Genomic DNA, 55,751 nt, shown 5'->3' on the forward strand with positions numbered 1-55,751 from the left:
GCCCTGAGGCACCTACTGGGTGCTGCGGTGAAAGAGGGCGATCTTGTCGCCGGTGTCGATCACCACGAGCCCGTGTCCGCGCAGGAGGTCCTGGACAATCTCGTCACCGGTGGCGAGAAGGTCCGCGAACGGCCGTCCCGTCTTCTGCTCGCGCTTGCGGATCCAGCGGGCGTCGCGGTGGACGAACTCGGTGATGTGCCGGGCGCAGCGGTCCCAGGTCGCGAAGGTGTCGATATACGCGTGGTCGAACTGCTCGATCAGTGACTTCTCCGCGAACGTGGCACCGTCGTGGAACAGGGCGAACGCGGCGACGGTCATCGCGTCGTGGATGTCCATCAGGACGGTCAGTTGCTTCAGCGAAGCGGGGTGCAGCGTCATCGAGATGATCGTGATCATGGCCTTCTCGGCGTGGTTCAACGGCTCATCGTCGTGGCGGCAGCCTGCGCAGTGTTGAGGGTTGGTGTTCATGGTTTCCTCCTTCCAGGGGGTGAGTTGATGTCCGGGGACTGACAGCGGGAGCGGTCAGCGGTGCCCGTCTATGAGGCGGTCGAGATCATTGACTGGGGGAGCGGCTCCGAGTGGTCCGGAGACTTGCTCGCCGTGATCCACGCCGCCCGGTGGCCAGCGAGTGCATCAGCGCGGCGGCGACGAACCCGGGTGGGCTATCCGACGCGATCCGGGTCACGGTGACGTTGGGAAGCTCCGTCAGCACCATGGGCGGGTCTGCGTTCAGTGCGACTGCATGCACGAGGCCGGGGAACGCGCGGATCTGGTCATAGGGCTGCATCGGCTGGGCGTCGGTGAGCTCGAAGTCCGAGAAGATCGTGCAGCGGACGACGCCGCCGTGCTCACGAGCCAGGCGGAGCGCTGCCCCCATCGCCGGAGCCAGGCAGCTCGACCCGTGCGCGGCGTGCGGCACCGCGAGCGAGGCCAACACCTGGTCGCGGTTCCTGGCGCGGTCGAGCCGGTACGGGCCGTCCATCTCGATCTGTGGGTAGTCGAAGTGAATGACGGCGACCTTCTGCCGGGAGGAGGTCGTCCAGTTCGACAGCACCTCGATGGCGTGCCGTGCTTCTGCGTACCGGTTCCCGACCGGGTCGTTGCCTCCGGGGGCGGAGAGGGATCCGGAGTCGTCCATGATGACGATGTCCAGGGTCGAGTTGAGGGGATCCAGACCGGGCCAGCCGAGCCGAACGTACCCAGGCCGGTTCGTCGGGCCGCTGAGCGTGCCACCGGCGGTGAGGCCCGGGGGCTGCAGGATGGTGTTCATCCGTTCACCGCCTCTCGGCGTGGCATCTGGCCACTGATCGCAGCCGGGCGTCCGGGAGCGGCTCCGTGACCGGCATGGGACGGATTCCGGCGCAGGATGCCCCACTTCAGCGCACTCACCCGGCGGGCCGCCGCGTCACCACGCTCGGCGTGCTCGGTGAGGATGCTGCCCTCAGCGGTCGTGGCGGCGGCATGGATCTGGATGGTGTCGTGCTGGCTGTACTGAGCGTGCTCGGCGACCGCACGGGCGTAGTCGGCTTCGGCGTGTTCGATGAGGTCGGCTACTTCGTCGGCCCCTGCGTAGGAGAGGAGGAAGGAACCGCCCGCGACAGCCAGGGCGATGCCACCGAACACGATCCCGACGAACGGGTCATCGACGGCGGAACGTAGTGCCGCGATCCCGATCCCGATCATCCCCGCCGTTCCTGCTGCAACGAGCAGCATGCGCTTCAACGCCCCACCGACCGGCTCCAGGAACAGGTGCGGGAAGTTCTTCTGCTCGTCCGACGGTTCCGGGACGGCCGCCTGACGCTGACGACGCTGTTCCCGATCCCGGACATCGACCCCCAGCAGGCCTGCGGCCACGGTGGCGACGGCGGCGCCGGCGGCGAGGGTGAGCGCGATAGCAGGGAGTTCGCCTAGCCAGATCGCTGCGGTGCCGAACCCGACGACATCGCTGCAGAGCAGCCCAGCCTTCCCCGCCTGATACCAGAGCTTGGAGGCCTTCGCGCGGCGACGAAACGGCGTCAGCACCTGGTTGGCGCACAGCCGTCGCTCCAACGCATCCGCCACGATCCGACGGTGCTCGGTCACAATGCTGTTGACCTCGTCCGCGGCGAGCTTGGTGCGCGCGGCCTGCACCGCGGTGTCACGGGAGGCGCTGGTGCCGGTTGCGTCCCAGAGGTGCTGCTGCTCGGTTTCGAGTTCGTCGTACTCGTCCTCGACCCACAGGTGGCCGATGGTGTTCGGGCGGACGAGCACACGGGCTTCTTCAGCGTGAGGAAGGACGACGTTCTCCGCGGCGGCTTCGGCTTCCCCGGCGATGACCAGCGGGTCCAGCGACGGCGGGCTCGGCGTGGTGGCCATGACGGTCACTTCCCTTCGGTGGAGATCTGGCAGGACGCGGCGTGCGTGTTCTCGCAGATCCGCTGCCAGAACACGGTCACGTTCTCGATCACGGCCGAGGGGATCTCCCCGGACGCTTCCCGGCCGATCCCGACGATGCTGACCTCAGCGCCGGTGAGGTCTGGGACGCGCTGGGCGTCGGCGAGAGCGGTCGCCGCCGCGGGCGTGGTGACGGTCGTCGGGTCCGCGCCGATGTTCGTGAGGCCGTCGGTAAGCAGCAGATCCACCGGGGTGTGGTCCGGGTGCTGGGTGTTCCCTTGCTGCAGCAGCGCCAGCATCCCGAGGATGTCGGAGCCGTTGCCTGCCAGGCCAGCGAGTGCCGGGTCGTACTGGTCGGTGATGGTCTGCAGGGTCTGGTCGGCGAGCTTGCCGGCCTTGCGGAGCTTCGCGTTGTCTGTCGGCGCGTCGGCGTGCAGGTCGCCCTCGAACAGCGGGACGGTGCCGCCGGTGGAGGACGCGAACCCGAACACGCGCAGGTGCCCACCGCAAATCGCGGTACGCCGGACGTAGCCGGAGATGATGCGCAGGTTCTCCGCCTTCGCCTTGGCGGACTGAAACGAGCCGGTGCCGTCGATCCCGATGGTCGTGGCGATCGACGAAGACGGGCACGCGGCCGCGATCTGCGCGTCGGACTGCCGGCTTCCCGCCCCGCTCGTGCCCGTGCAGGCGGTGAGCGTCGCGGTTGCGGTGAGGGTCAACGCCGCGACAGCGGTCGCGCGGCGTACGGTGAGAGACGTCATGAGACGGTCCTTCCTTGAACTGTGACTGGTGATGGGTGGGTGTTTGGTGACACGGGGCGGCTCAGTTGGCGCTGAGCCGCCCCGGCTTGGGAGAGCTACTGGTGGCGGTCCCAGGTCTCGGGGTGGGAGTTGACAGCCTCGAGATCCGGGACGAGCACCTCCAGTGCGTCGAGAAGCCCGTTCACCGCCGTGTCGACGGCCTGGCCGTGGCGGACGGAGAAGGCCAGGACGACGCGCTTGAGGCGCTGGATGTTCTCCAGCGTCGCGAGGGTCTGATCAAGGACACGGTCGACGACCTCGGCGGCGATTTCCGCGCGCTGCTGGCCGTCGAGTTCCTGGAGATTGATGGTGGTGACCATGGGCTCGTTCCTTTCGGTTGTGTGGTTGGGATGGTCAGGTCAGATGGCGGTGGTGTCGGTCACCGCTCCGGTTCCGCCGTGAGTTCGAGGTACTCGACGGACAGCAGCTCGACGACGCCGCGCAGATGCTCCAGCCGCATGACGACCCGAGGGTCGCGCGGTACCTGCGGCAGCTCGAGCTGCTGGCGTTCGTCGATCTGGCGGTGCACCCGGAACAGCGAGGCGTTCGCTTCGTCGAGTTCGGCGCGGAGACGGATGTTGTAGAGGTGGAGGTCGGGCTGCGGGTTGCGGTGCGACGTGGGCATGGCGGGTGGTCCTTTCAGGAGCCGATGGTGAGCGATGGAGCGGGCACGGGCAGTGCTTCGGGGCGGCCCGGGGAACTTGACCAGAACGGTTGAGACTCCGCCGCGCCGGTGGTCGTGGTGAACGGCTGCTGGCAGGCACCGCACCAGACCGTGCCCATCGCCCACTGCCCGACCGACATCCGCACCGTGCGGGCACGACCAGCGAGCAGGCACTGGCACGACGCGAAGACGTACTTCCCGTTCGCCGACGCCGGCATCGCCGAGGAGATCGAGCCCGAGCCGACGCTGTCCTCGACGTGCTGGGGCCGAGGCTGGCCGGCGTGAAGCCGCAGCGCCTCGTCCATTAGGGAGACCAGGTCGGCGTTGAGGATCCGAGCCTCGTCGGTGAGGGCGTCGGTGACGAAGCCGTGTGGGGCCGGGTTCGGACGGACGATGTGGCAGCCGAGCCCAGCGGCGATCTGGGCGAAGCGGCGCGAGTGGTAGCGGCCCCGGTTCGAGGTGTCGCGGATGCCGTTCTCGTGCGCGTAGAGGTGCGCGAGCTCGTGCGCCAGCGTCACGACCGCGTCCTCACCCGTCGACACCGTGGGGTGCCCGCAGCGGCGGTCCGCGTTCAGGTGGATCTCGTGCAGGTCGGTCCCGTCGAGCGTCCAGGAGCCAGCGGTGAACGTGCCGAGGCGGGTGCGAGCCTGGCGGCCCACGATGACGACCGCGCGGGAGAGGAACAGGTCCCCGATCCCGGGGAGCGCGCTCTCGGCGCGAACGGCGAGCTCGGCGGCCGTCCGGTAAGCGGCGTGCATGAGCTTCGCGTGGTGACGGACGGGAAGCTCCGGCGCCTGGAGAGAGAGCTCTGCGGTGGTCATGAGGACTATGGAACGCGTCCTCAAATCCTCAGCAACCCCGAATTTTCCTCACTGAGCTTGAGGATTTGAGGATCGGGAAAAATACCTGTCTAGATGGAATAACCGACCCGCAGAATTTGTCCGGACTTCTTCGTGCGCGGGTGGTTCTTGCGTGGCGCCTCGGGTCGCCAAAGGCTCGCCCAAATTGAAAGGCCCCCGGTCTCCGTCGCCACCGTGCGGTGGGAGGAGGCCGAGGGCCTTGGTGTCGATCGAGATCTTCGAACTGAGATGGGTCGGGTCAGGGACTCCGGATCGAGGCAGCTACTCCTCGTCCTCGTCCTTGCGCGTGAGCGGCTCGCCGTTTACAACGCGAGCCTTCTCTCCAATGAAACTGCCGGGCCCAAGGACGATACCTCCGGAAAGCACGGCACTCTCGCCGATCACCGAATCGCGCCCGATCTTGATCCCGGACTCGATCTCGACGAAGCGGCCAATTCGAGAGTTCTTGCCGATGATGACGTTCGCCCCAATCGTGGCAGCGTAGTCGATCCAGACGCTGTCGCCGATGACGCTACCGCGGATGACCACGCTGCGACTTTTGACTCTGACGTTCTTGCCGATGATGGCGTTGGGGCCAAGGATGGCCTCGTCGCCGATCACCGAGCCGCGGCCGATCTCTGTGCCGTAGCCGATCTCGACGCCCGCGCCGATCTCGACGTTTTCGCCGACCTCGACATTCTGGCCAATATTAGCGGTACGGCCGATCCGTACGTCGTGGCCGATGATGGTGTCTCCTTCGATCTTGACATTCTCACCGACCTCGACATGCTTGCCGATCGCAGCGCCACGGTCGATCCGTGACTTGTCGCCGATGATGGCAGCCGCCTCGATTCTGACGTCTTCGCCGATCGCAGCGTGATCGCCAATCCTGACGTTCTTGCCGATCATCGGGTAGTGACTTGCCGCGTTGCGGTTACCTATCTCGGCGGTGCTGCTGATGATCGCGGTGGGGTCGATATAGCTCATGAATGACTCCTTTGTTGTCGTGTTCCGCACGAAACGGGGTCATCCTGTGCTGGCGACCGATCAGCGAACAGCGGGGAGAATCACGCAATTCGATGGTCGGTCACCATCAGCAGTTGAGCGCGCTCATATTAACATAAATGATAATCATTGTCAATAAGTGGAGTTCGGGATGCCATAGCATGACCGCATGACGAAGGGGCCGTCGCCGAGCGAACTTTCCGCACTCGCAAAGGAGCTGGTTCAGCCGCTTGCCAAGCAGGCGCTGACGCAGCAAACGGCGATGTCGATATTCCGAATCGTTACCAAAGGCACGAAGAGCGCTGGGACCATGGTGGGCTTCGAGGGTTACGAAGCGGACATCGTCCTCGAGGAACTCAAGGCGTTGCTCGAGGAGTCGACGAGGGCAGAATCGAACAAGCCGGACGGCTACCTCCTCGCTGCGCGCTGGCTTCTTGCGATGGGGCGTGACAGGGACCCGAGCAAGTTCGACTTGACCGCGGCGCTGAGGGACACCGGCCTGCAGAAGTTGCCATTGAATATGGCAAGCAAGGTCAGCCTGGAAAAACAACTTGAAGACGGGAAGCGGGGTATTCACAGCCACGTCGCCTTCTTCTGTCTCAAGCGAACCGCCGCCTGGTCGCGGGAGAGTCCGAAATGGACGCACAATGGCTTCGACCAGGGCATGGAATCGCCGAGGGCGCGCGACGTCGCTCGGGTTATGGCGCTGGCAATTCGGGCACGGTATGTGCGGCTCAAGACGGACCCCGAGTTCTTTGCCAATCGAAAAGCAATCTGGACTCGCCTTCAGGAACCTCCGGTGCCAGCCCCGGCCGCTCGGCCTTTGCCACCGTTCTTCTACGAACTCGCAGACCGGATTGATCAACCGACAGAGGGGTACCCTGAGCGTTTGAAGCCCAGCTGGCTCGCGAAGTCGTTGACGCTGAGCCCGCTGGGCAAGCAGGACCCGAGCGAACGAGCTGAAGATCTGTACAGCAGCTATTCTTCGCGAGGCGGCAGGCCAGCGGATGAAGTCGTACGAGGGTGGCGGCTGGTTGTGCTTGGTAACCCGGGCGGCGGAAAGAGCACGGTTCTCGCGGCAACCGTTGCCGACCGGATTCGGAACCACCATGCCCCAGCGATCCTGGTACGCCTGTCGACACTGGCTGCCAGAGTAGACGATATTCAGACGTTCGAGTCACTCCTGACGCTCATCGTCAAGATCGTCAACGAAGAGCATGGCCTCTCGATTTCTGACAATGACCTACGCCATATCGTTCGTCCGCTTGCGACAGCACCGAACGCTTTGCTCGCACTCGACGGCTTGGATGAAGTAATGCCCGAGCATCGCCCGCGGGCTATCAGAATGATCACGACCCTCACGAGGCATCCGGGCCCAGTGATGATTTCCTCTCGTCTCACCGGCTATGCCAAGCCGGCCCATGACTGGAATGAGACCCATGTCGATGAGCTTTCACCGCAGAGTGCTCAAGGCTTCATCGAGGAGTGGTTCCGAGATGGCAATCTCGCGGGTCTGAAGCGTGCAAGCAATGCGCTTTCATCACCGAACCATGCGGGCCTTTCGACGGTTCCAGTGCTGGTGGGCATCGTCGCTTCCGTTGCGGAGGCGAACGAGGTGCCAGAGACCCGCGCGGAACTGTACAGGGCATATGTGGAGCAGTTCCTCCAACAAAAGTGGAAAGCTCCCGATCAACAACCTCAACTTCACGAGATCCCGCCAAGGTATGACATTGCCAAAGAGGTTGCCATGGCAATGGCAACCGGTGAGGGCGGGCAGCTTGACGGCGCCAACTGGACGGACACGATCGTCTACAGGCACCTCATCGATGCGACGACGACAAGCGATCCAGGGTTGGCGCGGCGGCTGGCGGAGAATCACGGACTTCTGACGGCTCAGTCTTCCCCGGGCACCGCTATGAGCCCGAAGTTCCCCACGATGGGCCAGAAATACCGCTGGCTCCACCGAACGGTGCACGAGCATCTCGTGGGAGCAGCGCTGGCCGACCGAGTTCGAGCATCGAGAGATGATCTTGGCGGACTGGATGCGATCCTGCTCGGACCGAAGCAATGGGATGCACCGCTCAGGCACCTCATTGGGCTTCTCAGCGAGGCGGACAGATCGCTGCTGTTCAAGCGTGTGGACAAGCTCGCCGTGATCGGCGACCCGGGTCGGGTCCTCGAGACTGTTCGGGACTCGCTGGCTGAGGCCCTTCCCGCTGGTGACGCGTACCGAAAGGAGCTCGCTCGAGCGCGTTTCGCCGAAGGCCAGCCCTACAGTGCGCTCCTCCTGGATGAAGGCTATCTCCGCTCGCAGCTTGCTGGAGCCCTCCGGCGCAAAGACAAGGCAGTACTTCGGTGGGGGATCGGATTGCTCCCGGATCGCCTCGACCTTTCCGAGAAGGAAGTCCGTGAGCTGATTGCCGCGCAGCCCGCGGGCGAAGGGCGCTCGGTAGCGCTCTACAGTGAGGCTTTGGCACGGCTCTCTGCCCACGATCCCGACGATGCACTGCGCCTGCTTGTCGAAGCCGCCAGAACGAACGACGTCGAACTGCCATGGGACCGATGGCGCATGCCACCATCCGCAGATGCCGTCCGGTCCGCGGCGGACCAGGTCGCCGGATGGGAAGCGTGGAAGCGCATACCCCTGCTGGCGTTCCTGAGCCACACGGGTGGTGACCTCTCCCCGAGTGAGCAACCCGATGGCCCGCTGCCCGCATCCGACGTCGGTGCGGCGCGCGAGTACCTGCTCCGCGTAAGGCCGCTGTTCGATGCCGAAGCTGCTCCCAGCCGGGCGCATCTCGAACCGCTTCGTGCTTTCTGGAGGGGTGACTACGGAGCGGAGTTGGCATATATTGCCGCCGGCCTGGTGGGTGATCTGCCTGAGGATGCCAGCGCCAGCGAAGGTGCTCAGCTCCAGCAGGCCGTTGCACGGCTTCGAGCTGCGCAACCTGAACGGGACTTTGGTGCGGATGAACCGACGCGGGCCATGCAATCCCTGAGACGGATGAGTTCGGAGACCATCCGGCACGTCGACACCCTCACGGAGTTTGTATCCGCGGCTACCCGGTGCGTTGAGAACGCCTCAGGTGTGCCGATCGAATGGGCTGTTTCGATGCAGGCGCGAGTCCAGCCGGATGCGACGCGGCGGGCACCCAGAGGACTTGGCCTGCACCAGTTGGGTGCGGTGGAGGCGATTTCCGACAGCCTCCTGAAGATCCTGCTTGCCCGCCCAGATGAGACCAAGCGGGTCGTCTTGGAGGATCATCCAAATGTATGGCCGGGCGAACGCGGCGTTGGGCATGACTTTGCGGTACTGGCAGCGCTGAACAACGCAGGCTTGCTGTCGCCAGGCGACACCGCCGCATTCATTGGTTGGGCGGCAAAGAAGGGGACAAGCGTGCTGTGGAGCGTGCCGCTGGGGGCGGATGCCGAGTCAGTCCTCCAAATCGTCGATGCGACCTGTTCTGACGCTTTTGCCGTTGATCGCTCACGATTCAGTGTCCAACTCGCCGAGCTTGGACTTCTACATCGCTGGCGGACGCGCATCCTCGAGGCAACAACCGACCTTGATCCTGGGTGGATCCGCAAGTGACAGACGGGCCGGCCAGGCGCACTCAGCCGGCATTACCGATTTGAGGATGTTGCCTATCGCCCGACCGCGATTCCTGGCGGCTTCGGGGGAAGGAGCTCCCGTACGTCGAGTTCGAGGATCTCCGCGAGCGCGACCAGCGTCCGCAGTCGCGGGTTCGCCGGCGTACCGGGGTTGGACTCGCCCTTCTCCAGCTTCCGGTAGGTGAAGCTGGAGATCCCGGCTGCGTGCGCGGCGCGCTCCTGGCTGATGCTCTTCGTAGCGCGGGCGCGCTGGAGGTTGATTCCAAGTTGGCGAGCGTAGTCGTCCCAGGTTTCCGATGCAGGAGGCATCACTCCAGCCTGAACATGCGGTCTTCCAATATGCGCATGTATACATGCGCATTTTCCGGTACTCTGGCGACGCCTGGATGACCGGACACTTGGGGGTCGGTCGCCACGACGGCGAAAGGACGGGCATGAAAAAGTCATTCGCGGCCGCAGTTCTACTGGCCGGTGTTGTTGCCTTGTCAGGTTGCAATGGCGGGGCCACCGAGCAACGCCCTGTTGCGAAGGCGGACGCCGCCACGTTGGAACCGACATCCGAACCCACGCCGACGCCCACCCCAACACCAGAGCTCTTCCCGGTGATCGGATCTTTCACGAGCGACGTGGCCAACGACACTGGGTACACGGCCAAGATCAGTGCGACCTGGAGTTCCTTGGTTCGGCTGTCAGCTGCGGACGCGAAGGCGAAGCTTCCGGAGTGCGCCAAGTGGATCGATTTGATCTACAAGGGCGGAGCCACCGACGGCATCGTCTACGTCGCACGCGTGACGGGCACTATCGAGTACCCGAGCGTCAACGGCTTCCAGTGGCCGGCGGGCGAGGATATCAACCTCGCCATGACGAAGATGGGCTCGGGGAACGCGCAGGCCACTTGCGAAGAGCCCTACATCGACAAGACCACCGGGACGATGCCTGCAGCGCCTGAAGGTGGCGCGTTCGTGCGCACGGCTATCTGGCCTGTCTCCAAGACGCCCAAGAACCCGGACGCTGAGCTTCGCCCGGCACCGGGCTCGGGCCTTGCGAGCCCCGAGGTTCCGGTGCAGGACTACATCAACTCCGACCTGCGCATCAGCACCTTCCAGAAGGTGACTTGCACCAACGCGTCCGACGTGCAGAGCGCATACGGCAATGCCTGCCGATTCTCGATGCCGATTCCCGTCGGCCAGTAGTCCGTGGCGCTGACCTTCCGTTCAGACAGATCCACCCTCCCACGATTGGAAATCGCGTGAGAAACGCGCATGCTCTCAGAGCCGTTGCAGTGGCATCCCTCTTGTTGCTGACCTCATGGGTAGTGTCCGGATGCACGTTCGCAGACTCGTCGGCAAAGCCAGTGGCGGCGTCGTCGTCAGCGTCAACGGCGCCAACCGCTGCTCCGTCCGTCGCTGCTCAAGAAGAGCCCAAGCCCGTGGCAGCGGCTGTCATCCCATGTTCCGATGCGGTCCGAGTCGCGCAACTGCAGTACTACGCCGGCGCGGAAGAGGTCTCGTTGGATCAGTGGTTCCCACAAGCCGACCCATCGAGTGCGCTCGCGTCCGCCTGTTATGTGCGGTCGAAGTTTGGCGTTTCGGGGCTGCTACCCGGCAGTGACGCGGTGACGGCACGACTCGTCAGCGAGTTGGAGGCGCTCGGCTGCGCTGAGAATCTCGGCGTACCGTACAAGTCGGGGGATCTCTTCTGGACGGCGCGGTGCTCGGGGCCGGCGACCGCGGTTGGCGTCCACTGGCTTAACCCGACCTTCGTAGCTAACAAGTTCCACAGCGACGTGATCACCGGTGACTTCGTGGAGATCAGCCTTCAGTAGCGCAGATCACGCCTTAGTAACGCAGATCACGCCTTCCGATTGGCAAACGGCCATCGCCCATGCTCCGACCGTGCAGCGAAGTCCGCGATGAGATGGTGCTCGAGCGCCGCGACGTAGGCGTCAGACTCGTCTTCCGCCGGTCGCCAGCACACCAGCAGCTCGTCGGCATCGGTGAGCTGGAAGATCCAGACTCCGCCACCGTGGTTGTCTGCCGCGCCCGTGCCGGTTCGCCGGAACTGCTTGAGGCGCCGGTGAATGCCATCTCTACGCGCGCCGTGCGTCGCGAGACCGATGTAGATCACTTCCGCACCCGGGATCCAGTTTTCAGAGAGCCGCTCGATCCGCTCGGTGAAATCCTTCGTCTTGCCTGCCCTGCTTGCCGTAAGAAAAGCGGGGGCTGTAGTCGCAGAGCGCAGCACGACGTAGACGCCCGGCTTCTTCGAGGCCCCTCGCGAGCGGAGTGCTTCGAACGTGACGAAGCCTTCAAAGCCGGCCTCCTCGAGGCCAGCCCGCGTCCACGTTGACGGCGTCGCGCTCGCGAAGTCCATCATGGCTTCACCACCCGCAGGGCGAGGCCAGCTTCGACGAGCTCATCGACCGCGGCCTGGATATCCGCAACATCTTCGTATGGGTCGTCGAAAGGATTCACTGGCTGGCCTTGTTCGGCAACGAGCAGGGTGAAGAGCCCTTTCGCAATGAGCGACAGATTCGGGTCTGCCAGAACGTGGTCGGGCACGACGACGTTTGCCACGTCGTCGTGCACTGGCCAAAGCCCAGTCGCGGCGATCCAATCCTCCGGCAACGGTGCGCTCATGACTTTCACGGTAGCGAAGATGCCGTCACCAGCGCTGGGGGTTTCGCGCGTCCCACTCGCGCCACTCTTGGTAGCTGAGATCAGGGCGATCGCCGCGGGGGAGTGGGAAACTCGCGAACGGGTCGGACTCGGTGAGGTACTGTTCGGCCCACTCGACGTACCGTGTCAGCTGGTCGTAGTACTCGGCCGTCTGGTGCTGTGGAAGGGTCTCCCGAAGCTTCGCCACCACCGGCACGAGCGCCTGGTGGCGTGCGTGCTCTTTCGCGAGATCCAGTAGCTTTTCGCGCCAGTGCCCATAGGCAAGGGCGCGCACGCGGAGCGCTTCAGCGCGTTCGCGTGCTTTGGCTGCTTCGATTTCGCGGAGCCGCTGAGCTTCGGCTCGCGCTACGGCGTCATCGCTCAACTGCTGGACGCGTTCGAGGGCTCGTAGCAATTTGTCCTCGATGCGCGTCGCGACGGTGTCCTCGAGAACCAGTGATCCGTAGCGGCCTGCTCCGACCTCAAGTCGCATCTTGTCTGTGTCGACGTAGTCGTACTTCGGCGGGTATGAGTATCTTCCTCGTTGCTTGTCCTCGCGCTCCTTCTCGGTCAGTACATGGTCGACACGTCGAGTCTTCATGCGCAGTCGGATCGCAGCCGGGTCGTGGCCGGCGTCGATGAGGAACAGATCCCCACTTGGCCAGTCCCTCTTTCGCGTCGTGTAGTAAGTCGCGGGGGTCATGGTCGACAGCTGCGGCGTCACCGTCCATCCGCGGCGAAGTGATTCCTGCACCAGGGCGTGGAGGATCAGTAGTGCCCGCCGGTGTTGCTCGTCAGGAACGTCAAGTCGCTTCCGGTACTTGACGAGTTCGCGGATTGCCGGGTGAGCCCGACCGATCTCGGTCGGCATCGGAATCGTCTCGATCTTCACAGGTGGCTTCGCGGACGTTGCCGCCATCGCACCGTTGTCGGTGGAATCAGCTGTCGCGCTGGACGCACCCTCCGGCGTGCTCTGGGCAGCGTCCGCACTGGAGGCGGTTTTCTGTTTCCGCACAGTAGCGGTGTCCGGTGGCGCGGGAGCTTGGGGATGATGCCCATGGTCGAGGTAGAACTGTCCCTTGGGATCAAGGCTCGCTGTCCAGTGCCCCTTGCGACGGTCGAGTTCAATGAGTCCACGATCACGCAATGAGATCGCGGACTGCTTGAAGTTCGGTGACGGCGGATGCTCCATGTCGCATCCGTCAGCGATCCATCGCAGTACCGCGAGTTGCGCTTCGTTCAGGTTGAGATCCACGATCTCCAGTCTCACGACCCAACTCTGCAGCGTCGAGAGCCTGTCTCAGAACACCGATCTAGACGAGTTATCCACAGGTGGACGCATGTTCTAGCAGGCTTAGTAGTCCACAGATTGGGGATAAGAATCACATCGATGTAGTTCGAAGGCTCTCAAAAGAGCCCAGAAGTACCCCAAATTCGCCGTAGAACGCCTCGTGTGGCCCGAAAATGGCCCGAGTGGGCATCCACGCTATCCACAGGATGCCGATCGCTCAGGAGGGCTCCTAGCCGTTCAATGTCCGGTACGCGCACTAGACTGAGACACACAAACAAGAGCCCCGATCTGACTGTCGGAGCGGAGCTCTTCATACAGGTCAGATCGGGGCTGAGTTGTCTTGGCGGACTACTTGACTCTAGACGCTCCATAGCGGCTGCGCGAGCCGATTTCAATCGGTTCGCGTGATCTGCCCTCCTCTTCAAGCAGGAAGGAGCGCACCATGGCGAAGGCATCGTCACGGTCGTCCAGTAAGCCCTCGAAGGCAGCGCTGAGCAAGGCGGGACGGACCCTCGCGTCCAACTCGTCGAGCAAGCCCGCCAAGTCGAAGGCCGGATCGACGCTCGGCAAGGGCTGAGACGTGGGGAGGGTCGGTGACATCGTCTCCGGCCCTCCCTGCCACTCATTCTCGTCGAGAACGTGTCGAGCCTTCGTGAATGGCTCGCTCTTCCCTGCTCCAGCATCCCAAGTGGGATGAGGAAGCAGCAATCACAGCATGAGTATGAACTTCGAGTTCAACGAAGACGCCTTCAGAGAGATGGCAGATTCCGCAGTCCAGAAAGTCGCCGCAGAGCAGACGCAGGATCTGGAGCGGCTGCGGCAGCAGTACACGGGCCAGCCTCTGGACAGGATCCGCCCGGCGCTGCAGCAGCTGTTCGCCAAATACGACGGGTCTATCACCGAGCCGGAACTGTCCGAGTGGGCGCAGCTGATCCACGACGGTACGCGCCTCGAGATGACGCCCAGCCCGATCGATTGGAGCCGTTGATGGCGATCGATCCCGAGTACCTGAACCACCAGTTCCTCTATGTGCCGTGGGTCGGCGACGGCACCATCGACACCGTCGAGGGCGGCAAAGCCATTGGGCTCTACGTTGCCCAGCACTTCAAGGTGCGGCCGACGATCCTGACGGTGCAGAAGCAGAACGCGAACTACCACCGCGAGTTCGACAAGTTGAACGTCGTGACGGAGCGCTCTGGCTTCATCGGCGAGAACGGTGTTGTCATCGCCTGGTGCCCGACCCGCAAGGTGATGCAGAAGCTCTACGACCGCAAGAACATCGTCGTCATGGTCGAGTGGCCCAGTGATCGCTTCGATGCTTGGGCAAGGCTCGTCGGTGCCTACAACGTGGTCACTGGCGAGATCATGAGCACCGGGCTCGACGAGGCCGCGATGAAGGCGCTCGAGGGCATCGTCTGGGAAGGTTACAACGGCTGGAGCAGGGAGACCGATCGAATCCTGACGTTGGCCAGACTCCGTGAGCTTGACGAGGCGGGCGGCTACGACCGGAACATCGTGCTGCAGTACGCGGCGATGAAGCGCAGTCTCACCGGCATCGATCGGCTGGAGAAGATTCTGAATCAGTTCGAGGCAGGGCGGCGCGCGGTGGCGTAACTAACAAACCCAGGGGACGAGCCGAATTCGGCTCGTCCGCTGGGCTTTCCGTGCCCCGCCTCGAATAGACTTTGTCACGCGTGGACCTGAGTGACGGGCCACAGCTCCCAGCGATTCGCACGTCCGCGCTTCACAACGGCATCCGGGTGCGCCTTCTGAAGGTCAGAGAGGCGCTCGATCACCTCGGCGATCGGCAAGTTTCCGGCGAGCGTAGCCAAGGGCCGAGGGTTCTCCGGCGCCATTGACACAGCTTCGCCGCGGGCTGAGGCCGAGCGCACGACCTCCCAGAACTTCTCCATCTGAGCCGCGAAGAGCGGCCATTTGGGACAAGGTCGAGTTTCAAGCCTGTCGCCGCCCGAGACGTGCTGAAACCAGGGCGTGTAGCAGTCGGCGCACATCTCCTCTGCAGTGAGGATCGGTACCGCCAGCAGCGCGTTCAGGCGACGTTCCTCGAACCAGAGCTCCGACTTGAGCCCTGATTTCTCGGAGCGATTGTTCGTCGCCCTGATCTGGTCTCGCAGCCTCGATGTCGACTGCATGAGACCTTCCACTCGCTCGCGCCGCGTGATGCCGTACCAGATGAGGTTCCATTTGCGCCGGTCGCTCGGCAGCTTGCCATCCTCGTCGACGATGTCCTCTCGGTCGGCAACGATCGGGGTGAGGCAGGTGATTTCCTGCGCGGTGCGGGCGAGCTTCGCTTCGAGGTCCGCGATTTCTCGATTTCGTCTCTCAACTTGCATGGCTGGGAAACGCTCGCCGCTGCGAAATTCGGCGAGCTGCTGCTCGAAGCTCGTTTGAAGATTCTCCCGCTCGAGTAGCGCGAATCGCGCCTTCTCACGCTCGGGGTCGTAGTGCGCTTTGTCTCGTTCCCACCGCGCTTCGTCCGCGGCGTGGGCACGGTTGACCTTGCGGGTGATGGCCGCGTTGATCGCTCCGATGCGCCGCTTCGTCGGCGGGCGCCAGTCGGGCTCGCCCCGAGTCCATTCCTCCATAACTCGCTCAGCGTGATCGACTTCGGGTTTGAGCTCGTCCTCTCGCCACGGGTTCCAGCTCGTCTCGTGGAAGATGTCCATCCACCGCTGCCGCGCATTCAGGAGCTCATCGAACGTTGTGGTGCACCCAGGCAACGGCTTCCACAGTGCGCCATCGTGCTCGTGGAGCTGTTCCTGCTGGTCTGTCGTGTCGGTCACGCCACTAGCGTCGGCCCGTCCGTCTCGATGTACCAGTGAACAGACGATGACGAGATGACGTGGTTTTCACAACGTTCGCGAACGGAAGATTGACGTTTGAAATGATCGGTTCATACTGAGCGACGGTCCTCGTCGGCATGCGGCTCGTAGGAGAACCATCCAGGTTCGCCGGCCGCTCCCGATGAGGAGGCGCACCATGAGTGAGAACACCCCCGCCGAGGTGCCCTCCACGGCACTCGGCCCGATTCGTACCCTCGCGGTGCGCATCCCCGACGGATTGCGAGCGCAGCTGGACGTCATCGCCCAGCTCAACGACCGCTCCGTGACTGAAGAGATCCGGATCGCCCTCGAGACCTGGGTCGAGACCAGCAAGTCCGACCCGAAGGTGCTCGCCAGGGCCGAAACGGTGCGTGCCGAGATCGAACGCGAGGCCAAGACCAAGCAGTCCGCGATCGAGGCTATCTTCGGCGGCACGAGCGGAGCCAAGACTCCGCGGGCCAAGTCAGGTCCTGCCTGACGCCAACGCTCCCTCTCACTGGGGGAGAGGGGCGGCTGTCCCGAGGATCGAGCGATGCGCAGGCTCTCCTCGGGCAGCTGCCCAATCAACAAGATCAAGGGCTGTTACGAGCCCGGCGTGTAGTCGACGCGCACGAGAGGTGCCGCTTCGACGATCCAGTCTTCGTGGCGATTCATCTGCGCTGTGAGCGCAGCACGCTCGACTTCGTCGTCATCCAACCGGGCAACGATGCCGTCGAGGGTGGTGTTGACCCGGTCGAAGCCCCCGCGTGTTGAGTCTTCGAGGTTCTCCAGACGACCTTCGAGCCGATCAAAGCGACCTTCGAAGCCATCCAAGCGCAGTTCGATCCGATCCATGCGAGTATCTGCAGTATCGAGACGGTCGTCGACCGCATCGAAACGTGCATCGACCTGGCTGGCGAAGCTGGTGAAGACTTCCGAGAACTCGTCCATCGCCGATTTCATCGCGATGGTGACGCTCTCCGCTACTGCGTTCTTGATCGTTTCTTGTAGGTCGTCGTTCATATCTGCGCCCCATTATGGGCGTCCAGGTCACGGCTGGGAAGCCGTAGAAAATACAACGTCTCGCCCCTCACCGACTCCTCGTTGCTGCCCCGCGGCTCGTCAGAGAACCACATGGTTCTCGGCCGCGACAACAGTAAGGAGGTGGGATAGATGGTTCACGGAATCGTCATACCCGCCGACGGCGAAAGCCCGCTGCGGCGAATCGACACGACGCAACCGGATGCGATCGGGACGGCGGTCGGTGGCTTCATGGAAGCCGTCGACATCGTCGACCTCGGCATCACGGTCTACGTCAACGAGTCCGGGCTGCTGCAGCATCTGCCGTTCAATAGTCGCGTCTCGTTCCTCTGGTGGCACCACGTTCCGGCCGCACGTCGGCGGGCCATGCTCGTCGGCGACGCGGTCGTTGTAGGACTACCCGATGAGGACGGCGCGGACACCGAAGTGCCCGACGCGACACGGAAGCTGCTATTCACCGACGCGGACTACATCGTCGAGGTGCGGCCCATCGGTCAGCAGCAGTGGCAGGTTGGGTTGCCCGTTCGGCTCGAGTTCTGGGACGCTCTCATGTGGGCAGCACTGCTGCTCGAGCAGATTCCCGGGGCCGCGGACAGCCGCGTCGTTCCCGTCGAACCTCATGAAAGCGCGGCCACTGCGGCGTGACATGGTTCGCACCACATTCACCCAGGCGGCGACTGCCCGGCTTCGAGAGCCACGCGTTCTTGGCTAGAGCAGTCGCCGCCGTTTCAATGTCTGCAGGCTGTCGTGAAGGTAAGTCCACGAGCTGGCCATGCACAACCGGACGCCATAGGCGTGTTGCAGCTCGCGCGCGCCGATTCAAAGGAAAAATGGTAGGCGCGCAAATGAGTGCGGCCAAAATCGGAGCAGCCCCGTGGAGGCGATCTCAGCTCGTTCAAGATCTAGCTGCAAAATGTGGCCGGGTTTTGCGATACGCTAGCGCTGTGCGGTAGTCCGCACCCATCGAATTTATGCCGGTCATCGACCGGCTTTTTTCATGCCCCTTGGGGCTCCCCAGACGCCGCGGCCGAGTGGCCGCGGTTCTCTTGCTCAGCTCCATGCTGGGCACCGCCTCACGAGGAGGTTGCGCCATGCTCGAGATCCTTTCGGCTCTCGGTGCTGCAGCGCCTCTACTCGCGGTTATCAGCGCGTTTGTGCTGAAGCTGCTGCCGCTCGTGTCGGATCGCGTCAACAAGCGCGCCATCCGACTCAAGCGCGCCCGCCGCCGCAAGTAGGGCATTCGCAAACGCACATCACCTGGTGGGTCGGGAGAACTCTGCCCAAAATCAGGCAATCGGCGCCCGGGACGAGGGAGTCGGACCGTGCGCGCAGCTGGACGTCATCGCCCACATTAACGAGCGCTCGATCGCCGAAGAGAACCGTATCGCCCTCGACGTGACCAGCAAGGCCGGCCCTCCGCCGCGCTGAGCAGATCTCACGGGAGTCGTCGAACAACTGGCGTGTACGGCTGCCCTGTCCGGCCGACGCGATCAGGGATCGGATCAGAATAGTCGCTGACGCCGCTCGCCCAGTCCAGGGCCTCTTCCTCGATGTAGATGACTGTTCGGTGGCTCGGCTTCAGGAAGCGCGGACCAACGGCGCGAAAGCGCAGGTCACGAATACGCCACAGCGGGAGATCTGGAATCAGCTCAAGCAATCGTGACTCCGTGACGTAGGTTCGGCGCCGCAGCGTCGCAAGGTCTGCATTCTGGAACGCGTAGGCGCGATCCTCGCTCGGTGGCGGGCGGTACGCACCGAAGTGCCCATACCTCCATTCCCAGGACACGGTGCTCTCCAGCCATCGACGTAGCGCGAGCTCGTCGTAGATCACCTCACCGTCGCTGAGGACGCGCGCCGGCGGTGCGGTGATCTTCGATGGGTACGGCGCTTCGCGGCGCAGATAGTCGAGCCGCTGCGGCGTGAGACCGGGCGCGATCTGCCCTGCCTCGGCGCGAGTGATCCACACCGTTGGTGCGGGCTCGGCGTGTGCTCCGTTCGACATGCGCGGACGTTTCTCTACTTGATATTCGTGAGCATCCGATCCTGGCTGGGCCAGGATCTTGCATATGCGTGTCGAGGTCAACCTACTCAGCATCAAGGCGCCATTCGAAGCTGGCCCCGAGGCTCAAGAGGCCACCATCGTCATCGGGATGTGTGCGCTCCTGTCGCCTGCGAGTTGCAGGCGAAGCTCATCATGCGCGTCAGCGGGCGAAGAACGCGTCAGCTGCCGTCTTCGCCACTAGCGACGCCAACCAAGTCTTGGCCTTCTGGTCAAGCGCCAGACGTAACGCAGCACCCTCGATGAGCGCCGTGACGATGCCAGCGTACGCCTCGGAGTCGAACGCCTTCAGTTGGGCAACGGACGAGGCGCGGGCATAGATCGGAACTAGTGCCTTGTCATATGCGGCATACAGCCGACTCGCATGAGTGCTGATCTCCTCGTCAACAGTCCCGACAAGAGTGAGATAGCTCTGGAAGGCGCCTCGGTCTCCTGCCAATCGCAGGACATCCTGCTCCACGAAATGCGCGACCGCGGCATGTATCGCAAGGCGTCGCGCCCCGCTGTCGGTGTGTTGTGCGGCTGAGTCGACATCGCTCCGGAAGTAGCCGACCACTTGGGCGGCGTCCGAGATGAGCCGGTTGAAGCCGTGCTCGAGCGCGTCCCGTCTCAGCTTGTCTGGCGTCTTAAACGTGTGCGTGATCGATCCTCGAGAGAAGGTCCGCGGGCCGAACGCAGAGAACTGCTGAGCCCACACTCGTTCGGCCTCCTCGAGCACGCCAGGGACATCCAGGATCTGTCGCTGAGGTCGTGAAGGATCGATGATCCGATTCCACGCAGCTTCGAGCAGCACCTTCCGGGTTTCAAGACCCGCCCACTTGGTCAAGATCATCCTCCAAGTACTAGACCAGCATCGTACAGAAGTGTACGCTGATCCTGTCGTACATAAGTGTACGCACACCCGAGTTGGGAGTCGTCATGAAACGCAGTCTCCGCCTTCTCCTCACCGCTTTCGCGGCAGCAGTGGCTCTCGCCGTCGTCGGAAATGTGGTGTTGCCACTCGCCGCTCCCTCTGCGCGTGCGGCGTCGAACATCACGATCCGCTGGACGCACATCGGCATCTTCCCGAGAGCTGCCCCTTCTATGTCCGCGGCTCACGCCGGCGCGGCCGTCGCTGACGGCACGACGATCACCGTCGCTTGCGAGGGACCGGGCGACTCGGTCACCAGCGACGTCACTACCTCGACCATCTGGGAGCGGACGGTCGATGGAAAGTGGTACCCGAATGCCTTCACGGACACCGGGCATGACGGATGGACTCCGGGGATCCCGCGGTGCGACAGTGCAGCCACGGCTCAGCCCCCTAGGAACGCCGTCCCGTCGCAGCGCTACAACCGCACCGCCGCGGTCGACTGGGCAAAGGCGCATTGGAATGACAGTCCGCGTTACGACGAGGACTGCACCTGGTTCATCTCGCAGGCGCTGTGGGTCGGCGGGGTTCCGAAGGACAACCGCTGGACCGACTCGTCCTGGGACTGGTCCAACCTCACGAGCAAGTGGACGATTCCCGGTCCCACGAAGCCCGCGACGCTCGCCGACAACTTCAAGTCCTACATGAGGGATTCCGGCAAGGCGACCGTTCGCGAACTGAAGTGGAATGAGAATCAAATGCCCGATGCGCAGATCGGAGACATCATCGGCTATGACTGGGGTCACCTCCGTGGAAAGGACCTGATCAAGGGCGCTGATGGCATTCTGGATCACTTGATGATCATCACCAGCATCGACAATCAGTATCCGAATGTAACTGGCCACACGGCGAATACGCAGTCCTCCGGCTGGACGTGGAGCAAAGGTGCAGGAGACTGGTGGGAGAAGGCGTACCGCGATGCGAATGGAAATCCGCCTCGAGTGTACTTGATTCATGTCAACTATTGATCCACAATAGGTGAGATGTTTTTAGTCAAGAGCATAGGAAACAAGATCAGCCGCGAGCGTAACGCTCGTGGCTGATCTTGTTTCAGGAATTGCGCCGGAAAGCAATCTCTTGATTGCCCTTCTTGATCCCGTGCACTTCAAGAGCCCACTCAAGTCGTACGAACTGACAACTGCCCCAGTCGTCCCGCTTGGCGATGGGGGCAGCTACCTGGATGTCTCCTCGCTCGTCATCGAGGTCGCCTTTCTTGTCCTTCTTGTCTTTGCGGTGTTCCTCACGCGTCGAAAGAACGTGCGCGCGAGTCGGATCCTCATCGTTCTCGCGGTGGCCTACCCGATCATCGTTGGAAGTCTCATTGCGTTGCAGCTGAGCAATTGACGGCAGACATCTCCACGCGGATTGCCCGCCTCTGAAGTTCGCCAGGTGCCCCCCCTCGCGGTGCGCCCGACGTTCAGTTCTGATCATCCGCATCGGGCTTGGCTGCCCGGCGCAGCGGGAAGCGTTGAGCGACTCCATCTGCGAGCCGTTCGCCGGCTGACTTCGCATCGCCGAACACCTTGTTGCCGAACTTAGCGACCGCTTCCGCGCCGTCGACGCCGACCTCCACCGCCTTGTCACGGGCTTCGCCTGCGGCGGCAACCCACTTCTTCGCCTCAACTGCCTCATGCGCAGCCGCGATTCCGAGGCGCTCATTGAAGACCACGATGTCGGCCATCACTTCATTCCCTGATCGCACCACGGCCCCGGACTTCAACGGGTGAAGGAACACCTTGGTGTTGGCGAGATCCGCGGCAGCATCCATCCGAGCGAGCAGCGACTGAGTGGTCGTCGCGATCCGTGCCCGTCGTTCGTCCCGCGCGGCCTTGAGCCCACGGCGGTGCCGCTCCAGTTCCTCGGGACTGGCGTCGAGTACGCGGTCGAGCTCGAGCACACCGAGGCCGTCCTGAAGCTGGAAGCACCGCGCAAGCACGGCGAGCCATTCCTCGACGGACTCTTCGGCCGCTTCGGACACATCGGCGAGGTCGCCGACTGCCCGCTTCTTCTCGAGCTTGGTTGCAATCGCGTCGAGCTGTCGGAGCGCGTAGCCCTGTGTCGTCGCGATCGTTTGGGCTGCTCCTTGGACCTTCGACCAGGTCACCTCGGAGACCCGCCCGGTGTGTTCGCGGACGGTCATGGCCTCGTCGATGACGAAACCGACACCGATCATCTCGGCAAGCGCGGCGTCCTTCTGAGCTCGAAGGATGTCGTCGACCTTCTCGTCGATCTTGGCGAGGTAGTCGGTGATCTCCTCCATGGTCTGCTGCATCGCGAGCTGCGCCATGATGCCTGCGGCGCCCGCCAGCATTGCGGGGTTTGTCAGCATCGACCCAACAGAGCCCGGTTTGGTGAACTCGAGGATCTTGGTGATCTTGCCCTTGCTCGTCGTCGCGATCGCGCGGCTGACGCCGTCCGATGACCCCTTCATGAGGTTGGCCACCTTCATCGCCTTCGCAGAATCTTCGGTGAGTTTTACCCACCGGCCGGAGTTGGCAGCAATCTCGGATCCGGCTCTGGCGACGGCTGAGCCCGCATTGAGTGTGGAACCGAGTCTCTGCTGGAGTGCGAGATCCTTCGAAGGCACGCCAGCGGAAGCGAGGAAGCGTTCGACGGCACCTGGTTCGCCGATGACTGCCAGGCCGTCGCCGTCACCGATCAGTTCGATCTCGTCGCTCATGTGCCGTCCATTCCCCACCGACATTTCCGTAACGGCCACGCTATCGGAGGGAACGGACCGTTCCTGGGCAAAGGTCGACGTCCGTGGGGCTCTGGTGCCGGTATGGTTCGGTAGCGTCGCTACCATGCACCCGCTCTCGCCCACGCAATTGGCGACTCTTCGGAAGATTGAGCTGCATGGCCTGATCGTCCCCTCGGTCAACTTGAATGGCCAATTCGCGATGGCGTTTCTTGACTTGCCTGCTCCGGCCCATGAGGCCGTACGGGTTGCCACCGTAAGGCGGCTCGCGCGCGACGGCCTGATCGCGCCGCAAGTCCACTCACCGATGCCGGGTGAAGTGGTCATTGAATGGGAGATCACTGCGGCAGGGCTCGCGTTGCTCCACCGGGAAGAGGCTCAGGGCCACAACATGTGACCCGCCGCAGGCGGAGGAGCATCCAGAGTCTGACCTTGACACGTCTCAACCGCCGCGCCATGCGGTCGCAGTCCGATGGTGTGTCGGCGCGTCTCGCTACTCTGAAGAAGGACCATCTTCCTGGTAGGCCGGGAAGCGACGAAGGAGCGCCTTGACCCGGATATTCGACAACATTGAGCTTCGCCTTGGCGAGCACCTCCAGGCGACGCTGAAGGCCTTCAATCGCATGGATGTTGCGGTCGGGTACTTCAACCTTCGAGGCTGGAGCGAGTTCAACGAGATCGTCGCCGCTAAGGAACCGGCGGATGAGCCGTTGGTGCGCATTCTCATCGGCATGGTGTTCGCTGGCCCCGAGGAGGAAACCCTCGATCAGCTTCAGGCCACGGTCGACGGGCAGCCCCGCCCAGATGCGGACTCGCAGATCTCGAAGGAACGGAAGGCGCAGCTCCTCGAGCATCTCCGGGTGCAGCTCATGCGCGGCGCGCCCACCGCGGCAGATCGAAAGACTCTCGCCGCGCTCCGTGAGCACCTCGGGTCGGGCAAGGTCGCCGTGAAGGTCTTCACTCGCCGACCCCTGCACGGCAAGACGTTCATCTTCCACCGGGACGATCTCAACTCGCCGATCATGGGCTTCGTCGGCAGCAGCAATCTGACGGCGCCGGGGCTCAACTCGAACCTCGAGTTGAACGTCGACGTGCCGGATTCGTTTGGAGGCGGAAAGGACCTCGCCGACTGGTTTGACGCGCGTTGGGATGATCCACACAGTCGAATGGTGACGGCTGATCTGCTCGCGCTACTGGACGAGTCATGGGCTTCCGTTGATCCGAAGCCACCCTACGAGGTCTTCCTCAAGCTTTGCTACGACCTCTCGCGCGACGTGCGAGAGGGCCAGGATGAGTACTCGGTGCCGCTCGAGGTGCAGTCGGAGCTGCTCGACTACCAGGCCACCGCCGTGCGGACTCTCGCTCGCCGCATTGTGACGCGCGGTGGGACGATGCTCGGTGACGTTGTCGGGCTCGGAAAGACCATCACGGCAGTCGCTGTTTCGCTGATGCTGCGTGAAGAGCACGGCTACCTCCCGCTCGTGGTGTGTCCGAAGAACCTGAAGCAGATGTGGGAGGAATACTTCGATGCCTACGACGTGCCTGGGCGCGTCGTGTCGTACACAGAGGCGCACAACGTGCTGCCGACTATCAGCCGGTACCGGTTTGTCATCGTCGACGAGTCGCACACCCTTCGAAACGATAAGCGCCGCGATTATCAGGCCGTTCTGGAGTATCTCGAGCGCGTCGGAGCGAAAGCCCTCCTGCTCACGGCCACGCCGTACAACCGCCGCTTCGAAGATGTCGCCAACCAGCTAGGCCTTTTCATCCAGCCCGACGAGGATCTGGGTATCTCGCCCGTCAACGCGCTGGCGGCGGACCCGAAGCTCGCCGACCGCGTCGACGGCAAGATCACAACGCTGCAGGCATTCAAGCGCTCCGAAGACCCGGACGACTGGAAGCGCCTGATGAGCGAGCACCTGGTGCGGCGCACTCGGACGTTCATCAAGAACAACTACTCGGAGTCTGACGATGACGGCTCCAAGTACCTTCGCTTCGCCGACGGCACGAAATTCCGGTTCCCGGAACGGGTAGCTCGCCCCATCGACCACCCTTTCGCTGAGGGCGATCCGGCCGCGCTCATGGCCAGCGACGACACCTTGAACGCGCTCCAGAATCTCGTCCTGCCGCGATATTCGCTCATCGAGTACGTCGACGAGAAGCGTAAGTCCGAGTGGTCGGACGAGGACAAGCAGATCGTTGAGAACCTGCGCCGCGCACGAGGGCAGGTCGCGGGCTTCGTCCGGACGACGCTCTACAAGCGGCTCTCGTCGGGCGGCTACGCCTTCACCCTCTCGCTCCGTCGCCACGTTGCTCGCAATGAGCTTTTCCTCTTCGCGATTGACAACGGCTTACCGCTCCCGACCGGGACGATCCAGGAGGCAGACCTCCTGGATGACGACGACATCATCGAACACGATGTCGACGACACCGAAAGGCTGGGGGATGCTGCGGCGAAGCGCTACCAGGCACTCGCGGACGCGGCCCCGGGATATGTCACTTGGGTTCGCTCCGAACTCTTCACACCCGCCTTGCGCGAGGCCCTGCGCGTGGACAGCGAGGCGCTGTCGGACTTGCTGGCCGCCTACGGCCCCTGGGAAATCGGCCGCGACTCTAAGCTCACTGCGCTCGCGGACCTCATCACGAACGAGCACCCCAACGACAAAATACTGGTGTTCACCGAGTACAAGGACACGGCCAACTACGTCGCGGACGCGCTCCGCTCCATGGGCATTGAGAGCGTTGATGCTGCGACTGGCGACGACGAGGATCCCACTCAGCTCGCGCGTCGGTTCTCACCGCACTCCAACAAGCTGCGCGGCAATGGATCGGGCGACCTCGCGACCGACGAACTCCGCGTGCTCATCTCCACCGACGTTCTGAGTGAGGGACAGAACCTCCAAGACGCACACGTTGTCGTAAATTACGACCTGCCGTGGGCCATCGTCCGACTGATCCAGCGAGCGGGACGTGTTGACCGAGTCGGCCAAGAGTCGTCTCAGGTCTTGCTCTACTCGATCTTCCACGGATCACTCAACAACGTGTTGTCGCTCCGCCAGCGCATTGCCGATCGACTCCACCAAAACGCCCAAGCGTTCGGTTCCGACGAGCAGTTCTTCGGCTCGGAGGACGAGGTTCGCACGATAAATGACCTGTACAACGGGACGCTGGACGAAGCCGAGGACGTCGAGGACATCGACGCTGCCAGCCTTGCCTATCAGTACTGGAGCAATGCACTTGAGCAGACGCCGGAAGCCGCAGAGCGGGCACGACGGCTCCCGGATCTGGTCGACGCGACTCGGACCAAGCGCATCACAGACATCGAAGACGGCGTCGCGTGCTATGTCCGCACAGAGGCCGGCGTCGACGGATTCGGGTGGATCACTCCGGCAGGAGAGACTCGGCTTCTCACCGGGTTCGAGACCTTGCGCGTCTTCGAGTGCAGCCCGGGCGAGCCTTCGACAGCTCGTCTGCCGAACCACGACGAAATGGTCAGCGAACTCGTCCGTGGCCCGCTCGCCAACCCCGCGGTCGCGGCAGGGCGTCTGCGGGGTGTTCGTCGGCAGATCTGGAAGCGGCTGGGCGAGAGTCTCTTCGACTTTGGTGCCGACGCTTCCGCTGCGCTCGACCTCTTGTACCAGCACCCGCTGACCAACGAGGCTGATCGCCGACTCCGCAACGCTATTCGCAACGGCGCAACCGACGAGGAGTTGGCGAACCGGCTCGCCGCCCTTGCACGGGAAGACAAGCTGGTCATCGAGCGTCGTTCCGGCAACGACTCCATACGCATCGTAAGCACCATGGGAGTGAACTAAACGTGGACAGTGCCGTGCTTCTGGACCTCGTCGATCGTCGACAGTTCCGAGACCTGTTCGTCGACCACCTGGGGTGGAGCAACCCGGATCAGGCGGATCTCACGGTCGAGGTCGACGACGGCACCCACTCGCTGAGGCAGGTCGCAGGATTCAAGGGCCTGCGTGTCTGGTTTCACGATGGGATCCCGGCGCGCACCATCCAGCGACAGATCGATCAGGTGGTCGGCGCCAAGAATCTCGAGCGGCTCGTGATCTTTGCCGATGAGCACAGTCAGGCATGGCGGTGGCCCCGGCGCGCGCAGATGGGTGGCGCTAACGCGAAGCTGGTACTGCATGAGCGCCGTGTTGGGACCGATGATGCCCGGCTGGTACGCCAGCTGAAGGCCGTTGCGATCGATTTTGACGAGGACCTCACACTGGTCGATCTTCTCGCTCGTATGCGCGGGGCGTTCGACTACGAGGCCGAAACAACCGCTGCCCAGGCGGCCCGTCTCATGAGCACGCTATACACCGAGCTCGAATCGTCCGGGTGGGACCAACACAATGCGACACTCCTGCTTGCCCGTCTGCTCTTCCTGTACTTCGCAGATGATTCCGGGATGTGGAAGCATCCAGGACGGCCTGATCAGTTCCAGGCATTCCTCGTGGAGCACACTACGGCGGGGACGCTTGCGCAGGATCTCGATGCGCTGTTTGATGCGCTCAGTCATGAACAGCGTGCAGCTGACCTGCCAGAGGTAGTCCGTGAGTTCCGTTATGTCAATGGCGGCCTGTTTATCGACGACTTCACGATGGGTGCCCTCACCGAGGCGTTCCGCACTGAGCTGATCAGTGCTGGAGAGTTTGACTGGTCGGTGATTTCACCAGCGGTCTTCGGGTCGATGTTCCAGACGGTCAAGACTCGCTCTGATCGCCGCGGCGGTGGCGAGCATTACACGACCGAGACAAACATCTTGCGAACGATCAATCCGCTGTTCATGGATGGTCTTCGCGATCGGCTTAGCCGGGCTTGGGATGACCGAGGCCAACTGACGCGCCTCCACAACGATCTCGGTAAGATCCGAGTGCTCGACCCGGCATGTGGCTGCGGCAACTTCCTTATCGTCGCGTACCGCGAGCTTCGTGCATTGGAGCTTGAACTTCTTCTTCGTCAACGCGAGCTGGATTTCCACGACAAGGGCAAGGACTACGCTCAGCTTTCGTTCGACGTCACCGGGGATCTCAAAGTCAGGCTCGATCACTTCTTCGGCATTGAGATCGAGGAGTGGCCGGCACGAATCGCGGAGACTGCGATGCTTCTCGTCGACCACCTTGCGAATCAGCGCATGTCGGAGGACTTCGGCCTCGCGCCAGACCGGCTCCCGATCCGAATCGCCCCGAAGATTCACCTGGGGAGCGCCCTCGCGACTGACTGGAACGACGTCGTCCCTGCAGCGGAACTCAAGTACATCGTCGGCAATCCGCCGTTCAACGGATCGCGCACCATGAGCGCAGCGCAGAAGGCCGAGCTTCGAGCCGTTGCACACGGTGTGCGGGAGGCAGGATTCCTTGACTATGTGGCGGGGTGGTACCTGCTCGCAGCGCGAATGATGAGTGAGAACCCGAGTATCAAGTGCGCACTGGTCTCTACCAACTCCGTCGCTCAAGGAGAGCAACCCGCGATCATTTGGCGCGAGCTGTACGCCGCAGGCATGCATGTCAACTTCGCACACCAGACGTTTGAGTGGGACAACGAGTCGCCGGATGCGGCAGCAGTGCACTGTGTGATCATCGGCTACTCGGCGGACAACGCGACGCCGAAACGACTGTTCTCCTATTCGCGAGGACGTGGAGAGCCGATCGAGACGACCGTCCGTACGATCAGTCCCTACCTTACGGCGGGCATTGAGTATGCGGTCGGCAACAGGCAGTCACAGATCTCGGGGCGCCGTGAGATGGTCTTCGGCAACATGGCAGCGGACAAGGGCAACCTGCTGCTGTCGTCTTCTGAGCGCGCCACACTGCTCTCAGAATCTCCAGAGGCAGAGCCATTCATCCTGCCGTTCTACGGCTCTCGCGAGTTCATCAATGGCGTTGATCGGTTCTGCCTTTGGCTCGACGGCGTGCCGGAGGCGGCATGGCGGGCAATACCTGAGATCGCTCGTCGGGTCGACGCAACGCGAGCGATCAGGCTGGACTCCGCTCGTCCGAAACTCGCCTCGACTCCACACCTTTTTGCGCAGATCACGCAGCGTCCTGTCGCACCTTTCCTGATCGTCCCGAGGACATCCTCGGAGCGCCGTCGCTATGTGCCGATGGCATTCTTCGAGCCAGGACACGTCGCGTCAGACGGTTGTTTGGTGGTCGTCGGCGCGAGCCTCACTGACTTTGCCCTGCTGAGTAGCGAGATTCACATGGACTGGGTGAGAACAGTCGGCGGCAGGCTCAAGAGCGACTACCGGTACTCCAAGGACGTCGTCTACAACAATTTTGTATTCCCCGACGTAGAAGCTTCGGCTAGCCAGGAACTGGCACATCTGGCGGAGCTGGTGCTGAAGGCTCGCGCCGATCACGGTGACGGCCGCACGCTTGCGTGGCTGTACGACGAGGCGACTATGCCTCGCGCGTTGCGCGATGCACACGCCGAGCTAGACAAACGAGTTGATTGGCTGTACCGACGCAAGGGGTTTGCGTCAGCAGCTGAGCGCGTGGCGCATTTGCTCGAGCTGCACCAGTCGCGGGAGGCGGGATTGCTGGGCGCCAGAGAACGACGCGGACACTCGAAGTAACGCCGGTTCTGGCGCGCTGAGGCCAACATGACACGCCAGGAGTAAAAGTTACGGCATCAAATACTGACAACCGTGTAGTCTGGTCCCGTGACCGCAGAAGATGACGCCATCAAGAGCCTTCGTGGCTCGGGCCTGCTCGAAGTCCTGGAATGGGCTGCCCCTGCTGCGTTCGCGGCAACGGATCAGATCTACGACGAGGACCAAGGTCACGACCAGGGTGTCGTCGGCTACCTCAACTACAAGCACTTCAAGGACCTCGTCGACCGGGCAACCTCGAACGGTCGGTTCGTGCTCGGTGACGACGTCGACGGCACCGGTGATGACTTCATCAAGCGCGGAATCACACCGGAGGTGTTCCGCTCGATGCCGATTCTCGGGTCGGATGCCATCGCCCGAAGCGACTACAAGCAGTCTCCTGGCTGGGCGATCGCGGGCTATCGGGTGCTGCTGCAGTCGTATCCGTTCGGGAAGATCGACGAGATCAAGTGGGTGCAGCGCAGCGATGCGAAGCGTCGGGTGGCGTCACAGCAGTTCATCCGCGACAACGCTCTCTTCGACGACGAGGAGTATGGACTCGAGTCGATCGCGGGCATTCCTGATGATGACGCGTTCGAAGGGGTGACGCTGGTCGCAGCGCACGCGTTCAACCCGATCACCAAGCAGTTCGAGCTGTACATCGGGCAGAGCAAGAATCCCGAGTACCCGGACGACGCCTGCTGGCACTGGAAGCGACTGCTCCTCTCTGGAGGCACTCCGATCGGCGGCACGGGCCTGTCGGTTCCGCCGACCATGCCGAGTGGCGGCGCGTCGACCGAGGTCGAGGACCTGCCGGTGCGGATCAAGAAGTCGGGCATGGGCGAAGGGACGGGCTCCGCGAATGGCTGAGCTGCGTCGGCCGTCCCAGACGCTCGCCGCCGCAGCTTCGTTCTTCAACGGTGAACGCCTCACCATGGCTCGGCAGCTGGCCGGCCTCAAGAAGTCACACCTCGCGTCGCTGATCGAGATGTCACCGGCCTCAGTGACAGCGTGGGAGAGCGGTGCCAAGCAGCCCAATCGGGCGACCGTGGCGAAGTTGGCGCTAGCGCTCCGCGTCGAACCGCAGTTCTTTGGTGGCGGCGCACCGCCTCGGGTAAACAAGCCACACTTCCGATCGCTGCGCTCGACACCCCAGATCGCGCAGGACGAGGCGGAGGCCTACGGTCGATTCGTTGCTGAGGTCGCGGGCATGCTGGAGAACGCAGTCGAGTTCCCGGAGGCGTTACTGCCGGATCTTCCCGTCGATCCAGACGCCCGCTCAATGACACCGGAAGACGCTGCGCGAGAGGCGCGTGAGTTCTTCGGCATCGCGCCAGGCCCGGTGCAACATGTGATTCGCCTCGTGGAGCGATGCGGTGTCGTGGTGGTGTTCAGTGAGCCAGGTGTGGCGGCGATCGACGCCTACTCGCTGCATTCGGCGACGCGGCCGATTATCGTGCTCAACCCGGTGAAGGACGACTACTACCGGCAGCGGTTCGACGTCGCGCACGAGCTTGGCCACCTGATCATGCATCATGACGCGGAGCCGGGCGGCAAGGTCGCTGAGGATCAGGCCAACCGCTTCGCTTCGGAGTTCCTGATGCCGGCCGAGGAGATCGCTCCATTCCTTCCCGCCTCCACGGCCGGCAAGGCGTGGGCACAGCTTGCTGAGCTCAAGGAGTACTGGGGTGTGAGTCTGGCAGCGCTTCTCTACCGTGCCCGCGCGCTCGGAGTCATGGGTGATGTCTCGTACCGGAACGCGATGATCCGGATGTCGCAGAACGGTTGGCGCCGGGCCGAACCGGGACGGATCTCCTCGCTAGAGATGCCGTCGATGCTGCCGCGCGCCAAGGAGGTGCTCGGTGAAGCAGGCATTGACGACGCTGCCTTCTTGTTGGGTTCAGGGCTTCCGGTCGAGTTGTATGAGATTGCCGCGTCGAGGGCGCCGGTGGCTGCACGGAGTGCGGCAGCGCTGTGACGATGTTTCGGGCGCGGGGGCGCGATGTGGCCGATGGAGGCTGGGGAAAGAGGATGCATGACGCACAGCATTGAGGTGATTGGCGGCTACACCAAGGGGGCATGGCAGTCGCTTGACGGCGCCGAGTTGACTGACCTGGATGCGATTTCCGCCCAGGATGTCGCTTCACGGGCTTTTCGCGAAGAGCTTTCGTTAATCACCAACGCCGAGAACCTTGTCGTGCTTGCGGGACTGGGCACCTCACTTGGAATCGTTAACGAACGTGTCACGGACAAGCTTGCTCCGAAGATGTCGGACCTTTGGGCCGAAGTTGAAAAGCTCGGCTCTTACACAGCCATCAAGGCTCAACTGAGCGACGAGCTCGTTCAAGGGCAGAACTTTGAGCACATTCTCTCCGACGCGCAGGCGCGCCTAGTCCTCAATCCCCGCGATACCGCTCTCGCCGACTTCGTCCGCGAGGCCGAAGACGTCGTCTGGAAGAGCTGCAGTTTCATTGACGACCATTCACAGGTCGAAAGTCACGAACTGCTCCTGCGGAAGGTTGCACGCAGATCAACGCGACTGCAACGAACGCAGCTGTTCTCAACGAACTATGACCTGGCCTTTGAACTCGCCGCACGTCGTGCGCGGTTCAACGTCATTGACGGGTTTGGCTATGGCGGACAGGACTTCGACGGCGGATCGTTTGATCTGGACTACGTTCGTCGACGGCCGCACGAACCGCTCGCGCTTGAGCCGAGCGTCTTCCACTTGCTCAAGCTGCATGGATCTGTCGACTGGGACGCCACGGACGGTGGCGTTCGGAAGGTTCCGGGGTTCGCGAAGCCAACGAGTCCGGTACTCATCTATCCGTCGTCGGCGAAGTACCAGATGTCCTACCAGCAGCCGTATCTGGAGTTCATGTCGCGCTTCCAGATCGCGCTTCGTCAGCCCGATGTCGGCTTGATCGTTGTCGGCTTTGGGTTCAACGACGAGCACCTCGTCGCGCCGATCGAAGCCGCACTTCGCAGCAACATTGGTCTTCGCGCCGTGGTGGTGACCCCCGGCGCGCGCGACGCGACTCGATCCAAGACACTCGGGTGGATTGAGGCGCTTATCGAGCGAGGCGACCGACGTCTTAGCCTGCTAAACGGAACGTACGACGACCTGGTGAGGTTCCTTCCCGACATGCCCGCTCGCGATGAGCGAGACGCACACGCAGACCGCGTGTCGCTCGACGGCAACTCACGCGCATGATGGAGCTGCACCCGTTCGGTCCAGAACGTCGGATCGGGCATGTCTTTCAGGTCGAAGGGTCCTTCGCCGATATTGCCCTTTCGGCTGCGAACAAGCTGCCTCGGGCGCACTTTGGGGAGTACCTCGGTCGAGGCGAGGTCGGCGAGTTCGTGGTCATCGATGTCGGAGGAGTCGCGGCATTCGGACGGCTGCTACAAGTTGGCACAGCGCTCGGGCGGGCCGATGACGTGTCCGCAGAAGGCGACAAGAAGGTTCCGATCGAAGGACGAGTGCAACTCCTCTCGACGCTCGAGCTCAGCGGCGCGACGACTCGTGGCATCGCGAGGTACCCGAAGGTGGGAGATGCGGTCTACGCCGCGAGTTCCGAAGCAATCCTGGCCGTTATCGGCGCCGCATCCAGTTCCGACACTGCAACACTGCCTCTCGGCCGCTTGTCCGTTGATGAGTCGGTCCCTGTCGCCGTCCCATTGTCGCGCCTGTTCGGTAGGCACCTCGCGGTTGTCGGGGCCACGGGATCTGGAAAGAGCTGGACCGTCGGACACCTGGCTGAAAGCGTCGCTGCCCTGCGGGGCAAGATGATCCTCATCGACGCCACAGGTGAGTTCCGAACCCTCGCCGAGCGAGCGACGCATCTAGCGTTCAGCTCCGCTGCAGATGAACCTGACGGAACGACCGTAGTTGGTATCCCGCACTTCATGATGCGGGAATCGGACCGGAATGCATTCCTGAATCCATCAAGCGGCTCCCAGCTGCCCAAGCTCCGGGAAGCTGTCCGGTCGCTCAGGCTGGCGCACGCGATCACAGCAGATGCCGGCGCTACGCCGGCTCATCAGCGTGTCGTGCAGTCATCGGGCGAGGTTGTGAAGCGGAACGGCACCATCGCGGTCCATCAATCTGCTTGTAACACCTACATTGGGGCCGTTGAAGGTGCGAACTCGCCGTTCAACATCCGGTTGCTCGCCGCCCAGGTTCAGAACGAATGCATCTGGGGTACCGATAAGAACAACTCGAGCAAGTTCGGCGATGTCGATCAGAACTCTCTCGGGTATGTCTCGTCGCTCGTTAGTCGCATCAGTGATCTCCTTCAGACGCCAGAGATCATGGACGTGATTGACCCTCCCGCTGGCGTCGTCAACGTCATCGAGGAGATCTGGAAGTGGATACACGACCACGACCAGCATGTTCTCCGCATCTCGCTGAAGAACCTAACTTTCGCCAACCACCTGCGCGAGATCGTCGTCAATATCCTTGGGCAGACGCTTCTTACTTGGGCACGAGAAGGCGCGTACGGAGCGATGCCTGTTGTCGTCGCCGTAGATGAGGCGCATCAGTTCTTCGATGTCACAGTCGGTGACGAGTTTGCCAGCACGCACCTAAATGCCTTCGACGCAATCGCCAAGGAGGGACGCAAATACGGGCTGACGGTCTGCGTCGCAACCCAGCGGCCGAGCGACTTGCCTGCCGGGGTCCTCAGCCAGGTCGGGATGACGATCGTTCATCGGCTCGCGGATGGCCGCGACCGGCAGCGGGTTGAGCAGGCAGCAGCGGAGCTGGATCACTCAGCGACCAAGCTTCTTCCCGGGCTGGTACCGGGCGAGGCCATCTTGATGGGTGTTGACTTCCCCGTGCCGGTTAGCGTCAGGATTCAGAAGCCGGTCGCGCCGCCAGCATCGGACGGGCCGAGCTACGACTGTTGGGGTGCTTAGGAGCGGCATGGAAAGGCGCGGTTGATGGCATTGACACTCGGTCCGATCGTGCTCGATACGGGTATCGATTTCTCGGACGCGCTCGTGATCCGTCACGCCTACGTCCGCGAGCACGAGGACAGCGGACCGCAGGGCATCCACGCAGACTCTACGGACGCCGAGATCCTCGAGTACACGCGGAATCAGTCCGTGAACCCGAGGCGCTTCCCGGCCGATCCGCCGCGCTTCTGGGTCGTCTTCATTCGTGAGGGCGGCGACCAGGCCCGACTCTGGTCGGTAGTCGAGAACCGCGGCGAGATCGCGAACGATGGTGTGCGACGTGTGTTCGACATGGTCGTCTCCGAGCACTTGGCTGATTTGCGCGGGCGCCTCGTCATCGGCTGGCGGTCACCGCGCACCTGGTGGATGCGAGCGGCCACGGCGGCGAGCTACCCGGTGATGGGCATCGCCGATGCCGAGCCTGTGCCGTTCCCCGGCTTCGATCGGCTTGTTCTCGACTATGCACAGCTCCAGGCAGTGATGCGCGAGCACCGCTACGCTTCGTGGCGCACAGCGCTCTCATCCGTGGTTGGCATCTACCTGATCACGGACACACGCGACGGGCGCCACTACGTCGGCAAAGCGGATGGCGAAGAGAACATCCGTCAGCGATGGAGCATCTACGCGACTAACGGCCATGGTGGCAACGTCGAGCTCCGCGGCCTCGATCCATCGACGTTCCGCTATTCACTCCTGCGCGTCTTCGACCCATCGACGCCGACGTCCGCCATCGACGCATCGGAGAGTCATTTCAAGGTGGCGCTCGACAGTCGTCGGCACGGACTCAACCGAAATTAGGCCCAGGCGCTATCAGGCCTTCGAAGAGCGCAGACACTTCGTATTGCGGGGCCGCGTTAGTTCCCGAGCATGTGGACCGAGTGCTTCCCGACGTGCAGCCGACCGGTGGTCCGCGACAAGCGATACTCACCGAGGTAGCCCAACCGGCGGTTGAAGACCTCGACTCGCCAATTGTTCGGCGCGACATCGGGCAGTTCCTTCCACCGAGTCCGCAAGTCCTCGTAGAACCCGTGCCGCCCGCTGAGGTAGATAGCACGGCGACGGGTTGAGTCCACGATCGTCAGCGCTCCGGGCTCGTCATCGTGGATTGAATCGGACTCGTCCTCGGCGCTGCCCAGATGCGGAGGATTGCTGCCACCGTCGAGCAGCTCAAGACCCGGACGATCCTGAACTTGACGTGCCCATCGCATCCATGCCTCGGATGGCGGCTCGGAGGGGCGGCCGTTGCCGTAGGCGAAGTTCGCGTGGTTGATCGTTGCCCAAGCGATGTAGGCGTCGAGGGTTTGATCTTGGCCCCATACCGACGCGATGAAGTCGAGCGTTGTATCGCCTGGCGGGCGGCCTTGGTCGCGCCAGGCGCGCAGTCCACGGCCTGGATCGCGCCAGCCGAGTCGAGCGACGATCAGGAAATGCAGCCCGTGCCAGTACGCCAAGTACTGCGCGTGGTCGATCTCCTTGCCGTCGGCGGTGGGAAGTATTGCCGCACGGCTTCCTGCAAGCGCGCGCAGGACGAGCTCGATACCCCACGAGTTGGTTGTCAGACCCTCAAGCTGCGCATCTACGAGGCGGAAGCGATTCATGTTGCTCGCGTCATAGGTTCTGAACGTCATGACCTCATCCTGTCGGATCGCGCCGAACGGTGCCTCCGGAGAGATGTTCGGGCTGTCTCGGACTGCAATGGCGTAACTCTGTGAGTCCGTCACACGGCCTTCCTCCGCGGCGCGCTTGCCCGCATCTCAACGCCGACCCGGTGAAGCGTGCGAGATACCGCGCCGTGAGACAGACCGTGATTCTTCTCGATGTCGCGCATCGTGGCACCGGCTTCATACTCCTTCGCGATCCGCCGAGCCTCCGCCTCGGTGACGGTGCGCTTCTTCACCACGACGTTGTTCTCGCGTAGTAGACGTGTGACCGCTGACGGTGCGACCTTGTACTTTTCGGCGAGCGATCGGGCGCTCTCGCCCTCCTGGTAGCGGCGGACGATGTCAGCGACCTTCCGCGGCCCGAGGCGCTCAGGTAGCGGATGCGGACGGTAGATCGTTCGAACAATAGGTTCGATGTCTCTGTTGCCGGCCTGGGCGAGGTCCCTAAGTTCCTCGAGGCTGAGCCCTGTTCGCCAATGGTTCGAACAGAGGTCGATTGCGCCAGCCAACAGAGAAGGCCCGGAAACACTGAGGAAGATCAGTGATCCGGGCCTCTGTCGTTCCCGGCGGTGTCTGGATATCGCGGCGCGGATCCAGCGCAGTCGTGCTCGCCTTCCTGCGGGCATGACCTCCGCGCTTCAGCGAAGGCTCTGCGCGAGTCCGACCAGGATGTCCTCGGGGCCGCGGATGTAGCAGAGCCGGTAGATGTCCTCGTACTGCACGACCTCATCGCTCACGAGGCGGGCGCCGTGGGCTTCGATCCTGGCAAGGGTCTCGTCGAGATCGTCGACCTCGAACATGACGCGGAGGTAGCCAAGCGCGTTGACGGGAGCGTTGCGGTGGTCGGCGACGATCTCCGGCGCGAGGAACCGCGACAGCTCGAGGCGGCCGTGACCGTCGGGGGTCCGCATCATGGCGACCTCGACGCGCTGGTCGCCGAGGCCGGTCACGCGCCCGGCCCACTCGCCCTCGGCCATGGCGCGGCCTTCGAGCTCGAGGCCGAGCGCGGCGAAGAAATCGATGACCGTCGAGAGATCCTCGACGACGATGCCCATGTTGTCCATCCGTATGCTCATCTCAGCGCTCCTGCTCGTCGGAGCGCGCCTCGGTCAGCACGGTGGTGACATGCGCACCGAGGTCCGAAGGCTCGCGCTCGATCTCGTTCATCGGCCTCACCCTATGCCCGTGGGGTGCCGGTGACCCTGCTGTCGGCGCGACGGGGCGCGTCTCCCTCGCACTTCTGCCGCCTCCGCGCGCTCAGAACGGCGCCTCGCGAGTCCATCCGCTCTCGTGCAGGCGTTGCGTGCCGTCGAGGATGAGATCCAGCGCGAACGCGAACTCGGCGTCGTCGTCGCACGCTTCGCCGGCATGAGGAGACGCCGTGGCCATGTGCACGATCGCGGGGTAGGAGGCCGCGAAGTCGGTCATCGCCCGGGCTCGCTGCTCAGGATCCTCGGGCAGCTGCGGTGTCGGCAGCACGTCGCGGGTGAACCCCCACATGCGCGTGGAGAGCGCGTGCATGGTGTGGTGCACGAGGTCGGCCGAGAGCCCGCCTTCGAACATCCCGGCCATCAGCGCGTCCATGTGGTGGAGCGTCTGCGGGGTGGCCAGAGGGCGGGACTCGATGGCTTCGCGGGCCCATGCGTGCGCGGCGAAGATGCTCCGCGCCGCGAAGACGCGAGCCCGGGTCGATTCCCGCCAGTCCGCGCCGGAGCGGACGTCGGGAATGCTGCCGATCACCCGGTCGAGCATGTGGTCGATGAGCTCGGAGTGATGGGCGACGTGCTTGTAGAGCGCCATGGGTGTGACGTTCAGGTGCTCCGCGACCCCGCGCATGCTCGCTCGATCCAGCCCGTGCGCGTCTGCAAGGGTGATCGCCACGTCGACGATGAGGTCGCGATCAAGACGTGTGCGCTGCGGTCGAGAGGATCGGGTTGACACGTATACATAGTATACCTACGATGACCTCATGCAAGCTTACGCCGTATACCGAAACGACCATCGGGCATCCGCCTCTCACGTGGCCCGGCAGCACGCCCGTGCCGCAGGCATCCTCTATCTCGTGACCCACGCGACGTCCGTCCTCGCCGTCGTGGCGTACGGAGCGGGATTCGTTGCCGCAGGCGTCACTCTCGAGTTCGGGCTCGCGATCGGCTGCGCCGGAACCGGGGTGCTCCTGTGGAACCTGCTGCGGGCGTCCGGGCCTGTCCGCGCAGCGACGTTCGCCGCCCTTCGCGCGGTGGAAGCGGCGGTCATCCTCGCCGGCGCGTTGCCGATGCTCGCGATGATGTGGTCGCACGAGACATCGGGACCCGTGGCGGAGCTCGCGTCGGCGATGCACACGGCGTCGTTCCTGCTCGGGCAGGGGCTCGTGATCAGCGTCAACACGAGCGTCCTCGGCTGGCTCCTCTGGGATTCGCGCGCGGTGCCGCGCGCGCTCGCCGCGCTCGGCGTCGGGGGAGGGGGCCTCGTGCTGATCAGCAACCTGTGTCAGCTGTGGGGTGTCATCCCCCTCAATGGACCCATCGCAGGCGGGGCGGCGCTTCCTGTGTTCGCGTTCGAGCTGTGGTTCGCGATCTTCCTCATCGCGCGTGGTCTTCGGACGCCGCAGGAGCCCGTCGGGGCGCGCTGAACGTCATCCCGCCGCAACGACGTCCGTCTGCGACGCGGTGCTTCGGCTCATGCGGCGGGAAGTGAGGTATCCGAGAAAGCGTCGCCGGGCGAGCTCGACGGTCACCACTGCGGGAACGGACCCCGCCTGCAGCACCGCCAGGGGCCACAGGCCCTGCCCGATCCACACGAGGCCGAGGATCGTCGCGGAGAGCCAGCAGATGGCTCCGGCGCTGAGCAGGGTGGCATGGTCCCTTCGCAGCGAGAGGATCACCAGGATCACGGCGACCACGCACATCCCCGCGCTGAGGACCCCGAGTCCGAAGTAGATCGCATCGACGGCGTGGGCGAAGGCGGCGAACGCCTGCTCCTCCGGGGTCACCGCCGGGCTCCGTCCGCGCGGGAGCCTTCGCGCGCGCCGGCGCCGGTCCGCTCGGCGGCGAGCTCCTGGCGTCGCCGCTCCCGCAGGGCCGGAAACGCCGAGCTGGTGGGATCCATCGACATGTACGGGCGGATCGCGCCGATGCCGGCCACCGTCGGGATCACGTGCTCGCCGTCGCGCCGCAGGTACCCCCGCGACAGCAGGTGGTTCAGCGCGCGCCGCGTCCTCCAGCGGTGCAGCAGACCCTGGCCCGCGCCGCGCGCGAGCAGCCCCTCCACGGACATGCGTTCCGCATCCGCGATCTGATTGAGCGTCATCCACGCGTGGGTCGGCAGGCTGGCGGCGAACGTCCTCCCTCGCGACAGGGCGCGCTGGATGCCCTCGTCCAGCTCGGACGTCAGGACCGGGGACTCGACGCGGGTCTCGGCGTCGTACTCAATGCTCACACCACAGGAGACACGTCGAGGGAGGTTCTATGACGCGGGTTCGCGCGGAATATCGCGATCGATCGACGGGGCATCCCGCTGTCCGTGCGGCGTCGCGCGAGCCCGCGGTGATTCGCGTGCAGAACGCGACATCGAGGACGCCAAACGGCGTCGTCGTTCCGCGCGCTCAGAGGCGGCCGAAGAGCTCCGGATCCACCGGACGCTGCGCGCGGGGGAGCTTCGCCACGACCAGCCGGTACGCCTCCGTGACGAGCTCCCGGACGAGGTCCTGCTCGAGGCTCCCGTCGGAGCGGAGGGTGATCCAGTGCCGCTTGTTCATGTGATAGCCGGGGATGATCGCCGGGAACGTCTCGCGCAGGGCCTCGGCGTCCTCCGGCGCCGCCTTGAGGGTCACCGACGTCCGTCCCATGGGGGACAGCGCCATGAACATCCGCTCGCGGACCCGGTAGACGTCGACCTCGGGGCCGAACGGCTGGTCGACGGTGACGCCGGGAAGCTCCTCGGCGCGCGTCGCCGCCCACTCCTGCAGCACGTCCATCGCCCACCTCTCCTCGCGTCGCGGTTCGATGCCGCCGTGATCGCTGCGGCGAGTCTACGGGGCGGCGCGCCGCCGTCCGTTGCCCTCAGTCCAGAAACCGTGCCATCCTCTGTACCACGTCAGCGCTGATGTACCGAGTCGTTCCGCGACCCGCTCACGGCGCCACCGGCGAACGACAAGGGGGAACACATGTCGCAGACGGAAACCACGGACCTCACACGCGGTCCGGACCACGGCGCCGAGCACGATGCGGAGCAGGCGGGCTACAAGAAGAGCCTGAACCGGCGCCAGGTGCAGATGATCGCGATCGGCGGCGCGATCGGCACGGGCCTGTTCCTCGGATCCGCGTCCCGGTTGCACAGCAACGGACCCGCTCTCGTGCTCAGTTACGCCTTCGTGGGCGTGATCGCGTACTTCCTCATGCGCGCCCTCGGCGAGCTCGTGCTGTACCGGACGACCTCCGGGGCGTTCGTGTCATGGATGCGCGAGTTCTTCGGCGAGAAGGCGGCCTACTACACCGGCTGGATGTACTGGACGAACTGGGCTCTCACCGGCATCGCGGAGCTCAGTGCCGTCGGCCTCTACATCCAGTACTGGTGGCCGCAGATGCCGACGTGGGCCACGGTGCTCATCGCGCTCGCGGTGGTGCTGGTGGTCAACCTGCTGTCGGCGAAGGCCTTCGGCGAGTTCGAGTTCTGGGCCTCGGTCCTCAAGGTCGCGGCGATCATCGTGTTCCTCGTCGTCGGCGTGATCGTCGTCGCATTCAGCTTCGACGTCGGCGGACACCGTGCAGGCGTCCAGAACCTCTGGTCCAATCCGGGCGGATTCTGGCCGACCGGCGGCGGGTTCGCCTGGTACGGCCCGATCATCGTGATGTCGGGCGTGGTGTTCGCGTACGCGGCGATCGAGATGGTCGGCATCGCGGCCGGCGAGATGGAGGACCCCAAGCGCGAGGTGCCCAAGGCGGTCAACGCGGTCATCGTCCGCATCGCCGTCTTCTACTGCGGTGCCCTGCTGCTGCTCGTGTGCATCCTGCCGACCAGCGAGTTCACGCCCGGCATCAGCCCGTTCGTGACGGTGTTCGGCCGGATGGGGATGCCCTGGATGGCCAACGTCATCCAGGCGATCCTCATCGTGGCCGCGATGTCGTCGCTCAATTCCGGTCTGTACACGACGGGCAGGGTGCTGCGCAGCCTCGGCATGGCGAAGCAGGCGCCGGGCTTCACGCTCAAGATGAGCCGGTCCGGAGTGCCGTGGGCGGGCATCGTGATGACCGCGGTCGTCTACGTCTTCGGGTCGATCCTCAACGCCGTCAGCCCCGACGCCTTCGAGATCGCGCTCGAGGCCGCCTCCATCGCGGTCGTGTTCACCTGGGGCACGATCTTCGTCTGCCAGTTGCGGCTGCGCAGGCTCAGCGACAGGGGAGTGCTGCCTGCGAGCACGTTCCGTGCACCGGGCACGCCGTGGACGAGCTATCTGGGCCTCGCGTTCCTCGTGTTCGTGATCGTGGGCATGGCGATCTCGGGCTGGCAGGCGTCCCCGTACTTCTGGCACAAGACGGGCTTCGTCGTCGTGGTCGTCGGCATCCCGGTGCTTCTCGTCATCTTCGAGCTGGGATGGCTGATCGTGAAGGGCCGCGTGTCCGCGCACACCGAGGGGCGCATGCTCAGCAAGTGGACGGACACGGGCCTGCGCTACCCGCCGCAGCCGGCGGGACCGCGCACCGAGTCGATCGCAGCCATCGGCACCGTGCAGTTCGACGTGCACGAGCGGGATGAGGAGCACAAGGACCCGCACCATCGGGACGAGGGCATCGATCTCGGCCCGGTCGAGATCGGGATGCACGAGTGGGACAACCTCGAGGAGCCGGACAAGAACCCGCCCGGCGATACGGGCAAGGATGAAGGGGGACGGTGACATGCGCCGTCTCGCGCTCGTCGCGGCCGCCCTCGCCGCAGGAACCGTGCTCGTCGCCGGTTGCTCGGCCACGCCTCCGAGCAGCACCGGCGACAACACGGCGACCGGATCCGCGACCCTCACGATCGGGATCGCGGACGACCTCCCCGGCGTCAGCCTCAAGACGGAGGCCGGCTACGCGGGATTCGACGTGGACACCGCCAACTACGTCGCCGGGAAGCTCGGCGTGCCGACGAAGAACATCACCTGGCAGCGCATCGACCAGGACGAGCGGGTGAGCTCGCTGACCTCGGGCAAGGTCGACCTCGTCGTCTCGACGTTCTCGATCACCGCGGAGCGCGAGAAGGAGATCGCCTTCGTGGGCCCGTACTTCGAGGCCCATCAGGATCTCCTGATCCGCCGCAACGACGACACCATCACCGGGCCGGAGACCCTGGACGGCAAGAAGGTGTGTGCGGCGGCGGGCACCACGTCGATCGACTACCTCACCTCCCACTACGAGGGGAAGATCACCGTGGTGAAAGTGCCGTCGTGGTCGGAGTGCGTGCGCGATCTCGCAGCCGGCACCGTCGACGCGGTCTCGACGGACGACCTGATCCTCGCCGGCTTCGCCGCCGTCCCCGAATACAAGGGCGTGCTGCGGGTGATCGGCAAGGGCTTCACCGACGAGATGTACGGGATCGGGCTGAAAAAGGGCGACAACCGGGCCGACCAGGTGCGGGCGGCCCTCAAGGAGTACATCTCCTCGGGCGCATGGAAGAAGTCGCTCGACGCCAACATCGCCCCCTCCGGGTATGCGATCCCCGCGCCGCCGACCGTGAAGTAGCGAAATGACGACGCCCCTCCGCGAAGCGCGGAGGGGCGTCGTCGTGCCGGATCAGAAGACGGACACGCCGTTGCGGGTCAGCTTCCAGTTCACGACGTGGAAATCGGCCGGGTCGATCGTCCCGGCGGCCGACGCGTAGGCGACGATGGCCTCGCGGATGGCGACCTGGGCGTTGTAGACGACCGGCGCGGTGGCGATGTGCGGGAATCCGCCGCCGCCGGACTGGCGGTAGTTGTTGACCGCGACCACGAACTTCTGCGCGGGGTCGACCGGCGCGCCCTGCCACGACAGGTTCTGGATCCGCGAGCCCTGCGGCTGCGCGATGTCGACGTCGTAGGTCACGCCGGAGAACTGGTCGTAGTTGTAGTCCGGGGTGTTGAGCGCATTCGTCCAGCTCGCCGGATCCACCGGGGCGCCCGGCGCGACCTGCTGGAAGTACTTCGCCGAGTACTCCAGGTAGTCCTTGATCTGAGCGCCGGTCAGCACGGACGCCATGAGGGTGTTGTCGTAGATGTACAGCCCTGCCACGTCGCGGATCGTGACCTCGCCCGCAGGGAACGTCGCCTGGCGGTTGAAGGGGGCGGCGATGGAGACGACGGGCAGCGACGCCTCCGCCGTGCCGGCGATCGCCTTGGACACCGTGTCGACCTGCACCGCGTTGACGTAGTCGAGGATCGCGGTGTCCTTCCAGCAGGACTCCGCGGCGGAGAGCTCCTCGGTCGAGGTGGCCACCGGCTTGTTGACGTACGTCACGACCGCGTCGTGCTGCGCCTGGACGAGCGCGACCATGGCCGGATCGTCCTGCACGGTGTTCGTGTTGAGGTTCGTGGACTTGCGCGACACGACCGTCCACTTGCCCTTGACCTGCTGCAGCTCGATGTCGAACACGCTGAGGCGCTGCCCCCAGCACATCGGCTCGCTGAGCACCACCTGCTGGCCGGTCTGCGCGTTCGTCACGAAGCGCTGCGGGATGTCCTTGTGCGCGTGGCCGAACAGGATCGCGTCGATACCAGGCACTTGTTCGGCGAGGATTCCCGCGGCGTTCTCGTTCGGGAGATCCGTGCCGTAGGAAGACGTGCCGCTGTCGCCGGAGTGCACGCTCACGACGACGAGGTCGACGCCCTGGTCGCGGATGACCGGGACCCAGCGCTTGGCGGTCTCGACGATGTCCAGCACCTCGAGCGTGCCGCTCACGTGCGCCTTGTCCCAGATGACGATGCCGGGGTTGGTGAGGCCGAGCACGCCGACCTTGATCGGCTTGTAGCCCGGGATCTTCATCGTCTTGATCGTGTACGGCGTGTAGGCGGGCACGGTCGTGCCGGCGCGCACGGCGTTGGCCCCGAGCACGGGCGCATCCATCTGCGAGATCCAGGTGTCGAGGAAGTCGAGGCCGTAGTTGAACTCGTGGTTGCCGAGGGCGACGGCGTCGTAGCCGAGCGCGTTCATCTGCGCGGCCATCGGGTGGGTGGCGCCGGTCTGGGTGATCGGGTCGACCGTGGCGTAGTAGAAGCCCAGCGGCGTGCCCTGGATGGTGTCGCCCGCGTCGAAGAGGAGCGTGCGCTCGCGACCGCGGTCGGCGCGGATCTGGTTCACGACGCTCGAGACCCGGGAGAGGCCGACGACGTTGCCGGCCTTGTCGGTGTACGCCGCGTCCTTGTAGTAGTCCCAGTTCACGGCGTGCGAGTGGATGTCGGACGTGCCCATGATCGTGATGGTCACGGACTTGCCGACGCCGCCGGCCGCGGCCGACGCCTTCTCCGGGGTGGCGACCCAGCCCGCGGCGGCGAGGGCGCTCGCCGCGGTGACGCCCGTGAGGAATCCTCGTCGATTCAGTCCGGAGCGGTGCTCCTGTGCGGCCTCGTCGGGAACCGCGCACGAGCACCAGCGGGGTTCGGGAGCGGCGGCGTGGCGGTGCAGATGTGTTTCATCGGTCATGAAGACCGATGCAACCACGCCGAGGGGATGCGGACAACAACGTGCGAGTGAACACTCGGGCATCGCGCGCATGAGCGGACCGGATCCGTCTGGGTGCGCGATCGAGCGGATCCGGCCGCCCATCCGGGGGATCCGGTTCTCCGGAGCGAGGTGCGCCATGTCGAGTCGATTTTGGCTAACCTGGTTAGACAAACGCTTAGGGGAGCTGATCGAATGACGAGAGTCGTCGTCACGGGCGCGACCGGGTACATCGGCGGACGCCTGGTTCCGCAGCTGCTCGATGCGGGCTACGAGGTGACCTGTCTGGTGCGCTCCGCGTGGAAGCTCACCGACGTCCCCTGGCGGGACCGTGTGCGCGTCGTCACGGCGGACCTCTCCACCGGAGACGGGGTGCGCGCCGCGATGGAGGGCGCGGAGATCGCCTATTACCTCGTGCACTCGATGAGCGCGGGCGGCCGGTTCGAAGACACCGAGCGCAGGCAGGCCGAGATCTTCGCGGCGGCCGCCGCCGAAGCCGGGGTCCGGCGTCTCGTGTACCTCGGCGGACTGCATCCCGCCGAGGGACGCCTCTCGTCGCACCTCGCGTCGCGCGCTGCGGTGGGCCGCATCCTCCTCGACTCGCCGGTTCCGGCGATCGTCTTCCAGGCGGGGATCGTGATCGGATCCGGGTCCGCCTCGTTCGAGATGATCCGCCACCTCACCGAGGTGCTGCCGTACATGCCCGCGCCGCGCTGGGTGCGCAACCGGGTGCAGCCGATCGCCGTGCGCGACGTGCTGCGCTACCTCGTGCAGGCGGCGGGTCTTCCCGATGTCCTCAATCGCACCTTCGACATCGGCGGCCCCGACGTGCTGCGCTACGGGCAGATGATGAACGGCTACGCCGTCGAGGCGGGGCTCCACCAGCGGCCGATCGCGGCGCTGCCCGTGCTGACGCCCTGGCTCGCGTCGCAGTGGGTGAACCTCGTCACGCCCGTGCCGCGGGCGCTCGCCGTGCCGATCATCGCGTCGTTGCAGAACGACTGCGTGGCGCACGAGCACGACATCGATCGCTACATCCCGCCGCCCGAGGGAGGGCTGCTTCCGTACCGGGTGGCGGTGCGACTGGCCCTGCGCCGCGAACGCGCCGGCGAGGTGGAGACGAGCTGGCAGAACGCGACCGTCGCAGGCGCGCCGAGCGACCCGCTGCCGAGCGATCCGGAATGGGCGGGGCAGGTCGTATTCACCGATGAGCGCGAGCGGCACAGTGCGGCATCGCCCGCAGCGGTGTGGCGGGTCATCGAATCGATCGGAGGGGAGAGCGGATGGCATTCCGCGCCGCTCGCCTGGGCCGCGCGCGGCTGGATCGATCGTCTCTCCGGCGGCGTGGGGATGACGCGGGGGCGTCGGCACCCCTCCCGCCTGAACACCGGTGACGTGGTCGACGTCTGGCGGGTCGAGTCGATCACACGAGGACGGTCCCTGCGACTGCGTGCGGAGATGCGGATGCCGGGGCGCGGATGGCTTGAGCTGAGCGTGCGCCCGGACGGCGGCGGCAGCCTGTATCGCCAGCGCGCGGTGTTCTTCCCCAAGGGTCTCGCCGGGCGCCTCTACTGGGCGATGCTGCTGCCGTTCCACGGCATCATCTTCAGCGGCATGGTCGCGAGCATCCTCCGCGAGGCCGAGCGCGATCCGCACCGCGACTGAGGAACGCGGGAGGACCGCGGCGGCGTTTGTCAATCCCGGTGACGGCGGCGCGCACAGGCGTCAGGCTGGGGCCCGGTACCGCACCCGACGCAGAGGAGACCCCGATGGTGATCGCCGAGACCGTGGGCAGGGCACAGGATGACGGGCTTCCGGTGTACGGAGCGCTGCGCGAGGTCGTGCATCTCGCCGAGACCGTGGAGCCGCTCTACGTGCGATACAGCGAGGACCCGCGCGCCGACGTCGGCGGCCGCAGCATGGACGGAGAGAGCGGCCTGACGCTCCCCGGACTGTCGGCGAGCCCGCTCACGCCCGAGCAGTGGTGGACGCGCCCGGTCGAGCAGTGGGTCTCCCGGCAGCTGGTGAAGTACCGGCATCTCGAGCGCGAAGGGGAGGGCCGCGTGGCCTGGATCCTCACCGGCGACGAGGTCGGGAGAGGGCCCGACGCGGAGCCCCTGCTGGCGGACGCGATCCCCGTCGCCGTGCTCGCTCCGCGCGTGCTCGAAGAGGCGGAGACGGTGTACTCGGCCTCGTTCGAGCGGGGCCAGACGGTGGCGGACGCGCGACGATAGCCGATACGAGCGCGATGCGGAACCCCGGCGGCGGTGCTGCGGATCGCGCGTAGCGCGGCCCCCTCCAACCGAAGGAGGAGCCATGAGCACCACAGTCAACGCTTCCGTCGACGTCAATGTCCCCGTGCACCGCGCGTACGACCAGTGGACCCAGTTCGAGGAGTTCCCGCAGTTCATGGAGGCGGTACGCCACGTCGAGCAGCTCGATGACGTCCGCACGCGCTGGGACACGGAGATCGGCGGAGTGAAGCGGACCTTCGAGGCGACGACTACCGAGCAGATCCCGGATTCCCTGATCCGCTGGGAGAGCTCGGGCGAGAAGGTGCATTCCGGCCAGGTGGCGTTCACCAGCGGACCCGTCGGAACGCGCGTCGACCTCACGCTGACCTGGAAGCCCGAGGGCTTCCTGGAGCGGGTCGGGTCCACGCTCGCGCTCGACGAGCACGCGGCGGAACGGGACCTGCACCGGTTCAAGGAGTTCATCGAGAACCGGGGGACGGCGACCGGCGCGTGGCGCGGCACCGTGAACGGCGAGACGACACCGCCCGAGGGCGAGTCCTACAACGACCTCGCGTGAGACCGCCGCCCGACGCATCCGCGCCCCGTCGGCCGCGGATGCGTCAGGGCAGCAGCTCGATCAGCTGCTGCTCGACGCTGCGGCCGTTCGGATTCACGGTCAGCCCCTGCGCGTAGCGCTCGAACAGCCGAGGGTCGATGTAGCTTCCGCGCGCCACAGCCGGCGTGTTCCCGAGCGCGAGCGCCGTCTCCTCGACGGCGAGGCGCACGGCGCGTCGTCCGGCGGCCGCGGTCTCGGCGGCACCCGAGCGCGCGAGGCTGCGCGCGGCGATGACCGTCGCATGGATCGTGCGGAAGTCCTTGGCGGTGAAGTCGCCGCCGGTGCGGGCGCGGACGTCCTCGTTGATGTCCGCCGGACGCACTGGATGCCAGGGGCCGTCCTCCCGCCATGCCAGCAGCCGGGTCCGCGAACCGCGTCGGCGGAGCTGATCCAGAACCGCGGCGAGGTCGGGATCCTCGAGCTCCGTCTGCCACGGGACGCTGCTCTTGCCACGGAACCTCAACCGCACCGTCTCTCCGTCGACGGCGACATGGCGTGCGCGCAGCGTGCACAGCCCGACGCTGCCGTGCCGCTCGGCGTACTCCTCGGAGCCGACCCGGAGCAGCGCCACGTCGAGCATCCGGAAGCCGGCGGCGAGGACGGTCGCGCGTGACATCCCGCCGGCGCGCAGGTCGCGGGTGACCGAGCGGCGTGCCGCCGGCAGCGCCCGCGCGAGGTCCAGGGCGCGGTCGAACTTCGCCTCCGCAGCCCGACGCGCCCATTCCGGGTGATACCGGTACTGCGTGCGCCCTGCGGCGTCGACGCCGGTGGCCTGGAGGTGGCCGTCCGGGTGCGGGCAGATCCACACGTCCTCCCACGCCGGCGGGATCGCGAGCGCCCTGATCCGCTCGAGCGTGCGCGCGTCGTCGAGGTGCCGGCCTCGGGCGTCCCGGTACTCGAACCCCCGTCCGCGCCGGATCCGGCGTATGCCCGGCTTCTGCCCGTCCACGATGCGCAGCGCCATCCTGCCCCCTCCGATCGCCCCGGCGGCATCGCTCCGGTCCGCGGCTGATCCTGGCGTGCGGCGGGCGACGCCGCAAGGGGCTTGCCTCGGCCGGATCGTCCCTGCGGCACCTCTCCCGAAGGAGGGGCGAAAGTCCTGCCGGATGCGTGCAATCCGATTCCTCGGGGCCTCCGAAGAAGAGGTGAGCGGCATCCCGCCGCCCGAATCGAGGAGGAGCAATGCGTTCGTCACCGAACCGTCTGATCGCCGTCATCTTCGGCGCCGTCTACATCGTCGTCGGAGCACTCGGCTTCGCCGTCACCGGAGGAGTCTCCTTCCTGGCGACCCAGGGAGGGATGCTGCTCGGGATCTTCATGGTCAACCCTCTGCACAACGTCGCGCATCTGCTGATCGGCGCGGCGCTGCTCGTGGCGGGACTCGTGTCGACGCCCGCCGCGAAGGGCACCAACACCGTCGTGGGAGCCGCGTATCTGCTGCTCGGCATCATCGGGTTCTTCCTGGTGGGCACGGCGGCGAACATCCTCGCGCTGAACACCTTCGACCACTTCCTGCACCTGGCGAGCGCTCTGCTGCTGCTCGTGGTCGGGCTGGGCGTGGAGCGCAGCGTGCCGCGCGGGGCGACGGCCTGAGGTCGTCATGCTGCGCACCTGGCCCGCTCTGCTCGCGTGGGGAGCGGGCCTGATCCACCTCGCGATCGGGGCATCGATCGTCGCGCCATCGGGTGACGTGACGAGGGCGCTGTGCGCGCCGATGCTGCTGATCGGCTCTGTCGAGCTCGGCTGGGGCATCGCCGTGCTGCGGGCGGGGCGGATCATCGGCGGGCGGGGAGCGGCGGCCGGCGCGATCGCGGCGGTGCTGCTCGGTGCGGTGTCGCTCGGGGGCGGCGCACCGGTCGGCGCCGTCGCGATCTCGTCGGCGCTCGTCGTCGTGGGGGGATCCATGGCGGCGCGCGCCGCGCGGAAGGGGGAGGGCTCGGCCAGGGCGCTGCGCGTGCGGGCGACGGGGATGGCCTTGGGAGTCTTCCTCGTCGCCGCGGTGGCGACGCCCGCCCTCGCACTGACCGACGCGGTCGGTCACGGATCAGGACACGACCACGGCGGGGACCTGGTCGTCGTCGATCCGCACAGCGGTCACTGATCGGCAGGAGGGCCGGATACGACGAAGCCCCCGTCTCGGCGGGGGCTTCGTCCTGTCCGAGATCGGATCAGAAGACGTTGGACTGGAGCCAGGCGAGCGGGTCGATCGCGCTGTCGTTGATGTGCACCTCGAAGTGCAGGCAGGAGCCGACCGTCCAGCCGGTGTTGCCGACGCGGCCGAGGAACTGGCCGGCCGTGACGCACTCGCCGACCTGCACCGCGCGCGTCCCGTAGTCCATGTGCGCGTACAGGGTGGAGACGGCATTCTGGCCGCTCAGTGCGGCGTGCGAGAGCTCGACCGAGACGCCGTAGCCCTGGTAGCTCTCCTGGGAGAGCGTGACGCAGCCGTCGGCCGCGGCGTAGATGGGGGTGCCGATGGGGGCCGCGAAGTCCTGGCCCATGTGACTGCGTCCGGTGCGCGGGGCGCCGAATCCGTCGGTCAGCGTGTAGGAGCCGGCGGCCATCGGGTAGATGACCTGGCCGGGCTGCGCGATAGACGCGACACCGGTGCGCGCGGCCGCAGCGGTGGCGGCCTGCTTCGCGCTGAGCTCGGTGGGCGTGGTGGCCGTGAACGTGCCGTGCACCTGCACGTCGGGCAGCACGCCGTTGGCAGCGGTGAACGACTGCGCGCGGATGTCGGCCGAGGCGTTGTTCGCGGCCTGGGCGTCGCTGGCGCGGACCATGCCGATGGCGGGGAGCGCGGTGCCGACGACGAGTGCGGAGATCGCCAGCGCAGCGCCCGTGCTGCGGCTGAGACGCTTGACGTTGCGACGCGGGCGACGGCCTGCGGGGACGGCGTGCGGAGGAAGCTGGGCCGGGGCCGCGGATCGGGCGGCCGGCTCGGAGGCCTGCGGTGGCGCGGGGATGCGCGCCTGGGGCGCGGTCGGGTCTGCCGCGCGGGTGCCGGCGAACGTGCCGCGCACCTCGGAGGCGGGGGTGCTGCGGGTCTCGGCGGCCGGTGCCGCGGGGGCCGAGGCGGCGGGCGTCGTCGAAGCGGCGGATGCCTGGGCCGCGGCCTGCTCGCGCAGCTCACGACGGGAGCGGGGCGCGGCGGTACCGGGGGTCGCAGAGGGGGATCCTGCGGAACGGGCAGAGGGGAGCTCGGTCTCGGGGGCTCGCGAACTGATGATGTGCTCCTCGGGCAGCGGAGGGGGTGTGACTTTCTCCGCCTTCGGGGGGAACGGAGGGTGTTACAACTCCGTAATAATACGGATGGTTCCTGAGAGTTCCATACATTGGCCGTGAAACGGGCGCGTCGGCGTGGCGTCGGCGTGGCCTCGACGGACGAGGTTCAGCGCTCTCCGGCGCGGTTGGTGATGGTCTGCATGAGCGCCAGATACTCCTGCGGAGTCGCCTCCGGCAGGTACGCGCTGCCGATCGCCATCCCGATGCGGGGGAGCTGCGCCGGATCCGCATACGCCATGTAGATCGTCTCGTAGCGCGGGTTGAACTTGCTCTTGAAGCGGAACAGCGACGTGAACCCGTAGGCCGGCTCGAGGATCTCGCCCAGCCAGGCGAGCAGCCGGTCCATGACGGTCGGCTCGGTGACCTCCTGGCCCGGCTTGGTCGCCAGCGGCGCCCCGGACAGGCTCAGCACCTGTGCGCCCTGCTCCTTCATATGAAGCGCTGCGGACGCGATCACGAACTCCATGATCCCGGGCATCGATCCGTCGCTGCGCCGCATGAAGTCGATCGTCCAGCCGGTGACCCGGCCGTCGGTCCAGCTCGGCAGCCAGCTCGTGGTCGCCTCGATCCCGCCGTCCTTGTTGATCGCGAGGAAGATCCCGACATCGGAGTCCTTGAGCTCCTCCATGCCGCCGAGGGTGAAGCCCATCTCCGGGAGCTTCTTGTGGGCGACCCATTCCTCGCTGACCGCGGTGATCTCGCGCGAGTAGCGCGAGGGGAGCTCGTTCCACGTCGACCAGAGGGTGGTGATGCCCTCGCGCTCGCCGCGGTTGAGCGGCTGCCGCACCTTCTGCCACGCCTTTCCGGTGAGCTCGAAGCCGGGGAGGTCGATGACGGTCTCCTCGCCGACGGACATGTACTGCCACCCGAACGACTGGAAGATCGGCAGATAGCGCTCGTGGAAGCTGTAGAAGCAGGCCGACCAGCCCTGTGCCTCGCAGTGGGCGATGAAGCCCTCGATCGTCTCGCGCTCCGCACCGGGCGCGCAGACGGGATCCGACATCGTGAGCGCGACCTTGTTGATGACCCGGTAGGCGATCGCGCCCTGGCCGTCGGGCGTGAACCAGTGGGTGTTGCCGGCCCACGTGCCCATGAAGCCCAGAGTGCCGCCGCCGCCGCGGCGCAGCAGCTCGCGGAACTGCGCCTCCTCCATGACGTGGCTGCCGACCTGGGTGGCGCGGAACAGCCGGATCGCGGCGACGATGAAGACGATCCAGAACGGCACGCCCACCCACTGGTAGACGAACAGCGCGGCGCCGTCGACCGGGATGCCCGGGTCGGCGATGGCGGGCAGCAGCCCTGCGGAGACGAACGGGCGCACGAGGTCTGCGAGGAGCTCGCCCACGGAGGGCTGGCCGTCGAGGTAGTTGTCGCCGTCGATGAGGCCCATGACCAGGTAGATCCCCGCGCAGACCAGGAACGCGCCGACCACGGTGATCGTGAAGCGTCGCACGGCCGCGCGGGGCGCCGTCACCTGGAAGCGTGCGCGGGTGATCAGCAGCAGCGCGATGACCCCGATCGGCACGAGCACCGCGAGGACCATGGCGATGCCGTCCTCGATCAGGAGCTTGCCGCGCGTCTTGTCGTCGAGCAGCTCGTTGATCCCGACGGCCGTGGACGTGAGCAGCGCGATGGCCGCGTTCACGACGAGGGCGAGGATCCACGCGGCGCGGCGTCCGGTGCGCAGCCCCCAGGCCGCCAGCAGGGTCAGCAGCAGCGGCACGAGGCTGATCAGGAACGGGCCGGGACCGGACTGCAGGAGCGCGGCCGCCTGCCGGGAGCAGTCCGCGGTGAAGTCCTGCGTGCACGACGTGTCCATCGGCTGCGCGTCGAGAGGCGAGAACCCGGAGACTACGAGGCCCAGCGGCGCGTACCAGGACCCCGAGACGAGCACGATGAACGGACCGAGGCCGGTCGCCGCCACGATCGCCGCGACGAGGGTGCGCACCTCCCGATAGGAGCTTCGGTGCCACGAGGGCCGTGCGGTGCCGTGCGCGAGCATCACCCCCAGCACGGCGCCCACGACGCCGGACAGCAGCCGGAAGACGCTGTCGCTGTCGGCGGCGTACAGCGCGAACATCACGAGGAGGGTGAAGCCGACGACACGGATGCGCCGCTGCCACAGCGCCGGCGCGAAGGCGGACGCGGCCATGAGCAGGCCGACGGTGCCGATCGTCGGATCCGCGACGAGGTCGAAGCTCGCGAGCATGCCCCAGGAGGATCCCCAGGAGAGCAGCAGCGCCTGCGCGCCCAGGCCCACGAGGATGCCGAGGATCCCCGTGAGGAAGAACACCCAGACCGCCCGGACGGTGCCGAGCCTGCGCTCGGCGTACGCGCCGGCGGTGAGGATCAGGGCGAGGGCGAGCACTCCGCCGATCACGGAATCGCCGAACAGCAGCGCCGTGAACGGGGTCCACCAGAGCCCCAGCTCGAACGTGGTGCCCTCGCCGGCCGCGAACTCCTCGGGGAACCGTCCCAGGAACGTGCCCGTGACGAAACCGGTCGCGATCACGACGACGGCGAGCGTCGCGGCGAAAGGGTTGCGCCGAAGGTAGGTGGCGACCGCGCGGAGCCATCGCGGCGTCGGACGTGCCGGAGACGTCGAAGACGTCGGCGGCGGCACGGCGCCCGTCGGCGCGCTGTCGGAGGCGGTCATGCGGTGGCCCTCTCTGCGATGATCGTCCGGCCCAGGAGCGAGGTCGTGCCCGGGTCCTCTCTCAGAGTGCCGAACAGCCGAGAGGTTGTACAGCAGCCATGCCCGCCGCGCCCGTCAGAGCGCCGCGACCACGGTGCCGTCGCGGCGCTCGAAGACGAGCTGCGTCTCCGTGGCGCGCACCACGTCGTGCACGGTGATGCGTTCGAGGACGATGTCGCGCAGGGCCGCGGCGTCGGCGACGGCGACGTGCACGAGGAAGTCGTCGGCACCGGCGATGTGGAAGACCTGTAGCACGCCCTCGGTGGCGGCGAGGGCGTCGAACAGCGCCTCCACGCCGGACTTGCTGTGATTGCCGAGGCGCACCCGGATCACCGCCTGCACCGGGCGGCCGAGGGCCGCGGGGTCCAGGAGCAGCCGCATGCCGAGGATCACGCCGCGCGTCCGTAGAGAGCGCAGCCGGAACGCGCACGTGGACGCCGGGATGCCGAGCGCCGCGGCGAGCTCCTTGATCGGCGCATCGGGGTGCGCCGAGAGGTGGGCGAGGATGCGCAGGTCGAGCGCGTCGACGGTCTGCTGTCCCGAGGTCAAGATCCGCCCCTCCACGTGGCCAGGGATTGTTCGTGACGCAAGCTTCTCATGCTTCATCGACGATTGCAGCAAGCGATCTGGCAGTATCCTGCGTGCGGAGGGATCCTGAACCCATGATCGACGACGATTCCCTGCGAGAGACCCCGTTGCGCCCCGAGACCGTTGCCGTGCACGCCGGCCGTGCCGACCTCGCCGCCCTCGGCGTGCACGCCGCCCCCATCGACCTCTCCTCGACCAACCCCCTGCCCGACATCCTGCACGGCGGCGACTCCTACGAGTCGATGGCGAACGGAGGGCATCCGCTGCCCGACGGCGGCAACGTCTACGCGCGCCTGTGGAACCCCACCGTCGCGCGCTTCGAGGAGGCGCTCGCCGAGCTCGAGCACGCCGAGTCCTCGGTGGCCTTCTCCAGCGGCATGGCGGCGATGACCGCCGCGATCCTGTCGCACACGACGGCCGTGGGCAAGCACCGCATCGTCGCCGTGCGTCCCCTCTACGGCGGCACCGACCACCTGCTCGACTCGGGGCTGCTCGGCGCGGACACCACGTTCTGCGCGGAGGACGAGGTGAGCGCCCATCTGCGGGAGGACACCGGTCTGGTCGTCGTCGAGACCCCGGGCAACCCGACGCTCGATCTCGTCGACATCGCGGCGGTCGTCGCCCAGGCGGGCGATGTGCCGGTGCTCGTGGACAACACGTTCGCCACGCCGCTGCTGCAGAACCCGCTGGATCTGGGCGCGGCGATGTCGCTGCACAGCGCCACGAAGTACATCGGAGGGCACGGGGACGTGATCGCGGGCGTCATCGCGTGCTCGGAGCCGACCGCTCAGGCGCTGCGGCGCGTGCGGGCGATCACCGGAGCACTGCTGCACCCGCTCGGCGCGTACCTGCTGCACCGGGGCCTGGCGACGCTGCCGGTGCGGATGGAGCGCCAGCAGCGCTCCGCCGAGCACGTGGCCGCCTGGCTCGCCGAGCATCCCGCCGTCGCCGAGGTCTTCTATCCCGGGATCGGGGACGATCGAGGTCTCGTCCCGCGCCAGATGCGCGGCGGCGGAGCCATGATCGCGGCGCGGCTCCGTGACGGCTACGCGGCCGCGGAGGCTCTCACTGGCTCGGTGCGCCTGTTCACCCACGCCGTCTCCCTCGGCGGCGTCGACTCGCTCGTGCAGCACCCGGCGGCGCTGACGCATCGCCCCGTGGCCGCTGAGGCGCGCCCGGGGGCGGACATCGTGCGCCTGTCGATCGGGCTGGAGGACCCGGAGGATCTCGTCCGGGATCTGGCCCAGGCGCTGGCTCGGGTCGCGGCCGTCGTGCGCTGAACTGCGCGCCGGCCGGATCCGCCCCGCGCGGGTCCGGCCGGTGACCGGAGTGTCCGTGGCCTCCGGCAGACTTGTGCGGTGACCGGTATGAGAGCGTTCTGGACGGCCCTGCCCACCGAAGGGCGATGGCTGCTGTCGACCGTGGCGATCCAGACGCTGGGCCGAGGGCTGACGCTGCCCTTCACCATCATCTACCTGCACGAGGTGCGCGGGTTCGACCTGGGCGTCTCCGGTGCGCTCATGAGCATCATCGCCGTGACCGGCCTGCTGGTGACGGGGCCCGGCGGCACCCTCATCGACCGGTACGGGGCGCGCCGGGTGCTCCTGGTCGGGCTCGCCGCGATGATCGCCGGCTGCGCGCTGCTGGCGTTCGCGACGACGCCGGCGGCGGC

Annotated in this window: 58 protein-coding genes (1 of these 58 running past the window's edge); 29 read left to right on the top strand and 29 right to left on the bottom strand. The window is 65.5% G+C overall.

All coding sequences use genetic code 11. The features are described from left to right. Positions 1–12 precede the first annotated feature (12 nt). From RL72_RS07905 to RL72_RS19150, 8 genes are all read right to left on the bottom strand, one after another. Positions 13–468: a hypothetical protein gene (locus RL72_RS07905; protein WP_156156729.1), complete on the bottom strand. Its 456-nt coding sequence runs from the start codon at positions 466–468 to the stop codon at positions 13–15. Positions 469–553: 85 nt separating this feature from the next. Continuing rightward, on the bottom strand, positions 554–1,270 hold the full coding sequence (locus tag RL72_RS07910) for a hypothetical protein (RefSeq protein WP_045250288.1): 717 nt from the start codon (positions 1,268–1,270) through the stop codon (positions 554–556). Then, on the bottom strand, positions 1,267–2,355 hold the full coding sequence (locus RL72_RS07915; RefSeq protein ID WP_156156730.1) for a hypothetical protein: 1,089 nt from the start codon (positions 2,353–2,355) through the stop codon (positions 1,267–1,269). The genes RL72_RS07910 and RL72_RS07915 overlap by 4 nt, the downstream gene beginning before the upstream one ends. Before the next feature lie 5 nt (positions 2,356–2,360). Next, on the bottom strand, positions 2,361–3,134 hold the full coding sequence (locus RL72_RS07920; RefSeq protein WP_045250290.1) for a hypothetical protein: 774 nt from the start codon (positions 3,132–3,134) through the stop codon (positions 2,361–2,363). 95 nt (positions 3,135–3,229) lie between these two features. Further along, positions 3,230–3,493: a hypothetical protein gene (locus RL72_RS07925; RefSeq protein ID WP_045250291.1), complete on the bottom strand. Its 264-nt coding sequence runs from the start codon at positions 3,491–3,493 to the stop codon at positions 3,230–3,232. A gap of 59 nt (positions 3,494–3,552) precedes the next feature. Then, positions 3,553–3,798: a hypothetical protein gene (locus RL72_RS07930; protein WP_045250292.1), complete on the bottom strand. Its 246-nt coding sequence runs from the start codon at positions 3,796–3,798 to the stop codon at positions 3,553–3,555. Between the two features lie 14 nt (positions 3,799–3,812). Then, a complete protein-coding gene (locus tag RL72_RS07935) occupies positions 3,813–4,658 on the bottom strand; it encodes a SprT family zinc-dependent metalloprotease (RefSeq protein ID WP_045250293.1) in 846 nt (281 codons plus the stop codon). A 300-nt stretch (positions 4,659–4,958) separates the two neighbouring features. Continuing rightward, a complete protein-coding gene (locus RL72_RS19150) occupies positions 4,959–5,663 on the bottom strand; it encodes a DapH/DapD/GlmU-related protein (RefSeq protein WP_052674255.1) in 705 nt (234 codons plus the stop codon). Between the two features lie 187 nt (positions 5,664–5,850). Between RL72_RS19150 and RL72_RS19785 the strand changes: the two genes are divergently transcribed. Then, positions 5,851–9,273 carry an NACHT domain-containing protein gene (locus RL72_RS19785; RefSeq protein ID WP_156156731.1) on the top strand — a complete coding sequence of 1,141 codons (3,423 nt, stop codon included), beginning with the start codon at positions 5,851–5,853 and terminating at the stop codon, positions 9,271–9,273. 53 nt (positions 9,274–9,326) lie between these two features. On the opposite strand, the gene RL72_RS07950 is transcribed toward RL72_RS19785, so the two are convergent. Next, entirely contained in the window at positions 9,327–9,602 is a 276-nt protein-coding gene (locus RL72_RS07950; protein WP_045250295.1) for a helix-turn-helix transcriptional regulator, read from the bottom strand. A 125-nt stretch (positions 9,603–9,727) separates the two neighbouring features. Here RL72_RS07950 and RL72_RS07955 point away from each other — a divergent pair, with 125 nt between their 5' ends. Together RL72_RS07955 and RL72_RS07960 are read left to right on the top strand one after the other, a co-directional pair. Continuing rightward, the gene (locus tag RL72_RS07955) at positions 9,728–10,486 is read left to right on the top strand and encodes a hypothetical protein (protein WP_156156732.1); all 759 of its coding nucleotides are present in this window, start codon (positions 9,728–9,730) and stop codon (positions 10,484–10,486) included. A gap of 236 nt (positions 10,487–10,722) precedes the next feature. After that, positions 10,723–11,118 (top strand): hypothetical protein, encoded by a 396-nt coding sequence (locus tag RL72_RS07960; RefSeq protein ID WP_045250297.1) that lies wholly within the window; start codon positions 10,723–10,725, stop codon positions 11,116–11,118. Between the two features lie 26 nt (positions 11,119–11,144). On the opposite strand, the gene RL72_RS07965 is transcribed toward RL72_RS07960, so the two are convergent. The 3 genes from RL72_RS07965 to RL72_RS07975 are packed head-to-tail and all read right to left on the bottom strand — an operon-like array spanning position 11,145 to position 13,205. Beyond that, positions 11,145–11,669, bottom strand: a complete 525-nt coding sequence (locus RL72_RS07965; RefSeq protein WP_052674256.1) for a hypothetical protein — start codon at positions 11,667–11,669, stop codon at positions 11,145–11,147. Continuing rightward, on the bottom strand, positions 11,666–11,932 hold the full coding sequence (locus tag RL72_RS07970; RefSeq protein ID WP_156156733.1) for a hypothetical protein: 267 nt from the start codon (positions 11,930–11,932) through the stop codon (positions 11,666–11,668). The genes RL72_RS07965 and RL72_RS07970 overlap by 4 nt, the downstream gene beginning before the upstream one ends. Positions 11,933–11,957: 25 nt before the next feature. After that, entirely contained in the window at positions 11,958–13,205 is a 1,248-nt protein-coding gene (locus RL72_RS07975) for a hypothetical protein (protein ID WP_156156734.1), read from the bottom strand. 478 nt (positions 13,206–13,683) lie between these two features. On the opposite strand from RL72_RS07975, the gene RL72_RS20545 reads away from it, so the two are divergent. The 3 genes from RL72_RS20545 (at position 13,684) to RL72_RS07990 (ending at position 14,855) form a co-directional block, all read left to right on the top strand. Further along, positions 13,684–13,818, top strand: a complete 135-nt coding sequence (locus RL72_RS20545) for a hypothetical protein (protein ID WP_282955662.1) — start codon at positions 13,684–13,686, stop codon at positions 13,816–13,818. 138 nt (positions 13,819–13,956) lie between these two features. Next, entirely contained in the window at positions 13,957–14,229 is a 273-nt protein-coding gene (locus RL72_RS07985) for a hypothetical protein (RefSeq protein ID WP_052674257.1), read from the top strand. Beyond that, the gene (locus tag RL72_RS07990) at positions 14,229–14,855 is read left to right on the top strand and encodes a hypothetical protein (protein ID WP_211256037.1); all 627 of its coding nucleotides are present in this window, start codon (positions 14,229–14,231) and stop codon (positions 14,853–14,855) included. The genes RL72_RS07985 and RL72_RS07990 overlap by 1 nt, the downstream gene beginning before the upstream one ends. 74 nt (positions 14,856–14,929) lie before the next feature. On the opposite strand, the gene RL72_RS07995 is transcribed toward RL72_RS07990, so the two are convergent. After that, complete coding sequence (locus tag RL72_RS07995; RefSeq protein ID WP_045250301.1) at positions 14,930–16,045, bottom strand: hypothetical protein; 1,116 nt, start codon at positions 16,043–16,045, stop codon at positions 14,930–14,932. A gap of 196 nt (positions 16,046–16,241) precedes the next feature. Here RL72_RS07995 and RL72_RS08000 point away from each other — a divergent pair, with 196 nt between their 5' ends. Beyond that, positions 16,242–16,562, top strand: a complete 321-nt coding sequence (locus RL72_RS08000) for a ribbon-helix-helix domain-containing protein (protein ID WP_045250302.1) — start codon at positions 16,242–16,244, stop codon at positions 16,560–16,562. 104 nt (positions 16,563–16,666) lie between these two features. Here the strand turns inward: RL72_RS08000 and RL72_RS19155 are convergent, their stop codons facing one another. Beyond that, positions 16,667–17,086: a hypothetical protein gene (locus tag RL72_RS19155; protein ID WP_052674258.1), complete on the bottom strand. Its 420-nt coding sequence runs from the start codon at positions 17,084–17,086 to the stop codon at positions 16,667–16,669. A gap of 150 nt (positions 17,087–17,236) precedes the next feature. On the opposite strand from RL72_RS19155, the gene RL72_RS19160 reads away from it, so the two are divergent. Beyond that, positions 17,237–17,749 carry a DUF3846 domain-containing protein gene (locus tag RL72_RS19160; protein WP_052674259.1) on the top strand — a complete coding sequence of 171 codons (513 nt, stop codon included), beginning with the start codon at positions 17,237–17,239 and terminating at the stop codon, positions 17,747–17,749. A 446-nt stretch (positions 17,750–18,195) separates the two neighbouring features. After that, entirely contained in the window at positions 18,196–18,339 is a 144-nt protein-coding gene (locus tag RL72_RS19790) for a hypothetical protein (protein WP_156156735.1), read from the top strand. Between the two features lie 200 nt (positions 18,340–18,539). Here RL72_RS19790 and RL72_RS08020 read toward each other — a convergent pair whose 3' ends face one another. Both RL72_RS08020 and RL72_RS08025 read right to left on the bottom strand, forming a co-directional pair. Continuing rightward, the gene (locus tag RL72_RS08020) at positions 18,540–19,106 is read right to left on the bottom strand and encodes a hypothetical protein (protein WP_156156736.1); all 567 of its coding nucleotides are present in this window, start codon (positions 19,104–19,106) and stop codon (positions 18,540–18,542) included. Between the two features lie 199 nt (positions 19,107–19,305). Further along, the gene (locus RL72_RS08025; protein ID WP_156156737.1) at positions 19,306–19,989 is read right to left on the bottom strand and encodes a hypothetical protein; all 684 of its coding nucleotides are present in this window, start codon (positions 19,987–19,989) and stop codon (positions 19,306–19,308) included. Positions 19,990–20,081: 92 nt separating this feature from the next. Between RL72_RS08025 and RL72_RS08030 the strand changes: the two genes are divergently transcribed. Continuing rightward, complete coding sequence (locus RL72_RS08030; protein ID WP_045250306.1) at positions 20,082–21,041, top strand: amidase domain-containing protein; 960 nt, start codon at positions 20,082–20,084, stop codon at positions 21,039–21,041. Between the two features lie 67 nt (positions 21,042–21,108). Next, positions 21,109–21,417: a hypothetical protein gene (locus RL72_RS08035; protein ID WP_156156738.1), complete on the top strand. Its 309-nt coding sequence runs from the start codon at positions 21,109–21,111 to the stop codon at positions 21,415–21,417. Positions 21,418–21,490: 73 nt separating this feature from the next. Here RL72_RS08035 and RL72_RS08040 read toward each other — a convergent pair whose 3' ends face one another. Further along, a complete protein-coding gene (locus RL72_RS08040; protein ID WP_045250308.1) occupies positions 21,491–22,753 on the bottom strand; it encodes a hypothetical protein in 1,263 nt (420 codons plus the stop codon). A 124-nt stretch (positions 22,754–22,877) separates the two neighbouring features. Between RL72_RS08040 and RL72_RS08045 the strand changes: the two genes are divergently transcribed. From RL72_RS08045 to RL72_RS08080, 8 genes are all read left to right on the top strand, one after another. Further along, positions 22,878–23,168, top strand: coding sequence for a hypothetical protein (locus RL72_RS08045; protein WP_156156739.1), 291 nt, complete (start codon positions 22,878–22,880; stop codon positions 23,166–23,168). 151 nt (positions 23,169–23,319) lie between these two features. Further along, positions 23,320–26,586, top strand: a complete 3,267-nt coding sequence (locus RL72_RS08050; RefSeq protein ID WP_045250310.1) for a helicase-related protein — start codon at positions 23,320–23,322, stop codon at positions 26,584–26,586. A gap of 2 nt (positions 26,587–26,588) precedes the next feature. Beyond that, entirely contained in the window at positions 26,589–29,354 is a 2,766-nt protein-coding gene (locus RL72_RS08055; protein WP_052674260.1) for a class I SAM-dependent DNA methyltransferase, read from the top strand. 87 nt (positions 29,355–29,441) lie between these two features. Beyond that, the gene (locus RL72_RS08060; protein ID WP_045250311.1) at positions 29,442–30,239 is read left to right on the top strand and encodes a hypothetical protein; all 798 of its coding nucleotides are present in this window, start codon (positions 29,442–29,444) and stop codon (positions 30,237–30,239) included. After that, positions 30,232–31,347, top strand: a complete 1,116-nt coding sequence (locus RL72_RS08065) for an XRE family transcriptional regulator (protein WP_045250312.1) — start codon at positions 30,232–30,234, stop codon at positions 31,345–31,347. The genes RL72_RS08060 and RL72_RS08065 overlap by 8 nt, the downstream gene beginning before the upstream one ends. A gap of 57 nt (positions 31,348–31,404) precedes the next feature. Then, positions 31,405–32,583, top strand: a complete 1,179-nt coding sequence (locus RL72_RS08070; protein WP_052674261.1) for an SIR2 family protein — start codon at positions 31,405–31,407, stop codon at positions 32,581–32,583. Then, entirely contained in the window at positions 32,580–34,289 is a 1,710-nt protein-coding gene (locus RL72_RS08075) for an ATP-binding protein (protein WP_045250313.1), read from the top strand. The genes RL72_RS08070 and RL72_RS08075 overlap by 4 nt, the downstream gene beginning before the upstream one ends. Before the next feature lie 24 nt (positions 34,290–34,313). Next, on the top strand, positions 34,314–35,126 hold the full coding sequence (locus RL72_RS08080; RefSeq protein ID WP_045250314.1) for a GIY-YIG nuclease family protein: 813 nt from the start codon (positions 34,314–34,316) through the stop codon (positions 35,124–35,126). A 56-nt stretch (positions 35,127–35,182) separates the two neighbouring features. On the opposite strand, the gene RL72_RS08085 is transcribed toward RL72_RS08080, so the two are convergent. The 4 genes from RL72_RS08085 to RL72_RS08100 form a co-directional block, all read right to left on the bottom strand. After that, complete coding sequence (locus tag RL72_RS08085) at positions 35,183–35,956, bottom strand: hypothetical protein (protein WP_156156740.1); 774 nt, start codon at positions 35,954–35,956, stop codon at positions 35,183–35,185. 89 nt (positions 35,957–36,045) lie between these two features. Further along, positions 36,046–36,498 carry a helix-turn-helix domain-containing protein gene (locus RL72_RS19795; RefSeq protein WP_156156741.1) on the bottom strand — a complete coding sequence of 151 codons (453 nt, stop codon included), beginning with the start codon at positions 36,496–36,498 and terminating at the stop codon, positions 36,046–36,048. 129 nt (positions 36,499–36,627) lie between these two features. Then, positions 36,628–37,065: a VOC family protein gene (locus tag RL72_RS08095; RefSeq protein WP_045250317.1), complete on the bottom strand. Its 438-nt coding sequence runs from the start codon at positions 37,063–37,065 to the stop codon at positions 36,628–36,630. Between the two features lie 181 nt (positions 37,066–37,246). Continuing rightward, positions 37,247–37,930, bottom strand: a complete 684-nt coding sequence (locus RL72_RS08100; RefSeq protein WP_045250318.1) for a TetR/AcrR family transcriptional regulator — start codon at positions 37,928–37,930, stop codon at positions 37,247–37,249. A gap of 121 nt (positions 37,931–38,051) precedes the next feature. Here RL72_RS08100 and RL72_RS08105 point away from each other — a divergent pair, with 121 nt between their 5' ends. After that, on the top strand, positions 38,052–38,621 hold the full coding sequence (locus RL72_RS08105; protein WP_248700420.1) for a DUF4386 domain-containing protein: 570 nt from the start codon (positions 38,052–38,054) through the stop codon (positions 38,619–38,621). A 3-nt stretch (positions 38,622–38,624) separates the two neighbouring features. Here the strand turns inward: RL72_RS08105 and RL72_RS08110 are convergent, their stop codons facing one another. From RL72_RS08110 to RL72_RS08120, 3 genes are all read right to left on the bottom strand, one after another. Continuing rightward, on the bottom strand, positions 38,625–38,981 hold the full coding sequence (locus tag RL72_RS08110; RefSeq protein ID WP_045250320.1) for a hypothetical protein: 357 nt from the start codon (positions 38,979–38,981) through the stop codon (positions 38,625–38,627). Continuing rightward, positions 38,978–39,427: a hypothetical protein gene (locus RL72_RS08115; RefSeq protein ID WP_045250321.1), complete on the bottom strand. Its 450-nt coding sequence runs from the start codon at positions 39,425–39,427 to the stop codon at positions 38,978–38,980. The genes RL72_RS08110 and RL72_RS08115 overlap by 4 nt, the downstream gene beginning before the upstream one ends. Positions 39,428–39,593: 166 nt before the next feature. Then, a complete protein-coding gene (locus RL72_RS08120; protein WP_045250322.1) occupies positions 39,594–39,965 on the bottom strand; it encodes an MmcQ/YjbR family DNA-binding protein in 372 nt (123 codons plus the stop codon). A 189-nt stretch (positions 39,966–40,154) separates the two neighbouring features. On the opposite strand from RL72_RS08120, the gene RL72_RS08125 reads away from it, so the two are divergent. Then, on the top strand, positions 40,155–41,882 hold the full coding sequence (locus RL72_RS08125) for an amino acid permease (RefSeq protein WP_082072257.1): 1,728 nt from the start codon (positions 40,155–40,157) through the stop codon (positions 41,880–41,882). Between the two features lies 1 nt (position 41,883). Continuing rightward, entirely contained in the window at positions 41,884–42,708 is an 825-nt protein-coding gene (locus RL72_RS08130; protein ID WP_052674263.1) for a glutamate ABC transporter substrate-binding protein, read from the top strand. 51 nt (positions 42,709–42,759) lie between these two features. Here RL72_RS08130 and RL72_RS08135 read toward each other — a convergent pair whose 3' ends face one another. Then, complete coding sequence (locus tag RL72_RS08135; RefSeq protein ID WP_082072258.1) at positions 42,760–44,643, bottom strand: bifunctional metallophosphatase/5'-nucleotidase; 1,884 nt, start codon at positions 44,641–44,643, stop codon at positions 42,760–42,762. Positions 44,644–44,856: 213 nt separating this feature from the next. Here RL72_RS08135 and RL72_RS08140 point away from each other — a divergent pair, with 213 nt between their 5' ends. The 3 genes from RL72_RS08140 to RL72_RS08150 all read left to right on the top strand — a co-directional run bounded on the left by RL72_RS08140 (position 44,857) and on the right by RL72_RS08150 (position 47,472). Beyond that, a complete protein-coding gene (locus RL72_RS08140) occupies positions 44,857–46,326 on the top strand; it encodes an SDR family oxidoreductase (RefSeq protein WP_052674264.1) in 1,470 nt (489 codons plus the stop codon). 104 nt (positions 46,327–46,430) lie between these two features. Continuing rightward, positions 46,431–46,895 (top strand): DUF6098 family protein, encoded by a 465-nt coding sequence (locus RL72_RS08145; protein WP_045250323.1) that lies wholly within the window; start codon positions 46,431–46,433, stop codon positions 46,893–46,895. 82 nt (positions 46,896–46,977) lie between these two features. Further along, the gene (locus tag RL72_RS08150; RefSeq protein WP_045250324.1) at positions 46,978–47,472 is read left to right on the top strand and encodes an SRPBCC family protein; all 495 of its coding nucleotides are present in this window, start codon (positions 46,978–46,980) and stop codon (positions 47,470–47,472) included. Between the two features lie 43 nt (positions 47,473–47,515). On the opposite strand, the gene RL72_RS08155 is transcribed toward RL72_RS08150, so the two are convergent. Further along, on the bottom strand, positions 47,516–48,475 hold the full coding sequence (locus RL72_RS08155; protein ID WP_045250325.1) for a DNA topoisomerase IB: 960 nt from the start codon (positions 48,473–48,475) through the stop codon (positions 47,516–47,518). 218 nt (positions 48,476–48,693) lie between these two features. On the opposite strand from RL72_RS08155, the gene RL72_RS08160 reads away from it, so the two are divergent. Beyond that, complete coding sequence (locus tag RL72_RS08160) at positions 48,694–49,104, top strand: DUF4383 domain-containing protein (RefSeq protein WP_045250326.1); 411 nt, start codon at positions 48,694–48,696, stop codon at positions 49,102–49,104. A 7-nt stretch (positions 49,105–49,111) separates the two neighbouring features. Beyond that, complete coding sequence (locus tag RL72_RS08165; protein WP_045250327.1) at positions 49,112–49,612, top strand: hypothetical protein; 501 nt, start codon at positions 49,112–49,114, stop codon at positions 49,610–49,612. A gap of 67 nt (positions 49,613–49,679) precedes the next feature. On the opposite strand, the gene RL72_RS08170 is transcribed toward RL72_RS08165, so the two are convergent. The 3 genes from RL72_RS08170 to RL72_RS08180 form a co-directional block, all read right to left on the bottom strand. Continuing rightward, on the bottom strand, positions 49,680–50,534 hold the full coding sequence (locus RL72_RS08170) for a peptidoglycan DD-metalloendopeptidase family protein (protein WP_248700421.1): 855 nt from the start codon (positions 50,532–50,534) through the stop codon (positions 49,680–49,682). A gap of 368 nt (positions 50,535–50,902) precedes the next feature. Continuing rightward, a complete protein-coding gene (locus tag RL72_RS08175) occupies positions 50,903–53,452 on the bottom strand; it encodes a DUF2156 domain-containing protein (RefSeq protein WP_045250328.1) in 2,550 nt (849 codons plus the stop codon). Between the two features lie 114 nt (positions 53,453–53,566). Continuing rightward, positions 53,567–54,040, bottom strand: coding sequence for an Lrp/AsnC family transcriptional regulator (locus RL72_RS08180; RefSeq protein ID WP_052674268.1), 474 nt, complete (start codon positions 54,038–54,040; stop codon positions 53,567–53,569). A 113-nt stretch (positions 54,041–54,153) separates the two neighbouring features. On the opposite strand from RL72_RS08180, the gene RL72_RS08185 reads away from it, so the two are divergent. Next, on the top strand, positions 54,154–55,359 hold the full coding sequence (locus RL72_RS08185) for a trans-sulfuration enzyme family protein (RefSeq protein WP_045250329.1): 1,206 nt from the start codon (positions 54,154–54,156) through the stop codon (positions 55,357–55,359). An 87-nt stretch (positions 55,360–55,446) separates the two neighbouring features. Beyond that, on the top strand, positions 55,447–55,751 hold the 5' portion of the coding sequence (locus RL72_RS08190) for an MFS transporter (protein ID WP_045250363.1). It continues 964 nt past the right edge of the window; only the first 305 of its 1,269 coding nucleotides appear in the window; its start codon is at positions 55,447–55,449; its stop codon lies off the right edge, out of view.

It is taken from the genome of Microbacterium azadirachtae (genome assembly GCF_000956545.1).
Taxonomy (GTDB): Bacteria; Actinomycetota; Actinomycetes; order Actinomycetales; family Microbacteriaceae; genus Microbacterium; species Microbacterium azadirachtae.

Excerpts from the sequence above, each read along its gene's own strand:
- RL72_RS08065 (WP_045250312.1), top strand. The coding sequence starts at position 30,232 with ATGGCTGAGCTGCGTCGGCCGTCCCAGACGCTCGCCGCCGCAGCTTCG.
- RL72_RS07910 (WP_045250288.1), bottom strand. The coding sequence starts at position 1,270 with ATGAACACCATCCTGCAGCCCCCGGGCCTCACCGCCGGTGGCACGCTC.
- RL72_RS08000 (WP_045250302.1), top strand. The coding sequence starts at position 16,242 with ATGAGTGAGAACACCCCCGCCGAGGTGCCCTCCACGGCACTCGGCCCG.
- RL72_RS19160 (WP_052674259.1), top strand. The coding sequence starts at position 17,237 with ATGGTTCACGGAATCGTCATACCCGCCGACGGCGAAAGCCCGCTGCGG.
- RL72_RS07970 (WP_156156733.1), bottom strand. The coding sequence starts at position 11,932 with ATGAGCGCACCGTTGCCGGAGGATTGGATCGCCGCGACTGGGCTTTGG.
- RL72_RS07990 (WP_211256037.1), top strand. The coding sequence starts at position 14,229 with ATGGCGATCGATCCCGAGTACCTGAACCACCAGTTCCTCTATGTGCCG.
- RL72_RS07985 (WP_052674257.1), top strand. The coding sequence starts at position 13,957 with ATGAGTATGAACTTCGAGTTCAACGAAGACGCCTTCAGAGAGATGGCA.
- RL72_RS08135 (WP_082072258.1), bottom strand. The coding sequence starts at position 44,643 with ATGACCGATGAAACACATCTGCACCGCCACGCCGCCGCTCCCGAACCC.
- RL72_RS08045 (WP_156156739.1), top strand. The coding sequence starts at position 22,878 with ATGCACCCGCTCTCGCCCACGCAATTGGCGACTCTTCGGAAGATTGAG.
- RL72_RS07925 (WP_045250291.1), bottom strand. The coding sequence starts at position 3,493 with ATGGTCACCACCATCAATCTCCAGGAACTCGACGGCCAGCAGCGCGCG.
- RL72_RS07915 (WP_156156730.1), bottom strand. The coding sequence starts at position 2,355 with ATGGCCACCACGCCGAGCCCGCCGTCGCTGGACCCGCTGGTCATCGCC.
- RL72_RS19785 (WP_156156731.1), top strand. The coding sequence starts at position 5,851 with ATGACGAAGGGGCCGTCGCCGAGCGAACTTTCCGCACTCGCAAAGGAG.
- RL72_RS08145 (WP_045250323.1), top strand. The coding sequence starts at position 46,431 with ATGGTGATCGCCGAGACCGTGGGCAGGGCACAGGATGACGGGCTTCCG.
- RL72_RS08075 (WP_045250313.1), top strand. The coding sequence starts at position 32,580 with ATGATGGAGCTGCACCCGTTCGGTCCAGAACGTCGGATCGGGCATGTC.
- RL72_RS08175 (WP_045250328.1), bottom strand. The coding sequence starts at position 53,452 with ATGACCGCCTCCGACAGCGCGCCGACGGGCGCCGTGCCGCCGCCGACG.
- RL72_RS19155 (WP_052674258.1), bottom strand. The coding sequence starts at position 17,086 with ATGAACGACGACCTACAAGAAACGATCAAGAACGCAGTAGCGGAGAGC.
- RL72_RS08020 (WP_156156736.1), bottom strand. The coding sequence starts at position 19,106 with ATGTCGAACGGAGCACACGCCGAGCCCGCACCAACGGTGTGGATCACT.
- RL72_RS08030 (WP_045250306.1), top strand. The coding sequence starts at position 20,082 with ATGAAACGCAGTCTCCGCCTTCTCCTCACCGCTTTCGCGGCAGCAGTG.
- RL72_RS07930 (WP_045250292.1), bottom strand. The coding sequence starts at position 3,798 with ATGCCCACGTCGCACCGCAACCCGCAGCCCGACCTCCACCTCTACAAC.
- RL72_RS07955 (WP_156156732.1), top strand. The coding sequence starts at position 9,728 with ATGAAAAAGTCATTCGCGGCCGCAGTTCTACTGGCCGGTGTTGTTGCC.
- RL72_RS08140 (WP_052674264.1), top strand. The coding sequence starts at position 44,857 with ATGACGAGAGTCGTCGTCACGGGCGCGACCGGGTACATCGGCGGACGC.
- RL72_RS19150 (WP_052674255.1), bottom strand. The coding sequence starts at position 5,663 with ATGAGCTATATCGACCCCACCGCGATCATCAGCAGCACCGCCGAGATA.
- RL72_RS08155 (WP_045250325.1), bottom strand. The coding sequence starts at position 48,475 with ATGGCGCTGCGCATCGTGGACGGGCAGAAGCCGGGCATACGCCGGATC.
- RL72_RS19790 (WP_156156735.1), top strand. The coding sequence starts at position 18,196 with ATGCTCGAGATCCTTTCGGCTCTCGGTGCTGCAGCGCCTCTACTCGCG.
- RL72_RS07920 (WP_045250290.1), bottom strand. The coding sequence starts at position 3,134 with ATGACGTCTCTCACCGTACGCCGCGCGACCGCTGTCGCGGCGTTGACC.
- RL72_RS08095 (WP_045250317.1), bottom strand. The coding sequence starts at position 37,065 with ATGAGCATACGGATGGACAACATGGGCATCGTCGTCGAGGATCTCTCG.
- RL72_RS07950 (WP_045250295.1), bottom strand. The coding sequence starts at position 9,602 with ATGCCTCCTGCATCGGAAACCTGGGACGACTACGCTCGCCAACTTGGA.
- RL72_RS08070 (WP_052674261.1), top strand. The coding sequence starts at position 31,405 with ATGACGCACAGCATTGAGGTGATTGGCGGCTACACCAAGGGGGCATGG.
- RL72_RS08150 (WP_045250324.1), top strand. The coding sequence starts at position 46,978 with ATGAGCACCACAGTCAACGCTTCCGTCGACGTCAATGTCCCCGTGCAC.
- RL72_RS08160 (WP_045250326.1), top strand. The coding sequence starts at position 48,694 with ATGCGTTCGTCACCGAACCGTCTGATCGCCGTCATCTTCGGCGCCGTC.
- RL72_RS07905 (WP_156156729.1), bottom strand. The coding sequence starts at position 468 with ATGAACACCAACCCTCAACACTGCGCAGGCTGCCGCCACGACGATGAG.
- RL72_RS08120 (WP_045250322.1), bottom strand. The coding sequence starts at position 39,965 with ATGGACGTGCTGCAGGAGTGGGCGGCGACGCGCGCCGAGGAGCTTCCC.
- RL72_RS08125 (WP_082072257.1), top strand. The coding sequence starts at position 40,155 with ATGTCGCAGACGGAAACCACGGACCTCACACGCGGTCCGGACCACGGC.
- RL72_RS08130 (WP_052674263.1), top strand. The coding sequence starts at position 41,884 with ATGCGCCGTCTCGCGCTCGTCGCGGCCGCCCTCGCCGCAGGAACCGTG.
- RL72_RS08040 (WP_045250308.1), bottom strand. The coding sequence starts at position 22,753 with ATGAGCGACGAGATCGAACTGATCGGTGACGGCGACGGCCTGGCAGTC.
- RL72_RS08185 (WP_045250329.1), top strand. The coding sequence starts at position 54,154 with ATGATCGACGACGATTCCCTGCGAGAGACCCCGTTGCGCCCCGAGACC.
- RL72_RS08085 (WP_156156740.1), bottom strand. The coding sequence starts at position 35,956 with ATGACGTTCAGAACCTATGACGCGAGCAACATGAATCGCTTCCGCCTC.
- RL72_RS08165 (WP_045250327.1), top strand. The coding sequence starts at position 49,112 with ATGCTGCGCACCTGGCCCGCTCTGCTCGCGTGGGGAGCGGGCCTGATC.
- RL72_RS07935 (WP_045250293.1), bottom strand. The coding sequence starts at position 4,658 with ATGACCACCGCAGAGCTCTCTCTCCAGGCGCCGGAGCTTCCCGTCCGT.
- RL72_RS07965 (WP_052674256.1), bottom strand. The coding sequence starts at position 11,669 with ATGATGGACTTCGCGAGCGCGACGCCGTCAACGTGGACGCGGGCTGGC.
- RL72_RS20545 (WP_282955662.1), top strand. The coding sequence starts at position 13,684 with ATGGCGAAGGCATCGTCACGGTCGTCCAGTAAGCCCTCGAAGGCAGCG.
- RL72_RS08080 (WP_045250314.1), top strand. The coding sequence starts at position 34,314 with ATGGCATTGACACTCGGTCCGATCGTGCTCGATACGGGTATCGATTTC.